This is a genomic window from uncultured Tenacibaculum sp., from assembly GCF_947498805.1.
Taxonomy (GTDB): Bacteria; Bacteroidota; Bacteroidia; order Flavobacteriales; family Flavobacteriaceae; genus Polaribacter.
Genome location: NZ_CANMLT010000003.1, coordinates 286,734 through 344,404 on the forward strand (window position 1 = coordinate 286,734; position 57,671 = coordinate 344,404).

The following is a 57,671-nucleotide window of genomic DNA, read 5'->3' on the forward strand; positions in this document are numbered from 1 at the left end:
TGTAAAAACGTAATAAGCAAAGGAAAAATCAAGTAACAAAAAGAATATATAAAATATACCAATCGTTAAAATCAACTTAGGTAATTGAAACCATTCTTGTACAAAAGAAAATATCAATTTAAAATATTGTTTTCCCATTTGCTTTTGCTTTTCTTCCACCACATTCATAAAACCAAAAACACCAAATTTTTTAAAAGAGGCATCCCTTGCTTGCTCAAAAGTTAAGTTTGGTTGATTTTCTAAAATTTGCTCAATATCATTTGCTAAATGATCTACCAACTCTGTTTGTACATCATAATGCTCAACATAATGCTGGCGTGTAAACCTGTATAGTTGTTCAATATGTTGCTCTGTAAATTCCATAGCTATTAAATAAATGTTTTATAATAGATTTTAATAACTTCTTTTCTATTCAAATAACTTTTGTAGATTAAAAAATTAAGCACCAGTATCATTACTAATTTATAGAGACCATAAACTGTATAATTTTCATCAATAAAAGGAATTGGTAATATTGGAAAATACATAGCAATTATATACCCACCTATTAACATACTTGTATACGCTTGAATCAATCTCACATTTCCAAAATTCTTTCTAAGTCTTCGAAACAATATTCCCATATAACAATAGCTCGCCATAAAACCAATAAATACCAAATTAGTAACTAGCTTTAGATTAACTTTTTCAGTAACAAAAATTACAGCAAAAAACACTGATATATACAATAGATTTATTGGATATATCGTCTCTCTTAAAACATCTACAATGATCTTTTTAGTATTAGACCAAAAGCTCCTTTTTACTTGTTTTCGATAACTCTTAAGAAATTGCGCTTTTTTACTCAACATAAATTTTACAAAAGGAGTTTGAAACCCCTTATATTCAAAAAACACGTCAACATCATTCACGTTCTCTTCAATTTCTGTAGCAATATGATCTACCATTTCTAGTCGAATATCTACATACTCCACTCCTATTTCTTCTAAAAAAGAATCTATTCTTTTTATTTGTTCTTTAGATAATTCCATAGCCAATTAAATTATTCTAATCCAAATTGCGGATTTACTAATTGCTGCATTGTTTTTAAAAACTCCTGCATTTCCGCCAATCTATGTACCGTTTCAGTAGTTCCTTGCTCTGTAAGCTTATAATACTTACGTAATCGGTTTCCTACTTTAGCCACCTCAACATCTAACAACCCCTCTGCTTCAAGCTTATGTAATGCCGGATACAAAGCACCTTCGGTAATTTGTAATTCTCCTTTTGTTAACTCCTTTACTTTTTGCGTAATCTCATAGCCATACATTTTATCATTTTGAGCTAGTAACTTCAATATAATTGTTTGTAATGACCCTTTATATAATTTCTGATTTCCCATATACTTTAAAACTTATACATAAAAAACTTAGGTATACAAATATACATAATTTTCTTATACATAAAAATCTTAGGTATAATTTTATAGAAACTCTAACTTCTGTTCGTAAGGAGTTTGTTATTTTTGCCCAACAAAACTGACTACATGAGTACTTTTTATAAACTATCTATACAGCAAATAATTAAAGAAACAAAAGATGCTGTTTCTATACTTTTTAATATCCCTTCGGATTTAAAAGACTCCTTTAAATTTGTTGCAGGACAGTATATCACTATTAAAACAACAATTAATAACGAAGAAGTTCGTAGAGCATACTCTATTTGCGCTTCTCCAAATAGCGGTGAATTAAAAGTAGCTGTAAAAGCTGTTGAAAATGGAAAATTTTCTGTGTATGCTACTTCTCAATTAAAAGAAGGAGACGAATTAGAGGTATCAACACCAGAAGGAAAGTTTACTTTAGAGGCTAATGATGGTAAAAATTATCTTGGTTTTGCTGCAGGTAGTGGAATTACACCGGTAATATCTATGGTAAAAACAGTTTTAGAAAACTCTTCTTCAACTTTTACTTTAGTATATGGTAATAAATCTACTGAGGACACTATTTTTTATAATGAATTGAATAGTTTAAAAGCAACGTATTCTGAGCGTTTAAAACTACATTATGTTTTTAGTAGAGAACGTAACGAAGAGGCTTTATCTGGGAGAATAGACAAAGCACACACAAATTATTTTGTGAAAAATATATATAAAGATATTTCTTTTGATGCTGCTTTTTTATGCGGGCCAGAAGAAATGATTAATAGTGTTTCAGAGACCTTACAAGAAAATAGTTTAAACAAAGATAACATTCACTTTGAATTATTTACCGCTTCTACTTCTGAAGAGAACACAGAGGCTATTAAAGATGGAGAAAGTGAAATAACTGTTTTGTTAGACGATGAAGAAACTACATTTTCTATGAAACAAACAGACACGCTTTTAGCGGCAAGTTTGCGTAATAAACTAGATGCTCCATATTCTTGTCAAGGAGGTGTTTGTAGCAGTTGTATTGCTAAGGTTACGGAAGGAAAAGCTGTAATGACTAAAAACTCTATTTTAACCGATGATGAGTTAGAAGAAGGCTTAGTATTAACCTGTCAAGCACATCCAACCACAGCAAAAATTGTACTTGATTTTGATGATGTTTAAAAACTAAAAAAAATGGATATTTCTCAATTTAAAAACCCTTATTTCATTGGTTTTTTTATGGCCTTTATGATTGGCCCTGTTTTTTTTATGCTTTTAAAAACAAGTATTTTAAAAGGAGCTAGAGCGGCTCTTGCCTTTGATTTTGGAGTTATATGTGGAGATATTTCTTTCATACTTATCGCTTACTATGGAAGTAGAACTTTGTTAGAGAAAATAAAAGATGATCCTCGTTTATTTTTTGTTGGGGGTTTAATCCTTGTAGTTTATGGAGTTATTACCTATCTAGATAAAAGTAACAAAAAAGAAGTAGATGAAACAGAAGTTGATGTTCCTAGGGCTAATAACTACTTCAAGCTTTTTTTAAACGGCTTTTTATTAAATTTCATTAATATAGGTGTTTTAGCGGGGTGGCTAGGAATTATGGTTGTTATTGGACCTTCTTTAGACATGGATCCTAATAATATTTTTTGGTTTTTTGTAAAAGTTATGATAGGTTATGGTCTTACTGACTTAGCTAAAATTTTACTTGCCAAACAACTCAAAAAGAAAATGACCCCTCTAGTTATTTATCGTATTAAAAGAGCGATGGGAGTTTTACTTATTATTTTTGGAGCCTTTTTAATGCTACAAGCCATTATTCCTCTAGAAGAAATAATGGATAAAGTATAATAAACATGAATTAATTCAATTTTTTAGAACCCTAAAATAAGCTGCGCGATTAGAAAATAGATTAATATTCCGAAGATATCGTTACTGGTAGTAATAAAAGGTCCTGTAGCAATTGCTGGATCTATTCCTCTTTTATGTAAAAATAACGGTACAAAAGTACCTATTAAACCTGCTACCACAATAACCACTACTAATGATATCGAAATAGCTAAGGCTTTCATCATTTCTTGTTCGTATACAAATACAAAAAGAAATAAGAAAATTGCTAAAACCACTCCGTTTAATAAAGCTAATAACATTTCTTTTATCAAACGGTTCTTCATACTTCCTTTTACCTCATCATTGGCCAAACCTTGTACAATAATTGCCGATGATTGTACTCCAACATTTCCTGCCATTGCAGCAATTAATGGAGTAAAGAAAAATAGCACCGCATTTTCCTTAAAAGTATGTTCAAAATTACCCATAATTAAGAAAGCTCCGATTCCTCCTAAAAGTCCTAAGAACAACCATGGTAATCTTGCTTTGGTCAAATCTAAAATACTATCTTCAGAATCTACATCCTGCGTAATACCTGCCGCTAATTGATAATCTTTTTCCGCCTCTTCTTTGATTACATCTACAATATCATCAATGGTAATTCTACCTACCAAAACACCTAGTTCATCAATAACAGGAATAGCTTCCAAATCATATTTACGCATCACATTGGCAACTTCCTCTGCAGACTCGTGTACATTTACAAAATCTACTCTAGGAATGTATACATCTGCAATTTTAGACCTAGTAGACGCCATTAACAAATCCTTTAATGACAACCTTCCTTTTAGCTTTCCATCATCGTCAACTACATAAATAGAATGTACTCTTGTAACTTCTTCTGCCTGAACACGCATTTCTTTTACACAAGTTAACACATTCCAGTTCTCATTTACTTTCACCATTTCCTTTGCCATCAAACCTCCAGCAGAATCCTCATCATAACGTAAAAGCTCAACAATTTCTTTGGCGTGTTCCTTATCTTCAATCTTCTGCATTACCTCCTGCTTACGATCTTCAGGAAGTTCTGCAATTACATCAGCTGCATCATCGGTATCTAATTCTTCTATCTCCTCTGCAATCTCCTTGTCGGTAAGTTGCGAAAGAATCTTTTCACGAACATCTTCATCAACATCCATTAATACTTCTGAAGTAGTTTCAGAATCTAACAAACGAATGATATATACAGCATCATCAAACGATAATTCGTCTAATACTTCTGCTATATCAGCATGGTGCACATCTATAAACATTTCAGAAAGCGCAGTGTCTTTCTTATTTTGAATAAGTTCTTGTACGTTACCTAAAAGTTTTTTAGTGATTTCTAATGCCATCGTTTGCGATTTTTGATGTCAATTCAATAAAACGTTCTACCGACAATTGCTCGGGACGCATCGCAAATATAGGGTCTTCTTTTAAGCTATCCGAAAGTTTAAAGGATTTTAAACTGCTTCGTAACATTTTTCTTCGTTGATTAAATGCTGTTTTTACTACTCTAAAAAACAGTTTTTCATCAACTGGAAGTGTATAGTTTTCTTTTCTTATGAGTCTTATGACTCCTGAGTCTACTTTTGGTGGTGGGTTAAAAACTGTTGGAGGTACCGTAAATAAATATTCTGCATCGAAAAAGGCCTGCGTTAAAACTGATAAAATTCCATACGTTTTACTTCCTTCTTTTTCCGCAACTCTTTGCGCCACTTCTTTTTGAAACATTCCTGAAAACTCAGGAACTAAATGTCGATTTTCAATAGCTTTAAAAACTATTTGAGAGGAAATATTATAAGGAAAATTACCAATAATAGCTACTTGTTCACCTTTAAAAACAGTTGACAAATCTTGTTTCAAAAAATCTCCTTCAATAATATTGAAATTATCTTTTGAAGTATCTAGTTTAATGTGTTCTACAGGAAAGGTTTCTTGCAAATACGTTACAGATTCAGAATCAAGTTCCATAACCGTTACTTTTGGAGATTTTTCCAATAAGTATTTAGTCAACACTCCCATTCCTGGTCCTATTTCTAATACATTATCATACCCTTTTTCTGTTAATGAGTCTGCAATTTTTTTTGCAATATTCTCGTCTTTTAAAAAGTGCTGTCCTAAATGTTTCTTTGCTCTTACAGTCATATTTTTAGATTCAAGAGTAAAAGAAAAAAGAAACAAGACAGCTGCTCTTTGCTCTAGCTTCTTGTCTCTCGCTTCTAAAAATTAATTACTACTAACTACTGGGTAAAACTCATTGATGACTTTTAATTCTGTACGAAAGGCTAACATCTTATCGGCAAATTTTTTCATACCGTCAGTACGCAACCTTTCTGCATCATGCTTATAATAATCATCTAAGTCTTCTCTAGTTTTTGCAGTATATTGAATTGAGTACGTCACGCCTCCCATTTCTTCTTGTACCAAAACCTGAGTCATCTTCGCACTTACAAATCTTCCTGTAGCCAATACTTCAGGAATATGTTTTTCTATCCACACTAACCATTCTGCATGGATACTCTCATCTATATTTATTGTAACGTTGTATATATACATTGCTTCTAATTTGGGAATTTTGGAAATTTAAAAAATAGCTTTATTGCTATAATATCAAATTTCAAATTAATTCATTAAATATTGTCTCCTCTTAATTTTCTAAACTTCTTTCTTGCATCTACTAAGTAAATACTATTTGGGTGGTCAAAAATAATCTTTTGATAGTATTCTTTGGCCTTTTCTACGTCATTTAATTCATTATTGTATAATTCGGCCATATGATAGTATACATCATCTATTAAAATACCTTCAGCATCCATTTCTAAAATCTTAGCATAATTCAATATTGCCTCGTCATACTTCTTTAATTCAATATATATTTTTGCTTGTTTAAACAGTGCTTCGTCTTCAATAGGCTGCCCCTTAAAATTGGTAATTACATCTTTCAATAATGCAACGGCCTCATTATTCTTACTTTGATATGCCAATAAACTTGCTTTTGCATATTCTTTTAATCCGGAAGGAATACTATCTTTTGGCTCATTATCAGAAATGGTTAAAAACAAATCAGCTGCATCATTTGCTATCAATTGACTTGCTGATCCTTTCAGCACTTTTAATTGCGCTTTTGCCCATTTAAAATCATTCTTGAAATACGATGCTTGTGCTACTTTAAAACGTGCCTGCTGTGCTAAAAAATGATTTTTAAACTGCGTTTGCACCTGCGAATAGTAAATAAGTGCTTTATTAAACTTCTCTGTAAACACTAAAACATCTCCTAATTTTAGCTTTAGAGTAGCTCTAGTAAATTTAGAATTTGCATGCTTCTTTGCTTCTTCTAAAACTTTGATTGCCTTTTCCGGGTTTCCCTTGTGAAACGTTAAATAATCAGCATAAGCTATTTGTGTTCTAAATGTATTCCTGCTAATTCCATATTCATTAAAAACTGATTGAAATCGTTCTTCTATGTTGGATTGCTTAGTTTCAATTGCTATTTTTAACTTATAATTTATAGCTATAAACTTATCAGTTGGATAGTTTGTTTTCTCTATAACTAAGTCAAAACAAGCTTCTGCCGTCTCATAATCTTTATTCTCCAGCGCTATTTTTCCTAAATCATTAATAGCTGCTAATTTATCAGGATCTCTAGCAAGCAATGCCTTTTTCTGAATGAAAGCTTTATTATATTCTTTTTGACGTACAAATAACCATGCTAATAAATCGTTCCAAATATCTTTTGGATTGCTTATTGATTTTTTTAAAAGTGCTTTCTTAAATAAAACATTGTTTTCATTTTCAGCATCATCATTGATATACCTGGCCGTATATCTTTTAACGTTATTCAAATAGTTCTTATTCTTATCTACCAAATCTACATAGGAGACAAACATTTTATTAAAATCACCTTTTTCTCCATAAATCTGGGCCAATTGAAAACCATAATTAGCATTCGGGTTATTTGCCATTACCTTTTCATAAGCTTCAATGGCATAATCTAATTTTGTATAATTCTTAAACAACCCTGCTACAATACTTCCGTATCCGTTTTTTTTATCAAGTGATTTTAATGCTTTTTGATAACTCTCTTCGGCCGCTTCCTTTTTCTGCTGACGTTCATATGTATTACCAAGAATCACATATAAAAAAGTTAGTTTAGGTTGTCTTTCTAATTTTGTTAGCAATAAGTTTTCAGCAGCACCATATTGCTCCGTTTCTTGAAAACATGTAATCAACCTTCTTAAATAGGTTGTATTAAACGGACTTTTATCATACAATGATTTATAGAGCGATAATGCTTTATTGTATTCATTATTTCTAAAATAATTTTCTGCAATAATGAAATCATTTTGTTGCGCCCAAACAAGCGAACTCATTGTCAATAATATAAACAGGAAGTACTTCTTCATATAACAAATTTATGAAATCAAAACTTAGTTCTTTGAGCTTAACTCAATTTTTACATTTCATTTTTAAAAAGTAGGGAAAACAACTATCTAATTGTTAATTATTTACTAAAACAAATACTTTTAATTCCAAGTTTGTAACATTTTGGCACGAACTTTGTCTATTTAATAACATAACTAAACAACAGGTACTATGAAGAACTTAACTAAACAATATGAAACGGCAAAAAACAATGCTAACGAGTTTATGAAGAAAGGTCAAATATCTCAATATTTTGAAGCGTTGTTAGAAATGAACAAATACAAGAAATTAATGGTTGCAGTAGTAGCCAACTAACAAGTATATATTTATTTTTAGGGGAATAAATGAAAAATCCCAAGAATTGTGTAATGCAATCTTGGGATTTTCAATTTTTATATTTTTTTACGATTCCTAGTCAATCATATCAAAACCACAATAAGGAACTAATACCTCTGGTATTTTAATTCCTTCTGGAGTTTGATAGTTTTCTAAAATTCCAGCTAATACTCTTGGTAAAGCTAAAGAACTTGCATTTAATGTATGCGCTAATTGACTCTTTCCTTCTTTATTTTTAAAACGTAATTTTAAACGATTTGCTTGAAAAGATTCTACATTTGATGCAGAACTAATTTCTAGCCAACGGTTTTGTGCTGTAGAATACACTTCAAAATCAAAAGTTAAAGTTGCTGTAAACCCTGTATCTCCACCGCACAAACGTAAAATACGATATGGTAATTTTAACTCACGTAAAATTCCTTTAATATGCTCTACAATATCATTTAATGCATTGTATGAGTTATCAGGATGTTCCACTCGAACCAACTCTACTTTGTCAAATTGATGCAAACGGTTTAAACCTCTTACATGCGCTCCATAACTTCCTGCCTCACGACGAAAACATGGTGTATATCCAGTATATGCCTTTGGTAAATCACTTTCTTGTAATAAATCACCTCTGTGCATATTTGTAATAGGCACTTCTGATGTTGGAATTAAATATAAATCATCTGCAGTAACATGGTACATTTGCCCTTCTTTATCTGGCAATTGTCCTGTACCTAAACCTGAAGCTTCATTAATTAAATGCGGAACTTGAACCTCTGTATACCCTGCTGCTGTATTCTTATCTAAAAAGTAACTAACTAATGCTCTTTGTAAACGTGCTCCTTTTCCTTTATAAATTGGAAAACCAGCTCCACTTACTTTAGCTCCTAATTCGAAATCAATAATATCATATTTCTTCGCTAACTCCCAGTGAGGTAATGCTTCTTCTCCTAAGTTTGGAACAATTCCTTCTTTAAAAATCTCTTCATTATCTTCCTCATTTTTTCCTGCAACTACAGATGCATGAGGAATGTTTGGAATTTGATACAATAAGTTTTGTAGCAAATCAGATGCTTCATTTAACTTTTCAGTAAGCTCTTTATCTTGAGCTTTTAACTGTCCTGTTTTTTCTTTTAACTCATTTGCTTTTTGTACCTCTCCAGATTTAAAAAGACCACCAATTTCCTTGGATATTTTGTTCGATTCAGCTTTTACATTATCTAATAAAACTTGTGTAGCTCTACGCGTTTCATCAGCAGTTAATACTTCTTCAATCATTGCTTCTGCATTAGCAAAATTTCTTTTTGCCAACCCTTCTAAAACAGTTTGTTTGTTTTCTCTAATAAACTGAACCTGTAACATCTTTTTAATTTTTAAGAAACGCAAAGATATAGCTTGTTACAGATTTAAGCAATCTTATTTATTGGTTTGTTTGAATATGCAAAATAGCGTCTTCTTTGTCTATTTTAAGTTGATTGATTAAAGAAGTAACCGAATCAAACTTTTGTTCTGCTCGTAAATAGTAAAGCAATTCAACGGTAAGTTCTTTTCCGTATAAATCACTATCAAAATCAAAAAAGTGTACCTCTATGGTTTGGTGTTCTCCATTAACGGTAGGTCTATTACCAATATTCATCATTCCGTAGACCTCTTGATTGGCAATGGTAGATTTTACCACGTATACTCCTGTTTTTGGAATTAACTTGTACTGCTCTACTACATCAATATTTGCAGTGGGATATCCTATCTTACCTCCTAATTGTTTTCCATTAACAACCTTTCCCGTTAAGGAAAAATTATATCCTAAATACTTGTTTGCAGTTTTTAACTCTCCATTTGCTAAGGCTCTTCTAATTTTCGTAGAGCTTACAGAGACATCATCTATATCTTGAGCAGGAATTTCTTCAACCGTAAAATCATACATATGTGAATACTCGGTAAGTTGTTCTATATTCCCTTCTCTATTTTTTCCAAAATGGTGATCATACCCAATGATTAATTTATACGTATTTAGTTGGTTCACCAATACATCACGTACAAAATCTAAAGCCGTTAATCGAGAAAACTCCTTACTAAAAGGGTGAATTATTAAATAATCGAGTCCTAATTTTTCTAAGCGGGCTGCTCTTTCATTAATTGTATTAATCAATTCTATCGAAGCGTCTTTTTGAAGCACCATTCTTGGGTGTGGAAAGAAGGTTAATAACACCGACTTTTTACCTATTTTTTTTGCTTCAGCGACTAATTTTTCAATAATTTTTTGATGCCCAATATGTACCCCATCAAATGTTCCAATGGTTACAATCGTTTCTTCTTTTGGCTTGAAATCAAAAATTGAGTGGGTTATTTCCAATCGTACTAAATAATTTTTACAAAGGTACAATTATGCATAAAACTGTCTAAAAACTAATAGATTTTTCTTGTAAAATGTCAATTTTATAAAATATTAACCATAAAAATGATATTATCACAAAATCTGAATACTTATATTTTATAAATAAAAAAAAATTGTATTTTGCGCTTTAGTTAACAAATTAATTTACATTATGATTAAAAGACTATTACTTGTTGCATTTGTGCTGTTTAGCTCTGCTGCAATGGTTGCACAAACAACCATTTCGGGTACAGTTAAAGATGCAGCTCTAGGTGAAGGAATACCAGGAGCGAACATTAAAGTTTCAAGAAAGGCAGTGGGTACTACTACTGATTTTGATGGTAATTTTACCCTTACAGTAACAGATACTCCCCCTTTTACAGTTGAAATTTCTTCACTTGGGTATCAAACAAAAAGTGTTGAAATAACCCAAAATAACCAAGTTATTGAGGTTAATTTAACTGAAAATGCTACTTCTTTAGACGAGGTAGTTGTTTCTGCATCTAGAACTCCAGAACGTGTTATGGAATCTCCTGTAACAATTGAACGTTTTGATTCAAGAGCAATTAAAAACACAGCTTCTGCATCTTATTACGATGCTTTAGAAAACTTAAAAGGTGTTGATGTTAATTCTGGTGGATTAACATTTAAAACAGTTAACACTCGTGGTTTTGCTACGTTTGGTAACGAGCGTTTCGTACAGTTAGTAGACGGAATGGACAACGCATCTCCTGCATTAAACTTTGCAGTAGGAAATCTTTTAGGTGTTTCTGAATTAGATGTGAAAAGTGTAGAAATTTTACCAGGAGCCGCTTCGGCTTTATATGGTGCCAACGCATTTAACGGTATCATGTTAATGACTAGTAAAAACCCATTTGACGACCAAGGAATTAGTGTTAGTTTAAAAGGAGGTGTTACAAGTCAAGAAGCTGCTGGAGACAATGAGTTTTACGACTTAGGTATTCGTATGGCGCATGTTTTCGATGATAAATTTGCTGCTAAAGTTAGCTTAAGCTACTTAAAAGGTGAAGAATGGCATGCTACTGATAGAAGAAACACAAACGGTATCGGTAGAGGATATACAAATGACGGTGCTTTAAGCCACGCAGACAATCCAAACTATGATGGAGCGAATGTATATGGTGATGAGGTAACTTTTAACATGAGAGATGTTGCAAGAGGATTAATTGGTGCAGGAGTACTTCCTCCATCAGCTGCAGCATTTATCAATACACATATTCCTAATAGAAATATTAGTAGAACAGGATATGACGAAAGAGATTTAATGAACTACGATGCTAAAAGTGTTAAGTTTAATGGATCTTTACATTATCGCCCATTAGGGAATGATAGAGTAGAAATTATCTGGAATTCAAAATTTGGTACTGGTAATACTATCTACCAAGGACAAAACAGATATTTCTTAAAGAACTTCTTTATGGAACAACATAAATTAGAAGTTAGAGGTAAAAACTTCTTCGTAAGAGGTTATTATGCTGGTGAAGATGCTGGTGATTCTTATGATACTCGTTTTGCTGCGATTAACATCTTAAATGGATGGAAAGACCACCAAACATGGTTTGGACAATATGTTGGAACATTTTTCCAAGCAGTTGCTCAAAATGGTTTAAGCGAAGCTCAAGCGCACGTTTTAGCAAGACAAGTTGCTGAAACTGGTAGAGCAGAAGTTGGTTCTGCACAATACAATTCATTATTTAATAGTGTAATTGATAATCCAGATTTACAAAACGGTGCTAAGTTTAGAGATAACACTAGTTATTACCACGCTGATGCTAACTTAAACTTACGTGATTATATTGATTGGGCAGAAGTGCAAGTTGGAGGATCATTCCGTGAATACAACTTAAATTCTTTTGGAACAATTTATACTGACCGTGAAAGCCCAATTAGCTATAACGAATATGGTATATATACACAATTACAAAAGAAGATGATGGATGAGCGCTTAAAATTAACGGCTTCTGCTCGTTATGATAAGTCTCAAAACTTTAGCGGAAACTTCTCTCCAAGAGTATCTTTAGCATATGCTGCAGGAGAAACTAAGAACCATAACTTTAGAGCTTCTTTCCAAACAGGTTTCCGTAACCCAACTACTCAAGATCAATACATTGGTTTAGCAACAGGTGCAGGATTTATTCTTGGTACTGCTGAAGACAATTTAGATAGATTCTCTACTACAGTTAATGGATTTACAATTACGGGTAGAGATGTATTTACAAGAGGATATTCTGCAAATTCTATTGCATTAAACGCACCTCAACAAGTACAAACAGAATTAGTTAAACCAGAACAAGTAACTGCTTTTGAAGTTGGTTATCGTGGTGCTATTCCTGTAGGAGAAAACAAGTTATCTGTTGACTTCAGTACATACTACAACATGTATACTGACTTTATTGCAAACAAAGATGTTGTTGTATTAGTAAACCCTGCTGATGCGGCGTTAACTGGTCAAAATTTAATAGATGCTTTAAATAATAGATCTCTTACTTTCAGTACAAAAACAAACTCTGTTGCTGATGTAAATTCTTACGGTATTGGTTTAGGATTAAATACTAAAGTATTTAATGGATTTAACGTTGGATTAAACTATACTTGGTCTAAGTTTGATTTTGATCAATCTCAAGACCCTGACTTTGAGGCTGGGTTTAATACTCCAGAGCATAAAGTTAAGGCTCAATTTGGACACCCTAACTTATTCGAAAACTTCGGATTCAATGTTAGTGGACGTTGGCAAAATTCATTCTACTGGGAATCGACTTTCTTAGAAGGAAATGTTGAAGGTAGAACTGTAATTGATGCTCAAATAAACTATGCTGTTCCTTCAATTAAATCTGTGTTCAAGGTTGGTGGATCTAACTTAACTGGAGAAGAGTTTTTAAGTGCTCCTGGTGTAGGTGCTGTAGGATCTCAGTATTATATTTCTTGGACAATCAATAACTAAAAAATCGAAGAATGAAAAATATTTTTAAATATACATTAGTATCAGCAATTATCACAGGTATGGTAGCTTGTGATGTTGATAATACTTTACCAGAAATTAAAGCTCCTACTGTTGAAGTACAAGCAGGTAGTGCAGATTTTTCTAAATATGTAGCTATAGGTGCTTCTTTTACAGCTGGTTTTGCCGATAATGCTTTATTCAAAGCTTCTCAAGAGTTCTCTTTCCCGAATACATTATCAAAGAAATTTGCGATGGCCGGAGGAGGAACTTTTACTCAACCATTAATGAATGATAATTTTGGTGGTTTAATTTTAAATGGAGCCCCAGTAGTTAGTCCTGTTACAGGTCAACGATTATTTACTGAAAGATTAGTATTTAACGGAACTGCACCAGCTCCATTAAACACTTTAAATCCTGCAGCAATGTCTACTACAGATTTTGCTTTAAACAATCCAACAGGTCCATTTAATAACTTTGGAGTTCCTGGAGCTAGAAGTACTCATTTAGTTGCTCCTGGTTTTGGTAATTTAGCTAATTTCCCATTAGCAAACCCATATGCAATTAGAATGGCGGGAGGATCAAATTCTTCTATCATAGATTTAGCAGTAGACCAAAACCCAACATTCTTTACTTTATCTGAATTTGGAGGAAATGATGTTTTAGGATATGCTATTACTGGTGGTGATGGTTCAAGTCCAATTACAACAACTGCTGATTTTGATTTAGCTTTAAATGTTGTAGTTACTAAATTAAAAGCTACCAATGCTAAAGGTGTTGTAGCAAACCTACCATACATTACAAGTTTAGCTCATTTTACTACGGTTCCTTATGCTCCATTAGATCCTTCTAATCCAGCATTAGCAGCTCAAATACCAACGTTAAACACAGTATATGGAGCATTAAACCAAATATTTACAGCTTTAGGAGAAACTAACAGAATTATTCAGTTTTCTACCACTGCTGCAAATCCAGTTGTAATACATGATGAGAATTTAACTCCTTTATCAGGAACAATTACTGCTGCTTTAGGTGCAAATCCTGCATTTGTTCCTTTCGTTCAATCATTAGGTTTACCTGCTTCTGCTGCTCCATTAGTAGCACAGTTAATGGGGAATCAGTATGGACAAGCTAGACCAGCAACTGCTGATGATTTATTAGTTTTACCAAGTAGTAGTGTAATTGCTACTGTAAATAACGATGCTGCGGCGGCTTTAATCGCTGCAAGTGGTGGTTTATTACCTCCTGCATTGGCTGGTCAATTCTCTGCTGAAGGATTAACTTTACCATTAGCTGACAAATGGGTATTAACTCCACAGGAGCAAGCTGAAATTAAAACTGCAACAGACGCATACAATACTAGTCTTAAAGCGAAAGCTGATGAAAATGGTTATGCATTTGTAGATTTCAACGCTGTTTTACAAGAGGCTGCAACTACTGGATTAACTTTTGACAACTATCAATTAAATACTAGTTTAGTAACTGGTGGTTTAATTAGTTTAGATGGTATTCACTTAACAGCTAGAGGTTATGCTATTATGGCTAACAAGATGTTAGAAGCTATTGATACTACTTATGGATCTAACTTTACTCAAGCGACCGATGGTTTAGCTAAAGCTGCTAACTTCCCAACGAATTATTCTCCTGCTTTACAATAAAAGAAAAGGAGTTATTATAAATAAAAAAGAGGAGCTTTACAGCTCCTCTTTTTTATTTTCATTATTGTTTATTATATACTTCTTGTATTTACCATCTTTATATCGATGATAAATAAATAGCGGCATTAGTATAAATGCCATATATAATACTCCTAATCCCATTACGACTTGGGCTTTGGGATGTAATGTATTTAATAAATACGCTCCAATAATCATCCATACTAAAAAGATGATAAATAATACTTTTAATACTGTTTTCATCAAAATTCTTTTACATTACAAAAATAAAAAACCTACCAATGTGAACTGATAGGTTTTAAACTTATTTAGATAAGGTTTTATTACATTTTCATTAACCAAGAACGTACATCAACCTCTTCTTTGATTATTGCTCTTAATTCCTCTATTTTAACACGCTTTTGCTCCATCGTATCTCTATGACGAATAGTAACAGTGTTATCTTCTAAAGTATCATGATCTACAGTTATACAAAAAGGAGTACCTGCAGCATCTTGACGACGATAACGACGTCCAACAGCATCTTTTTCATCATAAGACACATTAAAGTCCCACTTTAAATCTTCTACAATCTTACGAGCTACTTCTGGCAATCCATCTTTTTTAACTAATGGTAAAATAGCTGCTTTAGTAGGAGCTAAAACTGCTGGTAATTTTAATACAGTTCTCGATGTTCCGTTTTCTAATTCTTCTTCTTGTAAAGAGTTAGAGAAAACAGCTAAAAACATACGGTCTAAACCTATTGAAGTTTCAACAACATATGGTACATAGTTCTTATTCTCTTCGTGGTCAAAATATTGTAATTTTTTTCCTGAAAACTCTTCGTGTGCTTTTAAATCAAAATCTGTACGTGAATGAATTCCTTCTAATTCTTTAAATCCGAATGGGAATCTAAATTCAATATCAGCTGCAGCATCTGCGTAATGTGCTAACTTCTCATGATCATGGAAACGATAATTATCTTCTCCCATTCCTAATGATAAGTGCCACTTTAAACGTGTTTCTTTCCATTTTTCATACCATTCTTTCTGAGTTCCTGGCTTCACAAAAAATTGCATTTCCATTTGCTCAAATTCACGCATTCTAAATATAAACTGACGCGCTACAATCTCATTACGAAATGCCTTACCCGTTTGTGCTATTCCGAAAGGAATTTTCATACGTCCTGTTTTTTGCACATTTAAGAAATTCACAAAAATACCTTGAGCCGTTTCAGGTCGTAAGTATACTTGCATAGAACTGTCTGCTGAAGCTCCTAACTGCGTTCCGAACATTAAGTTAAATTGCTTCACGTCTGTCCAGTTTTTAGACCCTGTTAATGGATCAGCTATCTCCAGCTCTTCAATTAAAGCTTTTACATCTGCTAAATCTTCGTTTTCTAAAGATTTTGCTAATCTTCCTAAAATTGAATTTATCTTCTCTTGATATCCTAAAACTCTCCCGTTTGTTGACAGAAATTCTTCTTTATTAAAAGCTTCTCCAAAACGTTTTGCCGCTTTTTTAACTTCCTTTTCAATTTTAGCTTCAATTTTAGCACAATAATCTTCTACTAAAACATCTGCTCTATATCTTTTCTTAGAATCTTTATTATCAATTAAAGGATCATTAAAAGCATCTACGTGGCCCGATGCTTTCCATGTTGTTGGGTGCATCAAAATAGAAGCATCTATTCCTACAATATTCTCGTGCATTTGCACCATTGCTTTCCACCAATATTCTCTAATATTCTTCTTTAACTCAACTCCATTTTGAGCATAGTCATACACCGCACTTAGACCATCATAAATTTCAGATGATTGAAATACATATCCGTATTCTTTTGCGTGTGATAATACCTTTTTAAATTGATCTTCTTGTTTTGCCATGGTGCAAAAATAAAATAAGCTTTTAAACTATTGACTATAACACAAAAAAAAGTGAAGAATAAAATTATTCTTCACTTTAAAATTTGTTTTATCTTTATCTTATCTCAGTTTTACAACTGCGTTTCCTGTATAATTTCCATCTACAAAAGCACTCACAGTATACTTTCCTTTATTTACATCATCTCTATTTACCAAAACGAAAGAAACCAAACTCATTCTGTCATTTAAATAATTCACTTCTAAAGAATCTGTATATTGTATGGTAGCTCCATTTTTTAAACTAGCCTTTCCTTTTGGAGAAACTACTTTTTTGTCTTCATCAATAATTTGAATGTACACCGTTTTATCTCCTGAAATTGTTACTGGGTTTTCTAACAAGTCGAAATTGATTTTAAAAGCATCAGTTCTACTCGATCTAGATGTTGAAACCAATTTACCGCTACTTCTTTCTTTCATAGCAACAGCTCTTATTGGGCTAGTTTTTATAACTCCCGCAATTGCTACCTTTTTCTCTAAAGATTTCTGCTTAACTTCTAGTGCGTTGTACTTCTTTTCTAAATTAACATTGAGAGTTTCCTTTTGTACCAATATCTCTTTTGCGATAGTATTTTCTTGAGCCAGTACTTGATTAGCTGTATTTAAAGAATCTATTCGAATAAATAAGTTTCTATTCTCTCTCTCTAAAGTAGCGATCTTTCTTCTATATTTCCTAATAAGATCAAAATTATCGAGCTTTAATGTTTCAATTGAATCTCTAAGATTTTTCATTTTAACAAGCTCTACTTTTAATCTTTTAGATAAACGCTTTTTTCTGATTACCACATCTGTGTAATCTTTAATCATTTCATCTAAATTGGCTTGTAAATCTTGTTTTTCTTGAACAAAAACATCTTTAAGTTCTGCGTAATCGTTTGTCTTTTTTAGGGAATAAAGAGCTAAACATATAAATGCCAAAGACAATGCATAAATAACAGCGTTTGATTTTCTTTTAAGGGGATTCATAATTAAGGGATGGTTAGGGGGTTATTAATTTATTAACTCATTTACTTTAATTTTAGTTTTGTTTCTCCAGAATACATTTCATTTACGTATACTTTAATTGTATAAATACCTTTTTTAATGGTATCTCTATTTACAGAAATAAAAGATAGAACGTTAATTTCTTTATTAAAATATTCCGCCAAAAATGCATCACTATATTGCACCCTTGAACCATCTTTCATTTTTGTTTTTCCTTTGCTAGAAATTATATTATTGTTTTCATCTATAACTTGTACACATATAGGAACCAATCCTGAGTCTACAATTTTATTTTCTAACAAATTAAAATAGACCTTAAATGCATCTGTTTTTGAAGATCTACTTGTAGAAACATGCTTTCCGCTATTTCTTTTCTTCATTGCCACCACTTTAATTGGTGTAGTTTCAATAACTACGGCAGTTGCAATCTTCTCTTCTAGATCTTCTTTTGTTGCTCTTAAATATCTATTTTTTCTTTTTAATAAGCTATTTTGATTTTCTTTTTCGCTTAATATTTTCTTTACTCCAAGATTTTCTTCATTAAGCACGCTGTTTTCAGCGTATAACGAATCTATTTGTACAAATAACTCTCTATTTGTTTTCTCTAATTCGTTTATTCTATTTCTGAAGTGCCTAATTAAACCATAATTGGTTTCTTTTAAGTTACTAACAGAATCTCTTAGTGATATTAACTTTTCTAATTCTTCATTTATCTTATACGATAAATGTCGATTACCAGATAGCGCCTTTTCATAATCCTTAATTACATCTCCAAGGTTACTCTCTAGTTCTTTTTTCTCATCCTCAAATACATCTTTTAATCTGGAATAATCTCGGGCATTTTGATATGACAAAACTCCTATTGCTCCAATTAAAAAAAGTAAAAAGATGACTAATCCATAATAGTATTTTTTAGCCTCTTTATTCATTTAACATCAAAGGGGGGACATTAAGTGATTATTGATTATTGTTCGCTAATATACTATTTTTTAGTACACTTATACACAAAAGCGGGCGGGAAATTCAACGGCTCGAAGTCTAACTCTATAAAATCACCAAAAACTTTCTTTAATTTTTTATAATAAGTTAAGCTATATTGGTACTGAATAAAGAGTCCGTTGATGTTGAGTGAATTATAGCATTCTCTCAAGATATTTGAAGATATTTCCTTAGGAATTATGGTTAACGGCAAACTTGAAACAATATAATCTACTTTGGTATACCCAAGTTTACTTAACTCTTTTCTAATATCTTCTGCGGAGGATTTTAAAACGATTAATTGAGGATGATTTATTTCTTTTAATTCTTTATAAAAAGCATCATTTATTTCAAAACACACTAATACCGTATTGGATTGTATCTTTTTAAGAATCCTTTTGGTAATGGCTCCATCACCTGGACCTAATTCAACTATTACTTCAGCTTTCGAAAAATTAATTTGTTTTAACATTCTCTTAGCCAAAAACCTAGAACTTGGTGCAACTGTACCGGACGTTTTATAACTTTTTACTGCTTCTTTAAAAAATTGTATCTTTTTACTCAATTGTTTTTTCTATTTAACCCTTATATTTTTTGCCTTGTAAATATGCAATATTTAAAAGATATATTCTATTTATTTTTTCCATATATATGCGTTAACTGTAAATTAACGTTACTACAAAATGAAAAACATCTTTGTACCTATTGTGTGAATGATCTTCCTATTATTGACGACAACCCCCATACAAATGTTACATTACTTTCTACCTTTAACAATAAAGTTCCTGTAAAAAATGTACGATCATTTCTATATTATCAAAAACACGGAATTACACAAAAAATTATTCATGAGTTAAAATATAAAAACCAACCTAGTATTGGGAACCTAATGGGAGCTTGGTTTGGACACAGGCTAAAAGAGTCCAATATTTTTTCCGATGTTGATTTTATTGTTCCAGTTCCTTTACATAAAGAAAAATTAAAAAAAAGAGGGTACAATCAGCTAACTACATTCGGAACTTCTTTAGGTAATATTTTACAAATTGAATACAAACCCGAAGTTTTAATCAGAACCTCTATTAGCAACACCCAAACCTTAAAAGAACGATTTGATCGTTTTTCTAATCAAAAAACAACATTTAGGTTATCCGATACGAGTATATTTAAAAACAAACATATTTTGTTAATTGACGATGTTATTACCACTGGAGCAACTCTTCTAGCATGCTGTAAAGAGTTATTACAAACTCCAAACATTACCATTAGCATAGCCACAATATCCTTTACTGAAAAAACCTAATATTTTATGATGCATATTTACTACTTTTGATATTGAATTTAAATAATAGTTTGTGAAGCATTTCAATCAAATTTTAATTCTTTTATGGGTTGTTTTAGCAGTGAGCTGTGCACGAAAAGGAAGACCTGAAGGTGGACCTAAAGATGAAACTGCTCCCATAATGGTAACCGCCACTCCAGCTTATGAGTCGGTAAATTTTAAGGATGATAAAATCAGAATTTACTTTGATGAATATATCGTATTAAAAGATCTTGCGAAACAACTTGTGGTTTCTCCTCCAATGAAAAACCCTCCTTTAATAACACCTCAAGGATCTCCTAGTAAATATATTAACATTAAAATATTAGACACTTTAAAAGAAAACACCACGTACACTTTCAATTTTGGAAATGCCGTTCAAGACAATAACGAAAACAATAAATTAGAAAGTTTTAAATACGTTTTTTCCACTGGCAGCTATATTGATTCGTTAACTGTGAAAGGGTCTGTGAGTGATGCTTTAGAAAAAGAAACTCAAAAGAACGTAAATGTTTTACTCTACAGAATTGATAGTTCTTACAATGACTCAATCGTATACAAACGTAAACCTGATTATGTAACGAACACTTTAGATTCTACTCTTTTTAACATTAGCAACATTAAAGAAGGTAAGTATGTATTACTTGCACTAAAAGAGCAAGCCAACAATTTTATCTTCAATTCTAAAACTGATAAAATAGGGTATCTAAACGATCCTATTTCTTTACCAAAAGATAGTGTCATAGAAAACGATATTGTGTTTTTTAAAGAAGTACAACCTTTTCAATTTAAAAGAGCGAAAGAAGTTTCTAAGGGGAAAATAGAATTTGGATTTGAAGGACAACAGAAAGACATGAAGGTAAAACTTCTTTCGGAAGTTCCTTCTAGTTTTAAATCGTTTAGTCAATTTGAAAAAGACAAAGACACCTTAAGTTATTGGCACTCATTAATTGATGTAGATTCTTTAAACTTTAAAGTAACACATGAGCAATTTGTTGATACCGTAACAGTTCGTCTTAGGAAGAAAAAAATAGACTCGATTAAAGTAACTTCAAACGTAAGTTCTACTTTACATTTAACCGATACCTTATTTTTAATCGCAAATAATCCAATAACGCAACACGATGTAAGTAAGTTCTCTCTAGTTGATAAAGACACCTTAGATGTAGCCTATGAATTACAAAAGATAGGCTTTAACAAATTGGCAGTTCTTTTTAAGCAAACTCCTAAAAACGTCTATAAATTAAATGTATTACCAGAGGCTATTACAGATATTTATGAAACGTCAAATGATACTTTAAGTTATAATTTTAGAACACTTCATCCTGAAGATTATGGTAGTATTATCTTAGATGTTAAAAACGAGGTAAATAAACCCTTAATTATTCAACTAATTCAAAAAGATAACGTTGTAAAGACAGTACAATTATCATCTTCTAAGAAGATAGAGTTTAATTTACTAAAACCTAGAACTTACTCCGTAAGAGCTATTATTGACGAAAACAATAATGGCAAATGGGATACTGGTAGTTTTTTACAAAAAATTCAGCCCGAAAAAATCATCTATTTAGATGTAGAATTTAAATTGAGAGCCAACTGGATTCAGAATGAAACCTTTACAATAAACTAAAAAAAGGTCCGCTGATTATTTCAGCGGACCTTTTTTATTTTTATAAAGAATAGTCTTATTTCTTTTTTGCCCAGTTATCTCTTAAACCAACTGTTTTATTGAATACTAACTTTTCTGAAGTTGAATCATCATCTACATTAAAATATCCTAAACGCTGAAATTGAAAACGATCTCCAATTTTAGCAGTTTGCAAACTTGGCTCTACAAAAGCATTGATAGTTTCCAAAGAGTTAGGGTTTATAAACTCCATAAAATCTTTATCCTTGTGTGCATCTGGTGCTTCATCTAAAAACAATCTGTCATATGCTCTTACCTCTGCCTTTACTGCATGCTTTACAGAAACCCAGTGTAGTGTTCCTTTTACCTTACGCTTACTCTCTTCAGTTCCACTACCAGACTTTGTCAATGGGTCGTATGTACAATGAATTTCGGTAATATTTCCTTCTTCATCTTTTATACAACTGTTTGCTGTGATAAAATATGCATTCTTTAAACGAACTTCCTTTCCTAATTTTAATCTAAAAAATTTCTTATTAGCCTCTTCTCTAAAATCTTCTCGTTCTATATAAATTTCTCTTGAAAACGGAACTTCTCTAGACCCTGCATTTTCATCTTCAGGGTTGTTTTCTGCAATCAAAATTTCCTCTTTGTCTTCAGGGTAATTTGTAATTACAACTTTTACAGGATCTAAAACTCCCATTACCCTGTTAGCTGTTTTATTTAAATCTTCACGGATTTTAAACTCTAACAATGCTACATCAATTACATTTTCACGTTTAGAAACTCCTACTGTTTCAACAAAACTACGAATAGCAGCAGGTGTATATCCTCTACGACGTAATCCAGAAATTGTTGGCATACGAGGATCATCCCATCCAGAAACGATTCCTTCTTCTACCAATTTCATTAACTTTCGTTTACTCATAACAGTATAACTCAAGTTCAAACGAGAAAACTCTCTTTGTTTTGGTACTAAAGGATATGCTTCTTTACTGTATTCATATACATTATCTCTAAACCAGTTATATAATTCTCTGTGCGGCTTAAATTCTAAAGAACATAATGAATGTGAAATTTGCTCTAAATAATCACTTTCTCCATGTGTCCAGTCATACATCGGATATATTACCCAATCATTTCCTGTTCTATGGTGCTCTTTCTTTAATATACGATACATTAATGGATCTCTCATTAACATATTCGGAGAAGCCATATCTATTTTTGCACGTAATACATGAGTTCCTTCTTCAAACTCACCTTCTTTCATACGTCTAAATAAATCTAAGTTCTCTTCTACACTTCTATCTCTATAAGGACTGTTAGTACCTGCTTGTGTAGGCGTACCTTTTTGTTCTCTCATTTCTTCAGAAGTTTGAGAATCTACATAGGCCTTTCCTTCTTTTATTAATTGAACTGCCCAGTCATATAACTGCTGAAAATAATCAGAAGAGTAACATTCGTTTTCCCATTGATATCCTAACCAAGCTACGTCTTTTTTAATTGCATCTACATACTCCTGCTCCTCTTTTGCTGGGTTTGTATCATCAAAACGAAGGTTTACTGGTGCATTATATTGCTCACCTAAGCCAAAACTAATTCCAATTGCTTTTGTGTGACCAATGTGTAAATAACCATTTGGTTCAGGTGGAAAACGAAAACGTAAGTTTTCTTTAGGCATTCCATTTGCTAAATCCTCTTCAATGATTTGCTCAATAAAATTTAATGATTTCTTTTCTTCTGACATTTTCTCTTAAATTGAAGTGCAAAATTAGTGAAAATAGTTGAGCTGACTTACATAAAAAAACTCCTCTCAGTTAAAAAGAAAGGAGTAATTAGTTGCTTAATATGTCGTCTTTTTTAAGGCTTTAGCATTTTGTATTTTACTATTTCCGGTTCTGTCATCCAATGAATACTACTCGCTTTTGCTGCTTTTATTGTAAAGTAGTAAAAAGCTTTTGCTTCAGCATCACTAAACCCTATGGATTTATAGTAATTTATATAAGGTAAATGATTTGCATGTCCTTCAGGAAAATCGGTGGCTTCATTGGTTCCATCAGACCAAGAATGTACCCCAATTCTCGTTCCTGTTCCTCTTGTTCTTTTTTTTCCCGCTAGAAAGAAATCAACTCCTCCAGAAGCAATCTCAGCATTATTTAATAAATGAATATTGATATTTAAATCATGTACTCTTTTAGATAGCTGTAAATTAACCCTATCATCTGATGAACCATCACAGTTTTTAATATTTATTTTTTCAACTTCTGGATATTTCTCATACAGTTTATTAAAATTAACTAATGAAGAACTATTAATTGTTCCATTCATTTCAATCGTTTTTTTATCCTCCAACACTTTAAATATTCCAAAGGTTGAAGTATTGGTTGCCAAATCTTCATTATTACTGCAACTAGCAAGTAATACAAAAAGTGTTGTTACCACCGTAATCATTTTTCTTGTTTTCATGTTTAACCTGTTTTAAAATTTAACCAAAATAAAAACGCACACTTCAACCATATCCTTTTTATCGGATCTTGCTGAAGTATGCGCTTTTGCACAAATTCTCTGTTATACTTCCAATTTCTTCTTCAGTGATGAAATATAACACTAAGAGCTTTTAGCTCTTTTAACTAAAACAAAATCAACAGGTTTTACCCTACTTCTTTACTTGTTCTGTTTTATCTAATCTCTATATTTTTCTTTTTTTCTAAATACCATATTTACTTTATAAGCTCCTTCTCCTCCATCTACAATGTTTAAAATATCTTCTGCATCATCATTTCTATTACTTGGCATTATTGCATTGGCGTTATATGCGTTTACATATGCATACCCTAATTTAGACATGGCATTTAATAAGTCTGTTTGATTTCTTATTCGAAGTTTATCTCCATCTTGTAGCAACGATTCTAATTTTTCTAATTCATCTCTATAGGTTGACTTTTTCTTATCAATAATGATATTGATTCCTCCTAACAGTTTCGTGTTTTGTGAAGTAATAATAACATATTCTGGAAGCTCATCTATTGTAATGTTTGATGATTTAATAACCGCTAATTCTTGTCCTTTTACATGTATGCTAAAACAAATTAATAATAAGGTTACTGCGATCTTTGTAATTTTTTTCATGTTTTTTATAATATTGGGTTCAACAAAAAACTCCATATACATTATCACTTTTTAATTTAATGATAAGGTATATGGAGCCTATTCCATAATATTTAACTTAGATTCCTCAATCTCTTCCTTATGTTAGGAATCTAAATATTTATGTATTCGTTTGTTTGACGTTAGAAATACATTTTTGTTACATTTATTTTAATTGGATTCTAAATGAATGTCTGCATTTCCTCTATATACATTCTGACTATCTTTTTTAAAATCGATAATTCTACAGCTTTCTATGTTCTCTCTTGAGTTTCTTGGATCTCCAGAAAAATAAATTTGTGTAACCAGAGTTTTGTATCCGTTTGCTGTAATTTTATAATGAAAATGTCTTGGTCTTCCTGGATATAAACCTGGCCTAATACTTTCAAATGTATAATTTCCTTCAGCATCAGAAGTTACAAAACCTCTCAATGTTATCTTGTCTGCTGAGAAGTTACTTACATTACCATTGCCCACTGGATGATAGGTTCCGCCACTATCGGCATGCCAAACTTCAATCATTGCATTTGCAACAGGTTTACTTTTATCTGCCGAACCAAATATTTTCCCGGTTACCACTATCTTGTCGCCTGCTAAATTTTTGGTGTTTAAATTTGTAATCTTAGCAGTACCACTTACATAATACGGCCCTAAAACATCAGATTTCGTAATTCCACACTCACTTGTTTGATTGTTCTTTACAATTTCACTGTTACCAGAACATGAAATCAACGAAGTAGGTAAAAGTGGAGTTGCCACCACTCCTAATCCCAATCTTTTGATAAATTTCTTTCTATCCATATTACTTGTTTTTAGCGTGTTACTTAATATTAAAACAATTGTATACTACTTCCCCCTACCTTTTGTAAGTCCCGTCTGGTAATACTGTTGGAAATTTATATTGAGTATTTGTTAACAATCCAAAAACAGCTGCATCTGTCGCCTTTACTTTTTCTTTCGTGTTTAACTTCCATTCCTGTTGTATTTCACTAAGTCTATTAGTTTGTGCTCCTAAAATTGAACTCATTGCCCAATAAAAGTATTCTGTAGCCTGACAATCATAAGTACAAGTAGTATCGTCATAAGTGTACCACGCTTCTGTAGGGTATGAACTAGGTATACTCGTAAATTTACCTCCTCGTGCTTTGTCCATTGCATTGGTTAAAGATGTTCCTGCATTTTCTCCAAAGACACTTGGATACGCTTTAGAATACCCTGCATGTGTAATAATATGCCATACCTCTTCTAAGGAAGCATCAAAACGACCTTTTTTACCTCCAGACACATAGTTCGGAATTGTTTCTCCATTCCCTAAATCTTGCCCTAATCTTCCTGAAGGAGGACTAATGCTATTCATATCTGACTGTGAATACCACATAAATAAAAAGGCTTTGTTTTTATTCATTTCTTCTAAAACCTTTGGGTTATCAACAGTACCATCTTCATTGTTATCTAAATACTGAGCCATTACATTAGCTGCATGCAATAATTTTGCATCTTCCACCTTAGGTACTGCATAAATATCTATTCCAAACACTACTACTTTTCTGTTAAAACTTGACATTCCTGCATCTGAATTTGCAACAATTTTAAAGTTCGGATCATTTCCTTCATTTATAATTCCGTTTTGGTTTCCATTATTGATGAGATTATCATTTTGTGAACATGCCACACATCCCATTATAACCAATGAAAATACTACCATTCCAGCCTTCAATATTTTTCTCATATCCTTCATTTTATTTGATTTTTGTTCCTATTGTTCTTGTGTAGTTGGCATCTATAGACATTGGTACTTTTTTAGTTTTCATAAACTCCAACGCCTTTTTTTGATGTGTATTTAGTTTATCACTTAATCCTGCAAAATTGATTGCCCAAATTTGATGTATGTATTCATTAACAGCGGTTACTTTATCATAGTTTCCGTTTTCCGCTGTATTTTGTTCTGAAATATCATATGTTTTTGCCGTAATATCATCTTCCATATACTGACGTAATTTTTTTCCACTTGTAAAAGCAAATTCACTATCGGTTCTACTAATAGCTTCCGTTACAGTATGAAATACTTCTTCCCATAATGCATTAAACACTCTAGGTCTCCATGTTGAAGAAGATAACTTATCTAAAGTCCAACCTTTACCATTGTAATCTTTTACATATGGCCAATTATCTGTTTGCATACTCATTCCATAGAGCCCTTTTGTTCTTAATTGTGATGCTTCAGATATTTTATCAACCATCTTTAAAGGTCCGTTAATAAACATTGTTTTTTGAGCTAACCATTTGTTCAATTCCTTTTTATCATCATCTACTTTCCCATCATTATTCATATCTAAAAAGCTACTAAACAATCTTACACTATGATCAAAAATTTCTTTTCCTGTGGTAGCACTTGGTATTGCTTCTTTTGGTTTAGCTGTACTTCCTACGATATAAAATCCGTTAATATTATGTACATAATCAGCATTTGCTTTTAAAAACTCTTCAAGAGATAAAGCATCATTTTTTACTATTTTATCGTTGTTTGAACAAGAAATGCAACTAACCAGAATACAGAATAGTGCACTTATAAGAACTGTTTTTTTAATCATAATTCGAAAGTTTTATTCATTATGATGTATAACAGCAAAACCCGCCCCAATACTATGTTTAAACGGTGTTAAAAAGTCCGAATAAAGGTTATTCGGACTTTTTTAGTTGATTTTGATATTGTTTAGGCGTAATTCCTTCAATGTTTTTAAATACTGCATAAAAGGTTGATTTGGAAGAAAAGCCGGCTTCATTTGCCAAACCTAAGAGAGATAATTGTTTTGCTTTCTTTGAAGACAAGAGTTTTTTAAATGCTTCAACTCGAAACTTATTTATGAAATAATAAAAATTCTTTTGGGTGTGATGGTTAATTAACTTGGAAAGTTCTTTTTCTTTAATTCCTAAATTCTCAGAAAGCAATCGTAACGTTAGGTTTTGATTAGCATACATTTTTTCTTCTTGAATTTTAAGAGTAATTTCCTGAAACAACTCATTTGTTTCTTTTTCTTCATTTTCTTTTATCTCCTGAACTTCTTCTTCAATAAACAACTTTGATTTAAATATTTCTGTTTGTGAAAAACCATTATAGGCTATCCAATAGATCATAAAGAAAGTTAGTATTGTGGATATGGATGCGAAATAATAAATAACTTCCTCATTTGCTATTCCTACCACTTCTTCAATAATCCAAAATGCATAAAAAAACAAGTATATAAATACAATTGTTTTGATCCAGTTTAAGCTTTTGTTTTCTATATCAGAATAGTAATCCTTTATTTTTTCTTGATGGTCTTTTATAGACTTCAATAAAACAACCAATAATACACCATTGAAAAAATACTCGAACCATCTTGTCATTTCTTCAGGAAACAGGAATAAATTAACCATTAAAAATGGTATCAACAGTAAAATGTATTTTACGTTAACCGTTAGATTAAACGTTAACCTCACATATAAAAACAATAGAGAAATCGTTGCCAAAGAGGTGTGTATTATATGAATTTCGATTTCTTTAAATTCAACAGATTCTAGAAGCGTTCCTAAAACTTCTATCGCCAAAGACCATAAAAACAATCCCAAAAACCAATTTGCTTTTTGATTTTTAGACCTTAATGTAATGAACAAAAACCCCAGCATTAATGCGGTTGCTATAGACAATACATCTATAACTGATAACATATTAAAATCCAAGGTTATTGATTCCATTACTAAACTTTTTTAAGCAAACAAGAATAAAAACAACAAAGGGAATAACATTCCTGCAACTGCTAATTTCCATCCTCTTCCTTTGAATCCTTTTTTTCCTAAAGGAATTAACACCCCTGTTATAGCAATTACTAACATAGCTATTCCAAAGATATCAGAATACCATATCCAAAAACTATTCGTTGATTTATGCAAATACATCGAATGTCCTACAATAGGTACTTTTCTTTTATATTCAACAGTTCCTTTTCCGGTTTTGGCATCAGCATCAAAAATAATATTGTCTTTAAAATACACTCTTATTTTTCCATTTCTTACTCTATGTCCATCATACTTTCCTATCTCTTTAGTACGCTCTGTAATATACTCCTTTGTTAACTGCCCATTATCAGCAGGAATATTTAATTCAAAAGGTTTGTTTTCATAAGTATAATCCATAGGATACCAATCTTGACGATGGTTTAGGATAATTCCAGAAAAAGAAAATGCAATGATTAATCCAACATAAAAATAAGCCAAATCTCTGTGTAAGCTTCTATTCGTAATTTTCATTATTAAAAAAAAGAGTTAAATAAAGAAACCCAAGATACTATTTCTTGGGTTTACATCTATTATTAAAAATTAAAGTTGTTTTATTGTTCGTTCATTTCAATATTAACAACAACTTCTACATCATTTCCAATAGGTTTCATTCCTTTTCCTAGATTAAATTCTTCTCTTTTAATTACCGAAGTTAATTTTAATCCTGCTTTTTTCTTTCCTCCTCTTCCTTCAATAATCCCATTCAGTTTCCCTTTAAAAACAACCTCTTTTGTAACACCTTTGATAGTGATTTCTCCAGTAGTTTCAAATTCTTTTCCTTCTAACTGTTTAAATGATTTACTTTTAAAAACAATTGTTGCATGATTGGCTACATCAAAGAAATCTGCTGATTTTAAATGATTGTCTCTTCCTGATTGGTTTGTATTGATTGTTGATGCATCTATAGAAACCTCAAACGTTGGTGCTTCAAACTTTTCATTACTAACCGCGGTAATATCAAACTTCCCAAAATTTCCAGTTACTTCTGAAATCATAAAATGAGAAACAGAAAATGTAATTGAAGAGTGCGCCTTGTCTACCTTCCAAGTTGTTTGTGCATGTACGTTTACTAGCGCTACAAATGCTATTAAAGTTAAAACTATTTTTTTCATTATTTTTAAATTTTAAAGTGCCTAGCAAAAGTATTTACTCTTTAAAATCAAAAGTTATTAAAAACAGAATATAACTTATGAATTTATGCCTATAAACATCCCTACTCATAACATAAACAGCTCATATAGTATTAATATTGAGAAAATATCTCATGAGAATAGTTATGATTTTAATACTATTCATAAACATAATTACTTTGAAATTTTATTTTTTGAAAAGGGAGGTGGCTATCAATTAATTGATTTTGATAAAGTTCCTATTAAAGACAACAGCTGTTATATTGTAAAGCCCAAACAAATTCATTTGCTAAAAAGGAGCTCTGAAGCTGATGGCTTATTAATACAATTTACGCAAGAAACACTTTCTACTGATTCTTTTTCTTTTTTGAAAAGCTTTACCAAATCTGAAGTGGTTTTTGAGCAAGACAGTATTTTATCTCATTCTTTCTTTTCTCAATTACATAACATTTTAAGTATTCAGAAAAGTAAATCGTTCTTTTATAAAGAGAAAACAGTTCATTTGCTTTCTTCTCTTTTATATACACTCGAAGAACAAAATATTAAGCTCAAAAACAAAAAACTTCATGCATTAACAATAGACTTCATTTATTTGGTAGAAGAGCATATTAGTAGATTGTCAGTTGCTGAATATGCGGAAAAGCTGCATATTTCAACAAAAAAACTTACTCAAATCATAAAATCTGAATTAAATAGCACTCCTTTAAAGTACATTCATGCTATTCTAATCCTAAACATTAAAAGAGACTTAGCTTTTAAGCAATTAACCCATAAAGAAATTGCCTACAACTATAATTTCGACAGTCCTTCTAACTTTAGCATTTTTGTTAAAAAACATACTGGACTTACTCCAACACAACTTCAAAAACAACTGATACAGCAATAAAAAAAGGTTGAGGAAACCTCAACCTTTTCAATATAAATTTTACGCTACTCCTATTTATTCAACAGTAACTGTATTGTTATCTACATTAATATCAGCCATTAATCCTGATGGATCAATTTCAACAGATTTTACATCTTTTGAAGTAGAAAAACTATAAGTTGGGTGTGCAAATGTCCAATCATCTAATTTCGTTGCAGACGATTTTTTCTCTCCTCTCATCATACGTAATGGGATATTAAACATTTCTTTTGAACCATCTTTATAAGTTACCTCAACATCAATTGGCATTGGCATTTTACCAATACGCTCTAGTGTAACTTCTCTTCCGTTTACAGATTTTATTCCGTAATCGATTGTATGCGTTGTTTGTGTCCATTCATTTAAATACCAATCTAAATGAACTCCAGATACTTTCTCTGCAGTACGTTTAATATCATTTGGTGTAGGGTGCTTAAACGAAAAATCTTCAAAGTATTTCTTTAATGTTTTTGCTACATTTTCTGCTCCAATGATATATTCTAATTGCGTTAAAAATATATTTCCTTTAGAATAACTTGCCATTCCATATGCCGCATTGGTATGGTACCTATCTGCATGTGTTGAAATTGGTTCTTCAATTCCTCTACTCACCACAGCATAATAGTGGTTGTAAGATCCTTCTTGTGGATTTACTCTATTTCTTTCTAAAATTTCATTTTCTGCTTTGTTAGAAATATAGGTTGTAAAACCTTCATCCATCCAAGGGTGTTTTGATTCATTTGTAGCCAATAAAAACTGAAACCAAGTATGTGCCAATTCATGTGCAGTTACTCCAAATAAACTACCCCACTTACGTTTTCCTGTTATTAAAGTACACATCGCATATTCCATTCCTCCATCTCCTCCTTGAATTACAGAATATTGTTTGTATGGATATGGACCAACATGCTCACTAAAATAATTCATTAAATCAGCTGTTTTAGGCTGTAATCTTTTCCAGTTATCTAAAAACTCTTTATTTAATGTTTTTTTATACAAGAAATGTAAATCAACTCCATTCTTCATTTTATATACATCATGCGTATATTCTGGATCTGCTGCCCATGAAAAATCATGTACATTAGGTGCATTAAATTTCCATGTTAGCTTTTTTCCTGAAGGAAGATTTAATTGCGCTCCTTCTTTTTCATAGCCATGACCTACTTCTTGTGGATTCTGCAAGTATCCTGTACCTCCTACTACATAGTTTTTATCAATATGAAGAGTTACATCAAAATTACCCCAAACTCCGTGGAATTCTCTTCCTAAATACGGAGGTGTATGCCAACCTTCAAAATCATACTCGGCCATTTTAGGATACCATTGTGTCATTGAAAAAGCAACTCCTTCTTTACTCTCTCTACCAGAACGACGAATTTGCTTTGGCACTTGCGCGTCAAAAATCATATCAAAAGTTACACTCTCTCCTGGTTGAATTGCTTGATTTAATGTAACTTCTAAAATAGTACCAACTGTTTTATGAGATACCGCAACACCATTTTGTTTTAATGAATTTACTTTGATATATCCAATTTCTGACGGCGTTAACTTGCTAATTCTATCTCCTACTCTTCTGTCTGGATCTGCAATATTTCTTGAGCGAATATCCATTTGAGAGTTTGGTTGAAAAGCATTAAAATACAAGTGATAAAACACTTTGTTTAATGCGTCTGGAGAATTATTTGTGTATACTAACTTTTGAGTTCCTTTATATTGAAATGTCTTTACATCCACATCAATATCCATCGTGTAGTCTACATGTTGTTGCCAGTAACCATTGTCATTTTTTTCTTCTTTATCTGACACTTGTTTATTGCTTGCGCAAGCAACCATAGATAACAGAGAAAGTCCGAATAAAATTTTCTTCATATTGTATATTTTAGTTATAGGTTTAATCAAAAAAAGAGCATTTAGTAATGCTCTTTTTATATTTTTAATTTCCAATAATTACTTTCTTCCATTTACCATTCTATCAGCCATACGTAATGCATTGTATGCATTTACTACACGACCTGAAACTGATAAATCTGAAAAAGGAACTAATACTCCTTCAGGATTCTCTCTTGAAGGAGAACCTGGCTTAATTACTTTTAAACCGATCTTTGTTCCTGAGTTCATTAAAATGTGCTTTACTTGACTAGCACTTAACTCTGGGTAATAAGAACGAATTAAAGCTGCAACTCCAGCTGTTGCTGGTGAAGCCATTGATGTACCGCTAAACTTCTTGTATTCTCCATCTGGAGTTGTTGAATGAATTTGTACTCCAGGAGCAAAAACATCTACATTTACTTTACCATAGTTTGTAAAAGAAGCGGGTAATTCTTTGTTATAATTAGCGCTCATTGCACCAACTGTTAAGAAATTGTCTGAAATTTCATTTTTAAAATCCGGTGCATCATTCGGGAATGTTTTTTCTACATCAATATCCTTAGCGTCATTTCCTGCTGCATTTACAATTAATACATCTTTTTTAGCCGCATATTTAATAGCATCAAAAACCCACTCTTTATTTGGTGAAAATCCTTTACCAAAACTTGTGTTGATTACTTTAGCTCCATTATCTACTGCATAACGAATACCTAAAGCAACATCTTTATCGTACTCATCTCCATCAGAAACAGAACGAACCGCCATAATTTTCACATTATTAGCTACACCATCCATTCCTTTTCCATTTGCTCTTGTAGCACCAATAATACCAGATACGTGAGACCCATGTGCTTCACCTTTTTCTGAATGACCAGTGTTTCCATCACCATATCCTGGCTTATCGTTAATATCATAAGCATTATCACCTACAACCGTACGATAATCTGTTTTTAAATTCTCACCATTAATTGTTTTTGCAGCTTTCTTAATTGCTCCTTCAAAAAACTCTTTTGCTTCTGGTAATGACTCAAAATAATTAAACATAAATCCAGCAACTCCTTTTGCAGTTGCTAAATCTTCGTCTGAACTATTAATTGCTAATATTTCCTCTTTAGTAAATTCTGATTTTCCGAAATATTTAGAAAGAACCTCTGTTGCTTTATCAATGTTCTTTACAAACTGCGTATATCTTTCTTTGGTTCCTTTAGCTTCTTCTACCTTTTCATTTTGAAAAGCTTTTACTTCTTCATACAACTCTTTACTAGCTATAGAAGGCTTCATTAAAATACGTTCGTATTCTAAGTGCTCAGTATACGATTTCCCTAGGAAATTCCATCCATTAATATCATCTACATATCCATTCTTGTCATCATCAATACCATTTCCTGCTACCTCATCAACATTTACCCATGCAACATCTACTAGGTCTTCATGTTTTAAGTCGGTACCACTATCTACTACTCCAACTACAACCTCTACTCCTTTTTTACCTTTTAAAAAGTCATATGCTTTCTTAACACTCATTCCAGGTATAGAGTCTGAAGCTAAGTCTAAGTGTTGCCAATTATCTTTTTCGTAATCGGTTAATTCAGCTTTTTTAGCTGGAATATTTACCACGGTATTTGAACCAGTTGGTACTGGTATTTTACTTACTGTTTTACAACTCGCTAATGTAGCCACTGCTATCGCTGAGTAAAATACAGGTTTTAAAACTCTCATAATCTCTCTATCTTAATTAAAATATGTCTGTAAATTTAAATGTCTCTTTCAATCGAACTCCTTTTTCTGTGTGTTGAACAGTACATAATTCATTATATGCATCATGTTCTAAAAACAAATAAAACTCTTTATCAGCAGCTTCATTTAAAAAAACTCTTTTCTCTTCAAGCGTAAGTAGCGGTCTGGTATCATATCCCATTACATAAGGTAGTGGTATGTGTCCTACTGTAGGTAATAAATCAGCCATAAAAACAATTGTTTTTCCTTGATATTCTACCTTCGGAAGCATTTGTTTCTCTGTATGACCATCAACAAAAATTACATCAAAACCAACTTGATCAATGGTATTTCTATGAACAAAATTTAATTGTCCATATTCTTCAATAGGTTTAATGTTTTCTGTTAAAAAAGATGCTTTTTCACGAGCATTTGGCTCTATAGCCCAATTCCAATGTCGCTCATTACTCCATACTTTGGCATTCTTAAAAGCTGGAATGTATCCTGTTCTGTCATTATTCCACTGAATTACTCCTCCACAGTGATCAAAATGTAAATGTGTTAAAAAGACGTCGGTAATATCATCTCTATGGAAACCATATTGGGCTAATGAAGTATCTAATGAGAAGTCTCCATATAAGTAGTAATATCCAAAAAATTTATCTGATTGTTTATTTCCAATTCCTGTATCTACCAAAGTTAATCTATCTCCATCTTCAATAAGCATACAACGCATTCCCATTGAAATCATATTCTTCTCATCGGCAGGATTTGTACGTTCCCATAATGATCTCGGAACTACTCCAAACATAGCTCCTCCGTCTAATTTAAAATTACCAGTTTCTATCGGATAAATTCGCATAACTACAAAGATGCAGAATTTTTATGAGCTTTATGTTAAGAAAAACAAAAAAGCACATCAATTATGATGTGCTTTTAGAGGTGCCGAGCGGATTCGAACCGCTGTAGATGGTGTTGCAGACCACTGCCTAGCCACTCGGCCACGGCACCTTAAACCTGTAAGGACTGCAAATTTACAGTTTTTATCTATTTTTGCAAGCTTTTTTTACTTTTTACGCACATCTTTTAAAACAATTACAACCTCCTCCACATTTCCTCCAATTGGTGGATTTATTTTAGCTACGCTAACCTCCGCTTCTTCAATGAGTTGTATCTCATCAAACATTCTATCTAAAATTCTTTGTGCTACATGCTCTAATAGTTTAGATCGTATAGCCATCTCTTCTTTTACAATATGATTTAGGTGAACATAGTCAACAGTATCTGCTAATTCATCTGTTTTTGACGACTTTGATAAATCTGCTTTTACCTCAACATCCACTCTGTATTCTGATCCAATTTTTGCTTCTTCTTCCAAACATCCGTGATTCGTAAATAACCGAATGTTGTTTACACGTATAATTCCCATAGAAGCAAAGATACCAATGTTTCTTAATTTGTAAAGAAATCAAAGATGTTACTTAATGCGCTTGTACTTGCTTTGTAAAACTCTGTGTAGCTACATCTTTTACAAGTTACACTAGTAAATTTCTTGTTTTGAACATCAAAAATTTTCGATAAAGTACCTCCCGTTGCACGCATTTCCCCCACTTCATAAGTGTGATTGTTACATTTCGGACAGGTATAATTTAATGGCTTATTCATACTGTTTTTTTATTTATTAGAGTATGAACCGATAAAAATGTTACAAATTATTTTATTTCAAAGGTTTGTTTTTGATTGTTAACTTCAACTGTATACTTCCCTTTTGGTAAATAATAAACTTCATTTTTAGCTTTTTTAATGATGGCATCTTTATGCTTTTGTGTATATGCTTTTCTTCCTTTTTTCGAAAAAGAAACATCATACATTGCCTCATTAAATCCTTTTACTGTTGTTGTTTTAAATGAATTCACTAAAACATCATCTGCATAAACATTTACAGTCTCTTCTCCTTCAGAGTTTGTATAAAAAGGAATGCTAATTTCAGGAGTATTTGGCTTTAACCACTTACTCCATGTGCTTCCCCAAGAAGCTCTCTTTCTTATATTTTGTATTGAAAATATCGCTTCTTTATTATTGAACTCTTGTAACGGAGCTACATTTGCTTTATACAAACTACGTCCATGTGTTCCTACAATTAAATGCTTTGCTTTTGGCTGAATTACTAAATCATGAACTGCAACATTTGGCAATCCTTTTTCAAAAGCTTTCCAGTTACTTCCATTATCAAAAGACACATACAAACCATTATCTGTACCTAGATATAAAACATTCTTTTTTACCGGATCTTCTTTGATAACATTTACTGGTGAAACTGGAATACTGCTACCAATATTTTTCCAAGTTTTTCCATAATCGTCAGACATATATACATAAGGGGTAAAATCATCCCAACGATACCCGTTTAACGATACATATACTCTTTCTTTTTTGTGTTTTGAAGCCACTACTCTACTTACCCATAAATCTTGAGGAAGATTGTTTGAGATTTTTTCCCAGCTACCTCCAGCATTCTTTGAAATATGTACCAATCCATCATCCGATCCTACATATAATAATCCAAATTGAAACGGACTTTCGGCAATTGTTGTTAAAGTTCCATAAGCTACATTTCCTTTTTTTCCTCCTTGCGTTAAATCATCAGAAACAGTTTCCCAGTCATTTCCTTTGTTTAAAGAACGGTGTAATTTATTTCCTCCTAAATATAAAATATCTTGATTGTGTTTTGATAGATGGATTGGGGTTTGCCAATTAAATCGATATGGAACTTCTCCTAAATTATGTTTTGGTTGTATGTAAGTATTCTTTCCTGTTTTTCTATTGATTCTATAATAGTTTCCAAACTGATATCCTGTATATACAATGTTCGGATCTCTATCATCTACAGCTACTTGCATTCCATCTCCTCCCATGATGCTTTCATAAGGATTCTTACCTGTTTGATGCCACCTCTTATCCATTTTTGCATTATGGCTACCTACCCAAACACCGTTATCTTGTAATCCGCCATACACTTTATAATTCTTTTGGTTGTCGGCATATACAGTATAAAATTGTCCAACAGCTGGTTGATTTAACTTAATCCAATTTTCACCATCATCATAGGAGATATTCAATCCTCCATCGTTACCATCAATCAAGTGTCCTTGTTTTTTAGGGTTTACCCACAAAGCTTGGTGATCGGCATGTACATTTTCCTTACTAATAGAGGTAAATGTTTTCCCCCCATCTTTCGATTTTAAAATTGGAACTCCTAACACATAAATTGCATTTTTATCTTGCGGATCTACACGTACTTCACCAAAATAATATCCGTAAGAATAATACAAATCATCTAAATATCCTTCGTGCGTTTTTTTCCAAGACTTCCCTCCATTTTCTGTTTTAAAAACTTCTGCACCAATTACAGGAGTATCAAACAATAAAGCATTTGCATTTTCTAAATATTTCGCTAAGTCAATAGGTTTTACAGATCCAGATCTTACCATCTGCTTTACATTTTCGGCCCTATATTTTTCTTGAAAACCATTTGTTTTTAAATAGGTATTTAGCTTTTTATCTTTTAAGTTTAAGAACTCCGAAACCGACATCGTTTTAAAATCGTCTTTAGACAATGCTTTGGAATCTTCTTTCTTTTTGTTTTCTTTTTTTCTTCGGAATTGACTATCGTGAAAAGCATATACTGTGTTTTCATCAAATACAGCCAACCCTATTCTACCTACTCCATCTCCATTAGGAAAACCATTGTTTTCAGAAACTTTCGTCCAAGTATTTCCTGCATCTGTCGATTTATAAATTGCTGAATTTTTCCCATCTCCATCAAAATTCCAAGCTTTTCTGTCACGTTCCCAAGCAGCTGCATATAATACATTAAAATTATTCGGAGCTTGCTGTACATCTATCACTCCCGTATTTTCATTAATGTATAAGGTTTTATTCCAGGTTTTACCTCCATCTGTAGTTTTAAAAATTCCTCTTTCGGCATTTGGAGAATATAAATGACCAATAACACCGATAACTACCTCATCTGGATTATTGGGGTTAATCAATATTCTACCAATATGATGAGAATCGTGTAATCCTACATTGGTCCATGTTTTGCCTTTATCGGTAGATTTTAAAATTCCAATACCGGCATAAGATGAACGGGATGAATTATTTTCTCCTGTACCTACCCATATTGTTCCTTTTTTCCAATCAACGGCAATGTCACCAACATTTTGCGTTGAAGAAGAGTCTAAAATTGGAGTAAAAGTAGTTCCATTATTGTTCGTATACCAAACTCCTCCGGAAGCATATCCTACATAAAACTCAGTCGTATTATTAGGATTTACATCAATATCAACAACACGCCCACTCATAACAGTAGGACCTATATTCTCAAAAGAAATATTTTTTACTGTTGACTTTTCTGTTAACTGTTTCTTTTGTTCTAATGCTTTTTGAATTGTTTCTGCAGAGATTGAAGATTGTTGTGCTATTGCTGTAGTTGTTAACACAATACTCAATCCAAATATAATTTTTTTCATGGGTGTTTGGTTTAGGAAGCGATGAAGTTACTACATCACCATGTTAAATCAAAAAAATTAACAGATGCTAAATTCTTTATGTATCATAAAAAATAAAAGATTAGATTTGTGAGAGCACAATTATTTTTTAGGCTATGAACATTTTTATTCTCTCCGTAGGTGAATACATATATTCTACACAACGAATATATAAAGAAGCTCGAAGGCGTGGGCATAAGGTTAGTGTTATAAACCACTTAAAATGCTCTATTAAACTTAGCAACGGAGAACATCAAATTTTTTACGAAGGTGAAAATATTAGTGAAAAAGCTGATATTATCATTCCAAGAATCGGAGCCTCTGCAACCAGACATGGTTCTGATGTTGTAAAAGAATTTGAGATGAATAATGTGTATACTACAGCTTCTTCTTTAGGAATTTTAAGAGCACAAAATAAAGTTCGTACATTACAAATAATGAATAAGGCATCTTTACCAATTCCTAGTACTCTTTTTTCTGTAAACCCTGAGAATATTGCTGAGCAAATTGATTTATTAGGCGGTGCTCCTATTATTATAAAACTGCAAGAAGGCACACATGGTTCTGGTGTTATTTTAGCGGAAAGTAAAAAGTCTGCTAAATCTATTATCGATACCATGTATAGTACCAATACACATATTCTACTGCAAGAGTTTATCAAAGAAAGTAATAGTGAAGATATTCGTGCTTTTGTAGTTGGTAACAACGTCGTTGCCGCTATGAAGCGTAAAGGATTGGAAGATGATTTCCGTTCGAATATCCATAGAGGTGGAAGTGGTTCTAAAATAGACTTAACTTCAGAAGAAGAAGAAATAGCAATAAAAGCCGCACAACTTTTAAATCTAGATATTGCTGGTGTAGACCTTATCAGATCAAAACGCGGACCTTTATTGATAGAAGTAAATTCTACACCTGGACTACAGGGTATTGAAGCATTTACAAAAGTAGATATAGCCAAAGCTATTATTAAATTTTTAGAAGAGGATGTTCAAAAAAGAATATAAAAACAATATTGTAGAAATTAGAGGTCAAAAGATTGGCTTAGGCGAATCTAAATTGATCAAAATCCCTGTAGATAGATTACCTACCGGAACCTACATTGAAATTCCTGTATATGTTTTTAATGGAGAAGAATTAGGTCCTACTGTTTTACTTCAAGGTGGATTGCATGGAGATGAAGTAAATAGTGTAGAGCTAGTTCGAAGAATGTTAATTGATAAGTCATATAAGATACATAGAGGCTGTGTTATTGTAGTTCCTTTATTGAACATTTTTGGTTTCTTGAACCTATCTAGAGATATGCATGGTAAGGATGTAAACAGAAGTTTTCCTGGTTCAAAAAAAGGTTCTTTAGCGAGTAGAATGGCTTATTATTTAATGAAAGAAATCACTAAAAATGTTGATTTTGCCATTGATTACCATACAGGCGGTGCTCAACGAAATAACTTTCCACAAATACGCTTTACTCCAGAAGATAAACGCGGATCTGAACTTGCTAAATTATTTAATGCTCCTTTAATGTTCGGTTCTAAATTGATAGCCAAATCTTTTAGAAATGAGTGTTATAAAAATAACATTCCTGTTATTGTTTATGAAGGTGGTGAGTCTTTACGATTAGAAGAAAACGCTATTCAAGAAGGAATCAATGGAACACTTCGTATTCTTAAACATTTTAAAATGATTCATGATAATGTAGTTATTCCACAAGGTCCTACTTCAATTCATATTACTTCAAGAAAGTGGATTCGTGCAAAAGTCGCTGGTATTTTTAATACTAAAGTTACAAACGGTGCGCACGTTAAAAAAGGTGAAATCCTTGGAAATATTATGGATACTTATGGAGAAACCAATTTTCCTGTAAAAGCTCCAAAAAATGGATATATTATTGCAAAAAACAACTTTCCCATAGTAAATATGGGAGATGCATTATTTCATTTTGGAAGCTAGGATTTTATTCTCTTATTGAAAATTTAGGCTCAGATTGCCATACGATATTGATGATTTTCCAGCCATCATCTGTATGTACCATATTTAAGTAATCAATACCCCAAACTGCGGTAACTTTTGCCACTGCAATTTTATCACACACATCTAAGATTTCTACTTTATGAATACTCTTATCATTAGCTCTATCTCCTTTGGCATTCCATCTTTTTGCTAAACTAATCAATCGATCAAAAGACATTTCAGAGTCATTTGAATATTGATCTTTTTTCTTATTAAACCACCATCCTACTTTTCTAAGTTTTGGATGCACACTTTTATAAGCTAAAGTAGTATCTGCCTTGTAAAAAGTATTGATATAATTACTAGCAGCTTCGGTTACTTTTTTTACCGCTAATTCTTTTTCTTGAGAAAAAATATTTGCAGAAAACGCAAAAACTAAAACAATAACAAATGTTCTCATACTAATTGGTTTTCCTCAAAGTTAGCTATTTAAATATTTGATTTTGTTAAAGTTATCTTAAGCGTTTTTTACCTACGTGAGCAAAGAGTCATTTGTTTTATTAACAAATTTATTGTTAATTTAATACCTATTAACTAATTAAAAACAATAAATTATGGAATTAATTATTAGCTTATTAAGTGGTGCCGTAGGTGGAAATATTGCGGGTGCTTTGCTAAAAAAGTTTTCAATGGGTACACTTTGGAACTCTGTAGTAGGTATACTTGGTGGAGGTTTAGGATCTCAATTACTAGGTATGCTTAATATTGATATTTCTGGTATTATTGGAAACATTGCTGGTAGTGGTGTTGGGGGTGCTGTCTTAATGGTTATTATTGGTTTAATTAAATCTGCAATGAAGAAATAATTAGCGATATAAACGATAAAAAAGCTCAACAGTATTGTTGGGCTTTTTTTATACCTTTAATTCAGATTTCAAAATTATTTCCATGTCCAAATTACATACATATTTACAAGAGATTATTAATGATATTTCTCTGCATGAAGATATTTCTGAGATTCTAACACATTTTAAACCACTGACTCTTAGCAAAAACCAATACTTTGCAGAAGAAGGTACTATCTGTAAGTATTTTTGCTTTATAGAAAATGGCATTTTACAACATTCTATTTTAATTTCGGGAGAAGAGAAAACAACCTATTTAGGTTTAAAAAACAGCTGTACTTCGGCTTTACAAAGTTTTTTACAAAAAAAGCCCTCTCGTAAAAACATCAAAGCACTTAGTGATTGTAATCTATGGGTAATAACCGTTGATGATTTTAATAGCCTCCTAAAAAACAACCCTGCATTTCATCAATTCTATTTTAACTTAATTGAACATCAGATTTTTTTAATTGATGATTATAGAATTGACTTACTCACCTTGTCGCCAGAAGAACGCTATAAAAAGCTACTTACTACAGAGCCTGAACTTTTACAAAAGGTCCCTTTGCATTACTTAGCTTCTTTTTTAGGAATTTCAACAAGACATATGAGTAGAATTCGAAAACTTATCAAATAGTGCCATATGGCTTAATTTAACATAAATTGTTTCTGTATTTTTGAAAACAACTTTAGAATAAATTGAAACAATTATGAAATACCATCCTATAAACAGCCAGTTATTTATTAAAAACCGTAAAAACTTCATGGCACAAATGAAGCCTAAGAGTTTAGCTGTTTTTAATTCAAACGATATCTATCCGGTAAGTGCAGACTCTACCTTACCTTTTCAACAACACAGAGATATTTTTTATTTAAGTGGTGTAGATCAAGAAGAAAGTATTTTAGTTGTGTTTCCAGATTGCCCAAAAGAAAACCTTAGAGAAGTTTTATTCCTTAGAGAAACTAATGAACACATTGCGGTTTGGGAAGGTGAAAAGTTAACCAAAGAAAAAGCTTTTGAATCTAGTGGTGTTAAAACCGTTTTTTGGTTGCAAGATTTAGAAAAAGTATTGGCCGAAATGATGGCTTTAGCAGATACAATATATATAAATACCAATGAACATTATCGTGCTTCTGTAGAAACTGAAACTCGTGAAGCTCGTTTTACAAAGTGGTTATTAAACAAATACCCTGCGCATTCGGTAGCTAAAAGTAATCCTATATTACAACGTTTACGTTCTGTAAAAGATGCTATTGAACTTGAGTTAATGCAACAAGCGTGTAATATTACAGAAAAAGGATATCGCAGAGCTCTAGAATTTGTACAACCAGGTGTTTGGGAATATGAAATTGAAGCAGAGTTTGCTCACGAGTTTTTAAGAAATCGCTCTAAAGGTTTTGCTTATACTCCAATTATTGCCAGTGGAAACAATGCCAATGTTTTGCACTACATCGAAAACAACCAACAATGTAAAGCTGGTGATTTAATTTTATTAGACGTAGGAGCAGAATATGCTAATTACTCTTCAGATATGTCACGTATGATTCCTGTTTCTGGGCGTTTTACCGATAGACAAAAAGAAGTATACAATGCTGTAAACAGAGTAAAAAATGAAGCTACAAAAATGTTAGTTCCTGGAACAATTTGGGCCGATTATCATGTTGAAGTTGGTAAAGTTATGACTTCTGAATTGTTAGGTTTAGGCTTGTTAGATAAAGCAGATGTTGCTAATGAAGATCCTAACTGGCCTGCATATAAAAAATACTTTATGCATGGAACTTCTCATCATTTAGGATTAGATACTCATGACTACGGGTTATTACACGAACCTATGCAAGCTAATATGGTATTTACCGTTGAACCTGGTATTTATATTCCTGATGAAGGTTTCGGAATTCGTTTAGAGGATGATGTGGTAATTCAGGAAACAGGAGAAGCATTTAACCTAATGCGTAACATTCCAATTGAAGCAGAAGAAATAGAAGATATTATGAATGCATAAACCTTTAATTATTCATTTCAACACAAGCCTTGTCTACTTTATTTGACAGGGCTTTTTTTTAAACAAAAAACTCCCACAAAAAGTGGGAGTATAAGCATTAAACTATAAAATCTACCTATTGTACTAGTAATGTATATTGAGGAGTCGGATTTAACGGACAGAAATATACATACTCGCCTTTTGTTAATGCTACTTTCTTTGAAGTTGATTTAGAATTGTTTTTAACTAATGACGTTACATATGCATTTTTGATATGGTTCTTCTGATCAGTCTTTCCTTTAGGAGCTAAAACAAACCCTACATCATGACCTACATTAGCATTAGAAATTTCGAAAATATAAGTTCCTTCATCTAAAGTGATTGATTTCTGAGTAAATTCACCCTTAGTTTGCTCTAAAGAAACTGTTTTTACTTCTTGTGCTTGTGCTTGGAAAGCAAATCCAACCACCATTACTAAAATTGCTACTATTTTTTTCATTTGTTTATTATTTTAAGTTATTTAATTAAGCGTTTATTGTAAATTTTCCTGCTTCTACCTTTGGAAAATCAATTTCTGTTTCTGCAATGTGGTTTACATAATTCGTTAATGTATTTGCCACTACATTTAATACGATTTCTAAAATATCTCCATCGTTGTATCCTGCTGCTTTTACCTCTGCAATCTCATCAGAAGTAACATTACCTCTGTTTTTGGTAATTAACTGTGCAAAATTTAATCCAGCTTGTACTTTCGTATCTGAAGACAATCCTTTTCTGTTTTCTTCTGTTTCAGCTTCCGTTAAACCATTCATTTTTCCTATTGCTGTATGTGCAGATAAACAATAGTTACATGTATTCTCTTCAGCAATAGCTAAAGCTAATTGCTCTCTAAACTTATTAGAAAAGTTTCCTCCTCCATTTAATTCTCCTAACGTTAAATATGTTTTTAATAACGCTGGTGAATTTCCCATTACTTTAATTAGGTTAGGAATGAATCCTAATTTACCTTGTACTGCATCAAATAATTCTTTTGACGCTCCTGTTGTTGTTTCCGGATTTAATGTTTGAATTCTTGTACTCATTTTTTATAGATTTTTTAGGTTATTATTATTTACAGTTACATAATTCTCTATCTGAGAATTGCTCGTCGTATTCTTGGTATCCCCAGCAATTTGGGCATTGAATGTTTATTTGTTCTTTCATCTTTCTTCCTTTTTTGATAACCAATAATTCTTGGTTAAAATTTCTGATACAAAGATGCGACGAGAACCTACCTCAAAAAATGGACAAAAGTTCCTTATACTTGGACAGTACTTTTTTTTAGAAATTTTACAATTTATTAACATATGTTAATTGACAAACTAAAAAACTCTCTTATATTTGTAGTGTATATATGAATCCCCTTTATATATATCCCCTATAATAGTAAACCCCTTAAACTCGTGTACCCCAAGTATTACGAGTTTTTTTTGCCTTACATTTCCCTTTTTTCCAGTATTTTTAAACCAAAAACGCATTTATTAACCTATGTTAATTTACTGATTGTAAAAACGTTATATATTTGCAGTATCAATATGAAATAATAGATCCCCTCTATAATTTCCCCTAACGTAAACCCCTTACGACTCGTAGCCCCCAAAGTTGCGAGTTTTTTATTTCTTAATATTCTCTTAACATTCAGAAAAAAAATGAAGTATATTTTTGCGGAACATTTTTTTATATTCCCCTTATAATTAAATAATCCCCAAAAAAATCCACGTGTGTATTACAGCGTGGTTTTTTCTTTTTGAAATTGTTTTGGAGACTTTCCTGTAGTTTTAGTAAAAAATCTTGAAAAATACGCTGGGTCATTAAACCCCAAATCGAAGGCAATATGTTTTACCGCTTCTGAAGAATATAGAAGTTGTCTTTTGGCTTCAGTAACAATTCTATTCTTTATAAAATCACTTGGAGTTTGAGCGCCTATTTTTTGAAAGTGCTTGGTTAATGATTTTGGTGATACTCCTAATCTATTTGCATAATCAGTTACGCTATGCAACTTCTTAAAGTTTTGTTCAACTAAAACACTAAAATCTTTAAATAATTTAGTTTCGGTATCTTCTTTGATAACATCGTGTTCTTTCTTTATTCGAACCGCTGAGATTATAAACTGTTTTAAATAAGCTTGCAACATATCATATTGAGCCGCTTCTTTTTGTTGAAACTCCTCAATCATGTTATGAATAATCATATCTAGCTTAACAACATCTGTTTCTTCTGGCTTTATTAGGGGTGTTTCATATACATTATTAAATAAAACCCCATTACAAGATATTTCCGCATCGTGATTTTGAATGCAATAGAAATCTTTATGAAAACTCAGTTGATAGGCTTCTTTTATCTTTTCAGACTCCACAGAAAACACTTGTCCTGGTGAAAGAAAAAAAAGTACTCCATTGGCAAAAGAATAAGTTTTAAAATCAATATTATAAGTGCCTTTCCCTTCTTTTATCCAAATAATTTTTAGTTGTTTCATTTGTTCTGGTTCATTCACCACACAAGCTTTTTCAAACTGTACTGTTTGCAAACTAAAAATATCTTTATAGGTATAGGAAATAATATCTTGTACCGCCATGGCCTTTACATAGTTTTTTTATTGGTCGGAAAAAACAACATAGCTAACATTTTTCTTTAAAGTTACTGCATTATCATGTTCAACTAAGTGTTGTATTTCATATTTGAAATTAATAAAAACATTAAACTTTACAAAACAATAAAAAACCACCTGTTTAAAGGTGGTTTTTCAATATTATCCAAGTAAAAATTTTTAGTCAGGTATTCTTAGACAAGATATTTTCTAATAATTATCTAAATCTTCCGGTTCAATAACACTGTCATCTGCATATTCATATGTGTTTTCTTCATATTGTTGTATATACTCTTTAGTTGTATAAAGTGTTCCGAACTGAACAATTCGACCTGTTTCTCTTTCTACCAAAAAAGGAGCATTTCCTATAATAGCAAAATCATCATTCTTTGTTTCATAATGTTTTTTGCTTCCATATATATATATGTTCCCATATTGTTTTTTAATTGTCCATTCCTCAAGTGAAATTATAGGAATATTAGATAGCTCTTCTTTCTTTTTTAAGAATTTGTCAGCGATCTGTCTCATTTGTTTATCAGTTAACATAATTCAATAATTTTAATTTGTTTTTAAATATTTAAAATATTTGTATTCTCTAAAACCTATCGAAGCCAGCTTACCACTTTGTCCATCAACCATGCGTAATTCTCCTTTTACCATAACTACATTAAACACATGTCCTTTTTCGAAAGGATATACCTCTTTTACTCCGTAAATAATACCTCTTTCTCCTTCCTTTATTACATTTTTCATTTGAGGAATCGTTAATTTATCAAAGATTCTATTGTATCTATCTCTTAATATTGAAACAGGTAAAAAATCTTTGGTTGGTTTTGCTAATTTAATAATACCTGTTTTAAGGTAATCATCGACCACTTGCACAACATTTACACAATTTAAATTTGACACTTTGTATACTTTATTATCTTTAACGTAATGGTTAAAATGCTTTAATGCTTCATCTAAATACTCAAGAGCTTGTTCCGGATTAATTTTTGCAAGTTTTCTTGCACTTTCTAAGAACTCTTTTGCATCAATTCTAGTAGGAGTATCTCTTGCCATTCCTGCCGACGCTCGCAGTTCTCTTCTTATGTTTTGTTTCCCTACCTCATCAAGCCTTCCTTCTTTAACTAAATTATCTAAAGATTTTTCGAATTTAGGGTTTTCAACTAGTTCTCTAGCTGTTTTATATAATTTATCATACACAAAAGAAGAAACTTCTCCTGCCAAGGCTACCATTTCTAAATAGAACAAATATTTAGAAATTGTTCTTCCTAATTCGGTATCATCCAGTTCCGTAAGCTTTAACAAGGTATTTACGGTTCCAGAACTTACTTCAATAACACCTGCTGCTGCTTTAACAGCCCCTATAGCTTTTGTTACTTGAGCTGTTTTATAGACTAGCGTTTTTCCTTTTTTTAATAAATTATAAATACGTCCTGCTTTAATAATATTTCCAACACCAGATACCGTGGTTAAAACATCTACTAAATACTCACTTCCTTTTAATACATTTTTCCAAAAAGTACTTTTGTTATTTGCAAACAATACAAAAGCTGGTAGCTTTATATATAAGGTATTGGATGTATCCTTTTCTTTTAAAATAAACTTAGGGTTTTTACTATTTACCAAAACAATTGGTGCAAACGGATGGTAATTATATTGCTGTGCTTGATAATCATCTACTACTTCCGTATTACCAGTGTCAATATATCTTGGTTTACTCGCATCACCTATATTTATTAGCTCTTGAACTTCCTTGGTCCCAACCTTAACTCTTACTTTTACATCGATTTCAGCTTGTTCTCCCTCCCAATGTATTTCTGCATTATCATAATGAAATCCTAAAGCGGTATCGGAACGATAATCTAATAGTACTGGGCTTTTTTCTGTAATATCAATTAATTTGTTTGTCTTTGGATTAATATTGGCGTAAGAGCTATTCTTCCAGATATTCCAAATAAAATATACATAGGTTTGAAACTCCTTTCCGTCAAGACCTTTTACAAGCTTGTATAATAACAACTTGCCATCTACCTTTCTTGTAATTAGGTTGGTTATAAAGTTATTATTAATATCTACTGTATATTTTTTCTCTTCTTCTGTTAGAACCTCTCTTTTATCTTCTCCAATAGTGTCTTTTATTTGTTTATGGGTACGTCTATGATAAATGATTTTTAACAACTTTAAAATAAGATCCTCTTCATTTGTACCTAATACATCAGTTATGTTTCCTTTTGCTAAAGTTTCTATTGCTGCCCATAACGATGTATTATTATAAAAAACATAATACAAAGGTTCTGGTATTTGATAAATCAGTGCTTTTTTGTCTTTTAAGCTTGATTTGTTTGCTACAGGAGTTATATGATACCCTATACGTTTTAAAAACTGATGACGCCATTTTGATCTAAAGTCATTTACTTCGTTGAAGTAGTTAAAAATAGTGTCTTTCAAAAAACTCATTACAGTAGATAAATTCTTAAAACTTATACGTAAAGCAATGGTAGGAACCTCATCTTCGTCTAGCAAAAATGTTGGTATAACTTTGGGTGCATCTTTTTTATAATAATATGATAAACTATATGGGTTTGCACTTCCTAATTCTTTTGATAAAATTGGGAAGCGATGTACGGATGCCTTTAATGAATTAATTACTACTTCTAATTTTTCATTAGCTTTTACACCATAAACATTGGTATAGTGATAAGTCTTTTCAGTAAAATTAGAAAAATCTTCAGGTCTAAAATTGATATAATCTTTTGAGTTATCTAGATGTACAATTTCCATCATTGCTACTAAATGGTTATTGGTATCTATATAAAACTGAAACCCTCCATAATATAATTCATCTGGGATTATCACTTCGGTTAAAGATTCAGAAAAATCAGTAGAGCTAAATACTCTCTCATCTTTTTCATAGGAGATGTTTTTATAAAAAACTTTTCCATTATTAAATGCATACAAAGTGTATGCTACATTATCTACATCAATATATAAGGTTTGTGGAATGCTAATTTCTCTATTTTCTCTTGGAAAATCTTTTAAAAGCATTACTTCTTCTTGAAACTTTTCTTTTTCTTTTGTTATTTTTACGACTACGATCTCTTGGTTTACTTTTTGTATAAAATCTGGGATTTTTAAGTAGTTGACAAGATCTTTTGTGGTTATTACTTTATTCATTCTTTTTCTCTTTTTTAGTCAAACAATCGAACTCCAACTCCAACATTATGTGTTGGTTGTTGTATCTGATTTAAATTAACTCTGTAGCTTGCAAACCATTTTCCTTTTCTGTTGTATTGTAAACCAAAACTTAGATTGTCAAAAGTTTGCACATTTCCTCCAACTTCCGAAAAGAGGTATAATCCGCTTCTATAAGTTTTAGGATACTCAATAGTCTTGGTTACTGTTATTTCTCTAGGAACCTTAAGTTTATAAGAGATCTGGCTATCTAACAACTTTCCTTTGACTAAATCATAACTGTAGATTTCTACATCGGTATTATTCAGGGTGTCCCTGTATATTTTAGCAGCTATATAATTAGTGGTATCTTTTATAAAAATGGTGTCTTTAATGATTTTAGTGACATCATTCTTATGTACATATACTTTTTTATATTTTACTGTTTGTACTTTAAACGTATCTATTTTCGTTTGCCAAACGGTATCTCTTACAATAGTTATTTTAGGTTCTTGTGTTACTCTTTTTTCATTTTGTTTTATGAATAAATTGATGAATAACAACAATAAAATTGCTCCCAATAGTAACCTATCGGTTTTCGTTTTAAAAAAATTCATAGCATTGATATTTTAGGTTAAAAAGTGTTGTTATTCTCAAAAAAGATAGATTTGAACTACGCTAAATCTGACAATTAAAACCTTCCTTAGAACAACAAAAAACACTAACGTTTTAATTTGGAAAAAGAACCACTAAAAACAGTTGTTAGTGGTTAGATTTTAATTTTGATTATGGAGTATATAGGTTTGTAATATACTGACCAGATATTCTAATTGTACCGTTAGAAATTACCGCAGAACTGACTTGAGATAAATTACCACTAGCATCTTTATATAAAAACTCTATCCCGTTAGATAATCTAAAATAATTACTCACAGCATCCACTACTGGTGGGGCAATCCCCAGTATACCTTCAAAACCATGTGATATAGAAGCATAAGAACCTGATGCTAATATTGGTAACCCAGTTATTTTTAAATCACCACTTGGGGTTCCCGATGTATTAATACCTCCCATGTTTATTTCAAAATGAACTAAATTTCCAATTCTAGTAAATTTACCCGAAGCAGATGAACTATAAGTAGCTCCTCCAGCTGCGTCTACCAACGTTGGTGTAAAACTTCCTTCCTCATAAAAGTTTGCTTTCATTAACCCTGCATTGGTTGCATCGGCAAGAGGCAATATAGTATCTTTACCTGTACTTGACACCAATTTTCTAGTAGAAACCTCATATGACAAATCTGTGGTTCCTCCTCCAGCATAATTTGCATCGGCATATTCTTTAGTTATTAGTGATTTATTCCCTGCTGTATTTATTTGAGTGGGTGTAAGACTTGTGGTTATTGAACCATTATCTATATCAAGAGTTGTTGTATTGTTTGTAAAGTTAATGTCTTGACCTTCAATCTTAACTAAAGATTGATTATTTCCGATATCAATACCTGCATTGTTTGCATTTAAGGTTATTTTAGGTTCTCCTCCTCCTTGTGCATAATCTCCTATTGTCAACACTAAATCTCCATTATTTGAAGAACCTGTATGTGTAGCCCAATCTGAAGTAGAACTTCCTCCAGAAGCACTAATAATAGGTTGTAAAGGATTAGATTTATCGATCGTTACATTGGTTCCTGCTTGGTAATCTGGAGTAGCTAATTGAGTTGCTACACTTACCTCTCCAGCTTCATCAATTACAAATCTTCGATTTGCCTCTCCTTCTGCTTGTTTGGCATCGATATAACTATCGATTAAATCAGCATATTGTTGTTGTGTAGGCTTGTCTCCTGTTTCGAAAAACTTCTTTAATGTTTCTTTGTTTTGTTTCATTTTTCTTCTTTTTTATCTGTTTATAAATTGTTTTGACAAAAAAGAACCACCAAAAACTATTGTTAGTGATTAAACTTTTAGTATTACTTAAGATGTGTACACGTTTGTTATATATGTTCCCGCTAATTGTACAATTCCGTTATTAAAAACAACTGCGAATACAAAGTCATTACCACTATTAGATAACCCACTTGTATTACTGGTAGTTTTATTAAAAGCAATTATATTTCCTTGACTTGAATATATAGCTGGATGTATCGCATAAAACTCCTCATTTCCGCCTGAAAAAGTGATAACATTCCCAGTATGATTGTCTACAACTTCAAAAGGTAGTGCTCCAACTCTAAATTGCCCTGTTGGCGTTCCAACAGTGTTAATTCCAGATATGTTTACACTAAAAGTAATTTTATTACCAACTCTAACATATTTTCCTTTTGATGTGTTTGAAGTATAAGTTGCCCCACCTCCAAGATCTATTAACGTAGGCGTAAAAATTCCTTCCTCATAAAAGTTTGCTTTCATTAACCCTGCATTGGTTGCATCGGCAAGAGGTAATATAGTATCTTTACCTGTACTTGACACCAATTTTCTAGTAGAAACCTCATATGACAAATCTGTGGTTCCTCCTCCAGCATAATTTGCATCAGCATATTCTTTAGTTATCAGTGATTTATTACCTGCTGTATTTATTAATGTATTGGTTAAGCTTGGAGCTGTAATTGTTCCGTTTTTGAGAACTGTGAAAGCATCACTACGATTTGCGCTAAGGTTATCAGTACCATTTCCTATATTGAATAATCTATCTGTTGCATTCCATAAAGTATCCGAATTTGGTGTATAATTGGTTCCAAACATTCCAATAGTCCTTTCACAAAATGACGGGGCTGTGTTATACATTCCTCCAGCATGAGAAGAATCTCCACTCGCTATTGTTAAATTACCTTCTGCGTGAGATTTGTCTCCACTTGCTGCCGTATTTTGACCCTCCGAATGAGATCCAATACCACTAGCAGATGTACTTAGACCTTCCGAGTGAGAATAATTTCCCGTTGCTCCTTTGGTTGAAGAACCATAATCATTTATAGATAAATCAACTGCATTTGTACCTATACTACCATAATTACTAGGATTTCTTCCTACTAACCTCCATCCTTTTTTTCCTTCTTCTGTAACTTGTTCTAATCCTGTTGAGGCTCCTCCTACAGAAGCACTAATAATAGGTTGTAAAGGGTTAGATGTATCAATTGTAACATTGGTTCCTGCTTGGTAATCTGGAGTAGCTAATTGAGTTGCTACACTTACCTCTCCAGCTTCATCAATTACAAACCTTCTATTAGCTTCCCCTTGTGGTTGTTTTGCATCAATATAACTATCTATTAAATCAGCATACTGTTGTTGTGTAGGCTTATCACCTGTTTCAAAAAATTGTTTTAAAATTTCTTTGTTTTGTTTCATTTTTCTTCTTTTTTATCTGTTTATAAATTGTTTTGACAAAAAAGAGGCGCTAAAAACAATTGTTAGCGACTAAACTTCTATTTTTTTCTATACTACTTCTATGAAAGAATTTACTAAAACGGAATTGAATGTGTATTTTTTATTGTTTCCATTTGTATTCGCCTCATCAGAAAACTCTACGGTGTTCACTACTTTATAACGAAAATCTACATCAGATAAATTTGAGTATATATTATTATTAGGATGATTATCATGTCTAAGCTGTTTATAAATACTATTATGCGAAACCTGATTATTTACTTTCTTAAATGCTTTTACATATACCAAATCTGGAGTCCAAGAGCCATAAGATCCTTTCTCTGTACTAATAGCGTAATCAATATAAAATGGTGTTTTTGACTCTCTGATACTCTCTATTAGATTTTGATCATTTAATTCAATCTCAGCAACTTTTAAAAGCTTTTCACTTGGAAAAAAATTGTGAGAAGACATAATTTCTAAATAAACCTCTGACTTCACCTTTGATGGAGAAACTGTACCTGTAATAACACCATTAATAGCCCCATCTATCATCTGATTTCTAACAAGTAGCTTTACATCATACCATTTCTTAGTAGTACTTTCATCAAAATAATCTGAATCAAAATATTTACTCTCTGTAACACTATAACCAGTTCCATTGGTAGTGGTAGTAGTTTCTGAAACTCCCAAACTAAATGTTGTATTCTTTTTCACTATAGATTTTAAACTATCTATTTTCAATAAAATTTTCTTTTCTATTTCATCAAAGTCAAAATATTTTCCAAATTTGATTGTTTTAGTTTTAAATTTTTCAGTGTCTTCATAATCAAAAACAGTTAATGGATACCCTTTGATAAAATCTGGTTGATTATTATCTGTTTGATTAAAATCTGCCTGTACCTCTTTTTGTTTTGAAGCAACACTTACTTCACCTAATTCATCAATTACAAACCTTCTATTAGCTTCTCCTTCGGGCTGTTTTGCATCAATATAACTATCTATTAAATCAGCATACTGTTGTTGTGTAGGCTTATCACCTGTTTCAAAAAATTGTTTTAAAGTTTCTTTGTTTTGTTTCATTTTTCTTCTTTTTTATCTGTTTATAAATCGTTTTGACAAAAAAGAGGCGCTAAAAACAATTGTTAGCGACTAAACTTTTATTTTTATATTACATAATTTGCTCGATCAAATAATGCTTAACCTGTAGTATTGAACTCCATGGTGTTGGATTAACAACATTTTGATTATCAACCTCAATACCAATAAAAACACTAAATGAAATATTCTCATCGATTACTCTTCTTACTGAAGAATTGTTATCGTAGAACTTATAATTTTGAAAGGTTTTAGAAAGTACATTTCCGTTAAAATCAAAATGAGTTTGATTATAAGTTACATCGGTAGTTAAGGTGCCAAATATCATTTTATTCAATATCAAATCAATAGAACTATTATTAAAGAGTTTACTTCCGGCACTTACATTTTGTAAATCAGATTGTGTTGCGGTTACTGTATAAAGTAATATCTCCTTGTTTGTTGTATTTGAAAAAAAAGAGCCATTATTAGGCTTTAAATAAACCTTAAACTTAATATGATTTGGTAAATCATTTATTGAAAACACTCCGTTCTTCCATATAAATTTATTTAAGAAATCTATTTTAAAAATTTTCTCATTTTGTGCGTCATTGTATTGATCAAAAGGCTTTCCGATAGAAGTTTCAACTCCATTAACCGTAGTTGTTGTATTTACCGAATTTAACTCTGCATTCGCTAAAAAACTATAATTTGGTGTTAATCTAGAGGTTATTGTTCTAAACTTAGATTTATCTATAACACTCTTTAAAGTGTACAAACATAGTTTTACCGTTCTCGTTGCATCTAAAGGAGTAAAAACCAACGACCCTCCTAATTTTAACTTAAATACATTAAACCCTGCTATACTAATAGCAGTTGTTCTTTCTAACAAAGCATTTGTGTTTGTATTCATAACACAAAGATCTGCATGGTTAGCTACATCTATAGGAGTATCAGTCGAACTTCCATTCTCTTTAAACGCTATATAATTTGCTCCATTATAATTTACTATAGCATACACTTTCTTTTGGGTAAAATCTAAAGCCCCTATATCAGATGGAGCATTATACGTAGTTATGCTATAACTTTGAATAACCCTGCTTAAAGTAGATAAATTTGATCTTTCATCATACGTAATAACATCTGGTTTATTCTTAATAAAATCAGCACTTGCAATATTAGTTTGATTAAAATCTGCTTGTATTTGTGTATCTTTTAAATTACTCAAATCTACAGTAAATGTTGAATTATCATCACGTGTAAATGTTGCGATGCCGTTTACATCTAATGTTCCAGAAACTAATCGTGCTAAATTAGTGTCATCAATATAATTTGTTAAATCAAGCTCCTTAACAACAACTCCATCCTTCAATAAAGACAACTTATTATTATTAATATCTGACAGGGTATATTCTGGACTTTTTTGTTCGGAAGCAACACTCACCTCTCCTGCTTCATCAATTACAAATCTTCTATTTGCTCCTCCTGCTGGTTGTTTTGCATCAATATAGCTATCGATTAAATCGGCATATTGTTTTTGTGTAGGCTTATCGCCTGTTTCAAAAAATTGTTTTAATTCTTCTTTGCTTTTTTTCATTTTCTTCTTTTTTATCGTTTTTAAAATGTTTTGATAAAAAAGAGACGCTAAAAACGATTGCTAGCGACTAAACTTTTAATGTTCGTTTGTTTTACAGTATTGAATAATACTTTAATTGTAAACTATTCATTATTTTATTTTTTCGATTAAATAGTGCTTGCAACTAAAATTACCTCCCCATTGAGTAGGTGTAGTAACGCCAGTATTATCTATCTCAGCAGTCATAAAAACTGAAAAAGTTATGGCGTTATCTATTTCTCTTACGTCACCACTATTATTATTATAAAAGACATAACTTTTCGGTGTTGTAGAAACCACATTTTCATTAAGGTCAAACTCTTTTAAAGAATATTTTATTCTTGTTGTATCTGTCCCGTAATAAAGTATTTTATTCATTACCAAAGGAATAGAATTATTATAAAAAAAGGTTTCTCCAGAAGTGGTTAATGATTGTAAACTATTTTCGTTTGCTTTAATTGAATACAACAATACTTCTTTATTTGAGGTACTTGGAAAAAAAGAACCTCCATTCGGTTTTAGCCACACATTAACTTTTATTGATTTTGGCACATCGTTTAAAGTAGAAGAATCTCGACGCCAAACAAAATCATTTAAAAAATCAATCTTAAAAATTTTTTCAGATTGGGATACATCTTGATTAAATGGACGCCCAATAGATGTACTCAAACCAGTAACTGTAGTTGTAGTGTCTATATTAGAAAATGAAACATTTGCCAAAAACGCACTATTACTTAATAATTTACTAGTTATAACTCGTACTCTTGAGCTATTGAAAATAATTTCCTTTTCTGTCGCATTGTAGTCAAAAAAATCATCAAAACGCAAGCTATTAGTAACTGCAAACTTTTCAGTACCATTACTATCTTTTATTTTTATTTCAATAGTATCTTTTAAATTACTCAAATCAACTGTAAATGTTGAATTATCATCACGTGTAAAAGTTGCTATGCCATTTATATCTAATGTTCCAGAAACTAATCGTGCTAAATTGGTATCATCAATATAGTTTGTTAAATCAAGCTCCTTAACAACAACTTCATCCTTCAATAAAGACAACTTATTATTAATAATATCTGATAAAGTATATTCTGGGCTTTTTTGTTCAGAAGCAACACTCACCTCTCCTGTTGCATCAATTACAAATCTTCTATTTGCTTCCCCTTGTAGTTGTTTTGCATCGATATAACTGTCTATTAAATCGGCATATTGTTGTTGTGTAGGCTTATCACCTGTTTCAAAAAACTGTTTTAATTCTTCTTTGCTTTTTTTCATTCTCTTCTTTTTTATCGTTTTTAAATTGTTTTTGATAAAAAAGAGGCGCTAAAAACTATGTTAGCGACTAAACTTTTATTTTTTAATTATTCTTTTTCCTCTAACAAAGGCAGTAAAATGTTTATGGAATTAAATGCATTATTAGCTTCCGATAAACTTAAAACCCCTTTACTTTGAGCATACTCTGCACATTTAATTAAAAATGTTAAAGCTTCTTTTTGTTCTTTTTCCACGATTATTCTATATCAATGTTGTTACTATACTTCCTGAATTGTCAATACCAATACGATATTGTTTTGTACCATCTGGAGTTTTAAGAATTACCCCTCTACCCACTCCGGTACTCACATAATCTCCAGAAGTTGTTACTTCAACAACACTTGTATTCCCTAATACTACTTGATTTGTTTTTGTGGGATGCGAATTACTACCTATTGTTGTTGTGTTTGTATAAGCGTATTGCGGAGTAAAAGTATGTTCTCCTGAACCTACACTATACAAATTACTTATAAACTCTATTGTGTTGGCATCTATAATTTTAAATATAAAAACACTATTATTATACAATCCTCCAATAGGTGTTGTACCTGTTATATTATATTTTAAATGCACTAAAGAATTATTACTTCCAAACAAATGGTTATTAATTGTTATTCGATTATTAGTAGTATCAACTTCAGAGGAAGTAACTGTTTTAGCTTTGTCTGAATCTGCATAAAAACTTCCAAAGGAATTATGTCCTAAAGCTGTATTGAGAGCTCCTTGATTATAAATCAAAGC

At 31.7% G+C, this 57,671-nt stretch carries 56 protein-coding genes and 1 tRNA gene (2 of these 57 cut by a window edge); 13 read left to right on the forward strand and 44 right to left on the reverse strand.

Annotated elements, in window-relative coordinates:
- The 3 genes in view from Q0873_RS07155 to Q0873_RS07165 are tightly spaced (at most 11 nt apart) and all read right to left on the reverse strand, a layout consistent with a single transcriptional unit that may run on beyond the window.
- Window positions 1–363 carry the 5' portion of a hypothetical protein gene (locus tag Q0873_RS07155; RefSeq protein WP_299105458.1) on the reverse strand. The gene continues 336 nt to the left of window position 1, outside the view, so 363 of the gene's 699 nt are visible here — the first part of the coding sequence; it begins with the start codon at window positions 361–363; its stop codon lies beyond the left edge, outside the window.
- 5 nt (window positions 364–368) lie between these two features.
- A complete protein-coding gene (locus Q0873_RS07160) occupies window positions 369–1,031 on the reverse strand; it encodes a hypothetical protein (protein WP_299105461.1) in 663 nt (220 codons plus the stop codon).
- 11 nt (window positions 1,032–1,042) lie between these two features.
- Window positions 1,043–1,381, reverse strand: coding sequence for a PadR family transcriptional regulator (locus Q0873_RS07165; protein WP_299105463.1), 339 nt, complete (start codon window positions 1,379–1,381; stop codon window positions 1,043–1,045).
- A gap of 144 nt (window positions 1,382–1,525) precedes the next feature.
- On the opposite strand from Q0873_RS07165, the gene Q0873_RS07170 reads away from it, so the two are divergent.
- On the forward strand, window positions 1,526–2,569 hold the full coding sequence (locus Q0873_RS07170; RefSeq protein ID WP_299105465.1) for a ferredoxin--NADP reductase: 1,044 nt from the start codon (window positions 1,526–1,528) through the stop codon (window positions 2,567–2,569).
- Between the two features lie 12 nt (window positions 2,570–2,581).
- The gene (locus tag Q0873_RS07175; RefSeq protein ID WP_299105467.1) at window positions 2,582–3,238 is read left to right on the forward strand and encodes a LysE family transporter; all 657 of its coding nucleotides are present in this window, start codon (window positions 2,582–2,584) and stop codon (window positions 3,236–3,238) included.
- A gap of 23 nt (window positions 3,239–3,261) precedes the next feature.
- Here the strand turns inward: Q0873_RS07175 and mgtE are convergent, their stop codons facing one another.
- The 4 genes from mgtE to Q0873_RS07195 all read right to left on the reverse strand — a co-directional run bounded on the left by mgtE (window position 3,262) and on the right by Q0873_RS07195 (window position 7,662).
- A complete protein-coding gene (gene mgtE, locus Q0873_RS07180; protein WP_299105469.1) occupies window positions 3,262–4,611 on the reverse strand; it encodes a magnesium transporter in 1,350 nt (449 codons plus the stop codon).
- A complete protein-coding gene (gene rsmA / locus Q0873_RS07185) occupies window positions 4,592–5,404 on the reverse strand; it encodes a 16S rRNA (adenine(1518)-N(6)/adenine(1519)-N(6))-dimethyltransferase RsmA (RefSeq protein ID WP_299105470.1) in 813 nt (270 codons plus the stop codon). The genes mgtE and rsmA overlap by 20 nt, the downstream gene beginning before the upstream one ends.
- Before the next feature lie 81 nt (window positions 5,405–5,485).
- Window positions 5,486–5,815 carry a DUF4286 family protein gene (locus Q0873_RS07190; RefSeq protein WP_299105471.1) on the reverse strand — a complete coding sequence of 110 codons (330 nt, stop codon included), beginning with the start codon at window positions 5,813–5,815 and terminating at the stop codon, window positions 5,486–5,488.
- A 74-nt stretch (window positions 5,816–5,889) separates the two neighbouring features.
- Complete coding sequence (locus Q0873_RS07195; RefSeq protein ID WP_299105473.1) at window positions 5,890–7,662, reverse strand: tetratricopeptide repeat protein; 1,773 nt, start codon at window positions 7,660–7,662, stop codon at window positions 5,890–5,892.
- Window positions 7,663–7,852: 190 nt separating this feature from the next.
- Here Q0873_RS07195 and Q0873_RS07200 point away from each other — a divergent pair, with 190 nt between their 5' ends.
- On the forward strand, window positions 7,853–7,996 hold the full coding sequence (locus tag Q0873_RS07200) for a hypothetical protein (RefSeq protein ID WP_299105474.1): 144 nt from the start codon (window positions 7,853–7,855) through the stop codon (window positions 7,994–7,996).
- 96 nt (window positions 7,997–8,092) lie between these two features.
- On the opposite strand, the gene serS is transcribed toward Q0873_RS07200, so the two are convergent.
- Complete coding sequence (gene serS, locus Q0873_RS07205) at window positions 8,093–9,367, reverse strand: serine--tRNA ligase (RefSeq protein ID WP_299105478.1); 1,275 nt, start codon at window positions 9,365–9,367, stop codon at window positions 8,093–8,095.
- A gap of 58 nt (window positions 9,368–9,425) precedes the next feature.
- On the reverse strand, window positions 9,426–10,358 hold the full coding sequence (locus tag Q0873_RS07210) for a bifunctional riboflavin kinase/FAD synthetase (RefSeq protein ID WP_299105480.1): 933 nt from the start codon (window positions 10,356–10,358) through the stop codon (window positions 9,426–9,428).
- Window positions 10,359–10,551: 193 nt separating this feature from the next.
- On the opposite strand from Q0873_RS07210, the gene Q0873_RS07215 reads away from it, so the two are divergent.
- On the forward strand, window positions 10,552–13,341 hold the full coding sequence (locus tag Q0873_RS07215; RefSeq protein ID WP_299105483.1) for a TonB-dependent receptor: 2,790 nt from the start codon (window positions 10,552–10,554) through the stop codon (window positions 13,339–13,341).
- A gap of 11 nt (window positions 13,342–13,352) precedes the next feature.
- Window positions 13,353–14,996: a G-D-S-L family lipolytic protein gene (locus Q0873_RS07220; protein ID WP_299105484.1), complete on the forward strand. Its 1,644-nt coding sequence runs from the start codon at window positions 13,353–13,355 to the stop codon at window positions 14,994–14,996.
- Window positions 14,997–15,032: 36 nt separating this feature from the next.
- Here the strand turns inward: Q0873_RS07220 and Q0873_RS07225 are convergent, their stop codons facing one another.
- From Q0873_RS07225 to Q0873_RS07245, 5 genes are all read right to left on the reverse strand, one after another.
- Entirely contained in the window at window positions 15,033–15,257 is a 225-nt protein-coding gene (locus Q0873_RS07225) for a hypothetical protein (RefSeq protein WP_299105485.1), read from the reverse strand.
- Between the two features lie 80 nt (window positions 15,258–15,337).
- A complete protein-coding gene (locus Q0873_RS07230) occupies window positions 15,338–16,879 on the reverse strand; it encodes a glycine--tRNA ligase (protein WP_299105486.1) in 1,542 nt (513 codons plus the stop codon).
- A 99-nt stretch (window positions 16,880–16,978) separates the two neighbouring features.
- Complete coding sequence (locus Q0873_RS07235; RefSeq protein ID WP_299105489.1) at window positions 16,979–17,881, reverse strand: hypothetical protein; 903 nt, start codon at window positions 17,879–17,881, stop codon at window positions 16,979–16,981.
- A gap of 41 nt (window positions 17,882–17,922) precedes the next feature.
- Complete coding sequence (locus Q0873_RS07240; RefSeq protein WP_299105490.1) at window positions 17,923–18,828, reverse strand: hypothetical protein; 906 nt, start codon at window positions 18,826–18,828, stop codon at window positions 17,923–17,925.
- A gap of 53 nt (window positions 18,829–18,881) precedes the next feature.
- Complete coding sequence (locus Q0873_RS07245) at window positions 18,882–19,442, reverse strand: rRNA adenine N-6-methyltransferase family protein (RefSeq protein ID WP_299105491.1); 561 nt, start codon at window positions 19,440–19,442, stop codon at window positions 18,882–18,884.
- A gap of 42 nt (window positions 19,443–19,484) precedes the next feature.
- Here Q0873_RS07245 and Q0873_RS07250 point away from each other — a divergent pair, with 42 nt between their 5' ends.
- Window positions 19,485–20,177 carry a phosphoribosyltransferase family protein gene (locus Q0873_RS07250; protein ID WP_299105492.1) on the forward strand — a complete coding sequence of 231 codons (693 nt, stop codon included), beginning with the start codon at window positions 19,485–19,487 and terminating at the stop codon, window positions 20,175–20,177.
- A gap of 52 nt (window positions 20,178–20,229) precedes the next feature.
- Window positions 20,230–21,825 (forward strand): Ig-like domain-containing protein, encoded by a 1,596-nt coding sequence (locus Q0873_RS07255; RefSeq protein WP_299105494.1) that lies wholly within the window; start codon window positions 20,230–20,232, stop codon window positions 21,823–21,825.
- A 55-nt stretch (window positions 21,826–21,880) separates the two neighbouring features.
- On the opposite strand, the gene Q0873_RS07260 is transcribed toward Q0873_RS07255, so the two are convergent.
- The 9 genes from Q0873_RS07260 to Q0873_RS07300 all read right to left on the reverse strand — a co-directional run bounded on the left by Q0873_RS07260 (window position 21,881) and on the right by Q0873_RS07300 (window position 29,897).
- Window positions 21,881–23,569 carry a glutamine--tRNA ligase/YqeY domain fusion protein gene (locus Q0873_RS07260; protein ID WP_299105496.1) on the reverse strand — a complete coding sequence of 563 codons (1,689 nt, stop codon included), beginning with the start codon at window positions 23,567–23,569 and terminating at the stop codon, window positions 21,881–21,883.
- Window positions 23,570–23,682: 113 nt separating this feature from the next.
- Complete coding sequence (locus Q0873_RS07265) at window positions 23,683–24,288, reverse strand: hypothetical protein (RefSeq protein WP_299105499.1); 606 nt, start codon at window positions 24,286–24,288, stop codon at window positions 23,683–23,685.
- A gap of 216 nt (window positions 24,289–24,504) precedes the next feature.
- Window positions 24,505–24,951 carry a hypothetical protein gene (locus tag Q0873_RS07270; RefSeq protein WP_299105502.1) on the reverse strand — a complete coding sequence of 149 codons (447 nt, stop codon included), beginning with the start codon at window positions 24,949–24,951 and terminating at the stop codon, window positions 24,505–24,507.
- 189 nt (window positions 24,952–25,140) lie between these two features.
- Entirely contained in the window at window positions 25,141–25,770 is a 630-nt protein-coding gene (locus Q0873_RS07275) for a hypothetical protein (protein ID WP_299105504.1), read from the reverse strand.
- A gap of 55 nt (window positions 25,771–25,825) precedes the next feature.
- Window positions 25,826–26,698 carry a hypothetical protein gene (locus tag Q0873_RS07280; protein WP_299105507.1) on the reverse strand — a complete coding sequence of 291 codons (873 nt, stop codon included), beginning with the start codon at window positions 26,696–26,698 and terminating at the stop codon, window positions 25,826–25,828.
- Window positions 26,699–26,708: 10 nt separating this feature from the next.
- Window positions 26,709–27,560 (reverse strand): hypothetical protein, encoded by an 852-nt coding sequence (locus tag Q0873_RS07285; RefSeq protein WP_299105509.1) that lies wholly within the window; start codon window positions 27,558–27,560, stop codon window positions 26,709–26,711.
- 88 nt (window positions 27,561–27,648) lie between these two features.
- Entirely contained in the window at window positions 27,649–28,704 is a 1,056-nt protein-coding gene (locus Q0873_RS07290; protein WP_299105511.1) for a helix-turn-helix domain-containing protein, read from the reverse strand.
- A 12-nt stretch (window positions 28,705–28,716) separates the two neighbouring features.
- Window positions 28,717–29,256 carry a PepSY-associated TM helix domain-containing protein gene (locus Q0873_RS07295; protein WP_299105514.1) on the reverse strand — a complete coding sequence of 180 codons (540 nt, stop codon included), beginning with the start codon at window positions 29,254–29,256 and terminating at the stop codon, window positions 28,717–28,719.
- A gap of 80 nt (window positions 29,257–29,336) precedes the next feature.
- Window positions 29,337–29,897 carry a YceI family protein gene (locus Q0873_RS07300; protein ID WP_299105516.1) on the reverse strand — a complete coding sequence of 187 codons (561 nt, stop codon included), beginning with the start codon at window positions 29,895–29,897 and terminating at the stop codon, window positions 29,337–29,339.
- Window positions 29,898–29,982: 85 nt separating this feature from the next.
- Here Q0873_RS07300 and Q0873_RS07305 point away from each other — a divergent pair, with 85 nt between their 5' ends.
- Window positions 29,983–30,801: an AraC family transcriptional regulator gene (locus tag Q0873_RS07305; protein ID WP_299105520.1), complete on the forward strand. Its 819-nt coding sequence runs from the start codon at window positions 29,983–29,985 to the stop codon at window positions 30,799–30,801.
- 54 nt (window positions 30,802–30,855) lie between these two features.
- On the opposite strand, the gene Q0873_RS07310 is transcribed toward Q0873_RS07305, so the two are convergent.
- The 7 genes from Q0873_RS07310 to Q0873_RS07340 form a co-directional block, all read right to left on the reverse strand.
- Window positions 30,856–32,688, reverse strand: a complete 1,833-nt coding sequence (locus Q0873_RS07310) for a M1 family metallopeptidase (protein ID WP_299105523.1) — start codon at window positions 32,686–32,688, stop codon at window positions 30,856–30,858.
- A 78-nt stretch (window positions 32,689–32,766) separates the two neighbouring features.
- Complete coding sequence (locus Q0873_RS07315) at window positions 32,767–34,407, reverse strand: S8 family peptidase (RefSeq protein ID WP_299105525.1); 1,641 nt, start codon at window positions 34,405–34,407, stop codon at window positions 32,767–32,769.
- A gap of 16 nt (window positions 34,408–34,423) precedes the next feature.
- Window positions 34,424–35,266 carry an MBL fold metallo-hydrolase gene (locus tag Q0873_RS07320; protein WP_299105527.1) on the reverse strand — a complete coding sequence of 281 codons (843 nt, stop codon included), beginning with the start codon at window positions 35,264–35,266 and terminating at the stop codon, window positions 34,424–34,426.
- Window positions 35,267–35,344: 78 nt separating this feature from the next.
- Window positions 35,345–35,415, reverse strand: a tRNA-Cys gene (locus tag Q0873_RS07325).
- A 55-nt stretch (window positions 35,416–35,470) separates the two neighbouring features.
- Complete coding sequence (gene folB / locus Q0873_RS07330) at window positions 35,471–35,833, reverse strand: dihydroneopterin aldolase (RefSeq protein ID WP_299105529.1); 363 nt, start codon at window positions 35,831–35,833, stop codon at window positions 35,471–35,473.
- 23 nt (window positions 35,834–35,856) lie between these two features.
- On the reverse strand, window positions 35,857–36,069 hold the full coding sequence (locus tag Q0873_RS07335) for a zinc ribbon domain-containing protein (protein WP_299105532.1): 213 nt from the start codon (window positions 36,067–36,069) through the stop codon (window positions 35,857–35,859).
- Between the two features lie 47 nt (window positions 36,070–36,116).
- The gene (locus Q0873_RS07340; RefSeq protein ID WP_299105534.1) at window positions 36,117–38,936 is read right to left on the reverse strand and encodes a glycosyl hydrolase; all 2,820 of its coding nucleotides are present in this window, start codon (window positions 38,934–38,936) and stop codon (window positions 36,117–36,119) included.
- Window positions 38,937–39,070: 134 nt separating this feature from the next.
- Here Q0873_RS07340 and Q0873_RS07345 point away from each other — a divergent pair, with 134 nt between their 5' ends.
- Complete coding sequence (locus Q0873_RS07345) at window positions 39,071–39,958, forward strand: RimK family alpha-L-glutamate ligase (RefSeq protein ID WP_299105536.1); 888 nt, start codon at window positions 39,071–39,073, stop codon at window positions 39,956–39,958.
- Window positions 39,939–40,901, forward strand: a complete 963-nt coding sequence (locus Q0873_RS07350) for a succinylglutamate desuccinylase/aspartoacylase family protein (protein ID WP_299105538.1) — start codon at window positions 39,939–39,941, stop codon at window positions 40,899–40,901. Before Q0873_RS07345 ends, Q0873_RS07350 begins: the two co-directional genes overlap by 20 nt.
- A gap of 4 nt (window positions 40,902–40,905) precedes the next feature.
- On the opposite strand, the gene Q0873_RS07355 is transcribed toward Q0873_RS07350, so the two are convergent.
- Window positions 40,906–41,361, reverse strand: coding sequence for a nuclear transport factor 2 family protein (locus tag Q0873_RS07355; RefSeq protein ID WP_299105540.1), 456 nt, complete (start codon window positions 41,359–41,361; stop codon window positions 40,906–40,908).
- A gap of 154 nt (window positions 41,362–41,515) precedes the next feature.
- Between Q0873_RS07355 and Q0873_RS07360 the strand changes: the two genes are divergently transcribed.
- The 3 genes from Q0873_RS07360 to Q0873_RS07370 all read left to right on the forward strand — a co-directional run bounded on the left by Q0873_RS07360 (window position 41,516) and on the right by Q0873_RS07370 (window position 43,788).
- Window positions 41,516–41,767: a hypothetical protein gene (locus Q0873_RS07360; protein ID WP_299105542.1), complete on the forward strand. Its 252-nt coding sequence runs from the start codon at window positions 41,516–41,518 to the stop codon at window positions 41,765–41,767.
- 82 nt (window positions 41,768–41,849) lie between these two features.
- Complete coding sequence (locus Q0873_RS07365) at window positions 41,850–42,422, forward strand: Crp/Fnr family transcriptional regulator (RefSeq protein ID WP_299105544.1); 573 nt, start codon at window positions 41,850–41,852, stop codon at window positions 42,420–42,422.
- Window positions 42,423–42,495: 73 nt separating this feature from the next.
- The gene (locus Q0873_RS07370) at window positions 42,496–43,788 is read left to right on the forward strand and encodes an aminopeptidase P family protein (RefSeq protein WP_299105546.1); all 1,293 of its coding nucleotides are present in this window, start codon (window positions 42,496–42,498) and stop codon (window positions 43,786–43,788) included.
- Between the two features lie 115 nt (window positions 43,789–43,903).
- Here Q0873_RS07370 and Q0873_RS07375 read toward each other — a convergent pair whose 3' ends face one another.
- The 13 genes from Q0873_RS07375 to Q0873_RS07435 all read right to left on the reverse strand — a co-directional run.
- The gene (locus Q0873_RS07375) at window positions 43,904–44,266 is read right to left on the reverse strand and encodes a plastocyanin/azurin family copper-binding protein (protein WP_299105547.1); all 363 of its coding nucleotides are present in this window, start codon (window positions 44,264–44,266) and stop codon (window positions 43,904–43,906) included.
- A gap of 25 nt (window positions 44,267–44,291) precedes the next feature.
- On the reverse strand, window positions 44,292–44,849 hold the full coding sequence (locus Q0873_RS07380; RefSeq protein ID WP_299105549.1) for a carboxymuconolactone decarboxylase family protein: 558 nt from the start codon (window positions 44,847–44,849) through the stop codon (window positions 44,292–44,294).
- 683 nt (window positions 44,850–45,532) lie between these two features.
- Complete coding sequence (locus tag Q0873_RS07385) at window positions 45,533–46,381, reverse strand: helix-turn-helix domain-containing protein (protein ID WP_299105552.1); 849 nt, start codon at window positions 46,379–46,381, stop codon at window positions 45,533–45,535.
- A gap of 222 nt (window positions 46,382–46,603) precedes the next feature.
- A complete protein-coding gene (locus Q0873_RS07390) occupies window positions 46,604–46,921 on the reverse strand; it encodes a hypothetical protein (RefSeq protein ID WP_299105555.1) in 318 nt (105 codons plus the stop codon).
- A gap of 30 nt (window positions 46,922–46,951) precedes the next feature.
- Window positions 46,952–49,573, reverse strand: coding sequence for a hypothetical protein (locus Q0873_RS07395; RefSeq protein WP_299105558.1), 2,622 nt, complete (start codon window positions 49,571–49,573; stop codon window positions 46,952–46,954).
- A 14-nt stretch (window positions 49,574–49,587) separates the two neighbouring features.
- A complete protein-coding gene (locus Q0873_RS07400) occupies window positions 49,588–50,187 on the reverse strand; it encodes a hypothetical protein (protein ID WP_299105559.1) in 600 nt (199 codons plus the stop codon).
- Window positions 50,188–50,356: 169 nt separating this feature from the next.
- A complete protein-coding gene (locus tag Q0873_RS07405; protein ID WP_299105561.1) occupies window positions 50,357–51,451 on the reverse strand; it encodes a hypothetical protein in 1,095 nt (364 codons plus the stop codon).
- Between the two features lie 87 nt (window positions 51,452–51,538).
- Window positions 51,539–52,906 (reverse strand): hypothetical protein, encoded by a 1,368-nt coding sequence (locus Q0873_RS07410; RefSeq protein WP_299105563.1) that lies wholly within the window; start codon window positions 52,904–52,906, stop codon window positions 51,539–51,541.
- A gap of 87 nt (window positions 52,907–52,993) precedes the next feature.
- Window positions 52,994–54,007, reverse strand: a complete 1,014-nt coding sequence (locus Q0873_RS07415) for a hypothetical protein (RefSeq protein WP_299105565.1) — start codon at window positions 54,005–54,007, stop codon at window positions 52,994–52,996.
- Between the two features lie 88 nt (window positions 54,008–54,095).
- Entirely contained in the window at window positions 54,096–55,598 is a 1,503-nt protein-coding gene (locus Q0873_RS07420) for a hypothetical protein (protein ID WP_299105567.1), read from the reverse strand.
- Window positions 55,599–55,727: 129 nt separating this feature from the next.
- Complete coding sequence (locus Q0873_RS07425) at window positions 55,728–56,891, reverse strand: hypothetical protein (RefSeq protein ID WP_299105570.1); 1,164 nt, start codon at window positions 56,889–56,891, stop codon at window positions 55,728–55,730.
- Window positions 56,892–56,977: 86 nt separating this feature from the next.
- Window positions 56,978–57,124 (reverse strand): hypothetical protein, encoded by a 147-nt coding sequence (locus Q0873_RS07430; protein ID WP_299105573.1) that lies wholly within the window; start codon window positions 57,122–57,124, stop codon window positions 56,978–56,980.
- A 7-nt stretch (window positions 57,125–57,131) separates the two neighbouring features.
- On the reverse strand, window positions 57,132–57,671 hold the end of the coding sequence (locus Q0873_RS07435) for a hypothetical protein (RefSeq protein ID WP_299105575.1). Its footprint extends 1,176 nt past the window's final position; the window shows 540 of its 1,716 coding nt (coding positions 1,177–1,716); the start codon falls outside the window, past its right edge; it ends in the stop codon at window positions 57,132–57,134.

What these genes read in the sequence shown, in the direction of transcription:
- Q0873_RS07375 (WP_299105547.1), bottom strand. Translation starts at nt 44,266, where the DNA reads ATGAAAAAAATAGTAGCAATTTTAGTAATGGTGGTTGGATTTGCTTTC.
- Q0873_RS07230 (WP_299105486.1), bottom strand. Translation starts at nt 16,879, where the DNA reads ATGGCAAAACAAGAAGATCAATTTAAAAAGGTATTATCACACGCAAAA.
- Q0873_RS07235 (WP_299105489.1), bottom strand. Translation starts at nt 17,881, where the DNA reads ATGAATCCCCTTAAAAGAAAATCAAACGCTGTTATTTATGCATTGTCT.
- Q0873_RS07270 (WP_299105502.1), bottom strand. Translation starts at nt 24,951, where the DNA reads ATGAAAAAAATTACAAAGATCGCAGTAACCTTATTATTAATTTGTTTT.
- Q0873_RS07410 (WP_299105563.1), bottom strand. Translation starts at nt 52,906, where the DNA reads ATGAAACAAAACAAAGAAATTTTAAAACAATTTTTTGAAACAGGTGAT.
- Q0873_RS07385 (WP_299105552.1), bottom strand. Translation starts at nt 46,381, where the DNA reads ATGGCGGTACAAGATATTATTTCCTATACCTATAAAGATATTTTTAGT.
- Q0873_RS07315 (WP_299105525.1), bottom strand. Translation starts at nt 34,407, where the DNA reads ATGAGAGTTTTAAAACCTGTATTTTACTCAGCGATAGCAGTGGCTACA.
- Q0873_RS07425 (WP_299105570.1), bottom strand. Translation starts at nt 56,891, where the DNA reads ATGAAAAAAAGCAAAGAAGAATTAAAACAGTTTTTTGAAACAGGTGAT.
- Q0873_RS07370 (WP_299105546.1), top strand. Translation starts at nt 42,496, where the DNA reads ATGAAATACCATCCTATAAACAGCCAGTTATTTATTAAAAACCGTAAA.
- Q0873_RS07345 (WP_299105536.1), top strand. Translation starts at nt 39,071, where the DNA reads ATGAACATTTTTATTCTCTCCGTAGGTGAATACATATATTCTACACAA.
- serS (WP_299105478.1), bottom strand. Translation starts at nt 9,367, where the DNA reads ATGTTACAGGTTCAGTTTATTAGAGAAAACAAACAAACTGTTTTAGAA.
- Q0873_RS07350 (WP_299105538.1), top strand. Translation starts at nt 39,939, where the DNA reads ATGTTCAAAAAAGAATATAAAAACAATATTGTAGAAATTAGAGGTCAA.
- Q0873_RS07175 (WP_299105467.1), top strand. Translation starts at nt 2,582, where the DNA reads ATGGATATTTCTCAATTTAAAAACCCTTATTTCATTGGTTTTTTTATG.
- Q0873_RS07250 (WP_299105492.1), top strand. Translation starts at nt 19,485, where the DNA reads ATGCAATATTTAAAAGATATATTCTATTTATTTTTTCCATATATATGC.
- Q0873_RS07360 (WP_299105542.1), top strand. Translation starts at nt 41,516, where the DNA reads ATGGAATTAATTATTAGCTTATTAAGTGGTGCCGTAGGTGGAAATATT.
- Q0873_RS07395 (WP_299105558.1), bottom strand. Translation starts at nt 49,573, where the DNA reads ATGAATAAAGTAATAACCACAAAAGATCTTGTCAACTACTTAAAAATC.
- Q0873_RS07295 (WP_299105514.1), bottom strand. Translation starts at nt 29,256, where the DNA reads ATGAAAATTACGAATAGAAGCTTACACAGAGATTTGGCTTATTTTTAT.
- Q0873_RS07305 (WP_299105520.1), top strand. Translation starts at nt 29,983, where the DNA reads ATGCCTATAAACATCCCTACTCATAACATAAACAGCTCATATAGTATT.
- Q0873_RS07190 (WP_299105471.1), bottom strand. Translation starts at nt 5,815, where the DNA reads ATGTATATATACAACGTTACAATAAATATAGATGAGAGTATCCATGCA.
- Q0873_RS07225 (WP_299105485.1), bottom strand. Translation starts at nt 15,257, where the DNA reads ATGAAAACAGTATTAAAAGTATTATTTATCATCTTTTTAGTATGGATG.
- Q0873_RS07165 (WP_299105463.1), bottom strand. Translation starts at nt 1,381, where the DNA reads ATGGGAAATCAGAAATTATATAAAGGGTCATTACAAACAATTATATTG.
- Q0873_RS07415 (WP_299105565.1), bottom strand. Translation starts at nt 54,007, where the DNA reads ATGAAACAAAACAAAGAAACTTTAAAACAATTTTTTGAAACAGGTGAT.
- Q0873_RS07420 (WP_299105567.1), bottom strand. Translation starts at nt 55,598, where the DNA reads ATGAAAAAAAGCAAAGAAGAATTAAAACAATTTTTTGAAACAGGCGAT.
- Q0873_RS07220 (WP_299105484.1), top strand. Translation starts at nt 13,353, where the DNA reads ATGAAAAATATTTTTAAATATACATTAGTATCAGCAATTATCACAGGT.
- Q0873_RS07380 (WP_299105549.1), bottom strand. Translation starts at nt 44,849, where the DNA reads ATGAGTACAAGAATTCAAACATTAAATCCGGAAACAACAACAGGAGCG.
- Q0873_RS07405 (WP_299105561.1), bottom strand. Translation starts at nt 51,451, where the DNA reads ATGAAACAAAACAAAGAAACATTAAAGAAGTTTTTCGAAACAGGAGAC.
- Q0873_RS07275 (WP_299105504.1), bottom strand. Translation starts at nt 25,770, where the DNA reads ATGGATAGAAAGAAATTTATCAAAAGATTGGGATTAGGAGTGGTGGCA.
- Q0873_RS07340 (WP_299105534.1), bottom strand. Translation starts at nt 38,936, where the DNA reads ATGAAAAAAATTATATTTGGATTGAGTATTGTGTTAACAACTACAGCA.
- Q0873_RS07265 (WP_299105499.1), bottom strand. Translation starts at nt 24,288, where the DNA reads ATGAAAACAAGAAAAATGATTACGGTGGTAACAACACTTTTTGTATTA.
- rsmA (WP_299105470.1), bottom strand. Translation starts at nt 5,404, where the DNA reads ATGACTGTAAGAGCAAAGAAACATTTAGGACAGCACTTTTTAAAAGAC.
- Q0873_RS07310 (WP_299105523.1), bottom strand. Translation starts at nt 32,688, where the DNA reads ATGAAGAAAATTTTATTCGGACTTTCTCTGTTATCTATGGTTGCTTGC.
- Q0873_RS07285 (WP_299105509.1), bottom strand. Translation starts at nt 27,560, where the DNA reads ATGATTAAAAAAACAGTTCTTATAAGTGCACTATTCTGTATTCTGGTT.
- Q0873_RS07240 (WP_299105490.1), bottom strand. Translation starts at nt 18,828, where the DNA reads ATGAATAAAGAGGCTAAAAAATACTATTATGGATTAGTCATCTTTTTA.
- Q0873_RS07335 (WP_299105532.1), bottom strand. Translation starts at nt 36,069, where the DNA reads ATGAATAAGCCATTAAATTATACCTGTCCGAAATGTAACAATCACACT.
- Q0873_RS07390 (WP_299105555.1), bottom strand. Translation starts at nt 46,921, where the DNA reads ATGAGACAGATCGCTGACAAATTCTTAAAAAAGAAAGAAGAGCTATCT.
- Q0873_RS07195 (WP_299105473.1), bottom strand. Translation starts at nt 7,662, where the DNA reads ATGAAGAAGTACTTCCTGTTTATATTATTGACAATGAGTTCGCTTGTT.
- Q0873_RS07200 (WP_299105474.1), top strand. Translation starts at nt 7,853, where the DNA reads ATGAAGAACTTAACTAAACAATATGAAACGGCAAAAAACAATGCTAAC.
- mgtE (WP_299105469.1), bottom strand. Translation starts at nt 4,611, where the DNA reads ATGGCATTAGAAATCACTAAAAAACTTTTAGGTAACGTACAAGAACTT.
- Q0873_RS07280 (WP_299105507.1), bottom strand. Translation starts at nt 26,698, where the DNA reads ATGAGAAAAATATTGAAGGCTGGAATGGTAGTATTTTCATTGGTTATA.
- Q0873_RS07290 (WP_299105511.1), bottom strand. Translation starts at nt 28,704, where the DNA reads ATGGAATCAATAACCTTGGATTTTAATATGTTATCAGTTATAGATGTA.
- Q0873_RS07320 (WP_299105527.1), bottom strand. Translation starts at nt 35,266, where the DNA reads ATGCGAATTTATCCGATAGAAACTGGTAATTTTAAATTAGACGGAGGA.
- Q0873_RS07160 (WP_299105461.1), bottom strand. Translation starts at nt 1,031, where the DNA reads ATGGAATTATCTAAAGAACAAATAAAAAGAATAGATTCTTTTTTAGAA.
- folB (WP_299105529.1), bottom strand. Translation starts at nt 35,833, where the DNA reads ATGGGAATTATACGTGTAAACAACATTCGGTTATTTACGAATCACGGA.
- Q0873_RS07170 (WP_299105465.1), top strand. Translation starts at nt 1,526, where the DNA reads ATGAGTACTTTTTATAAACTATCTATACAGCAAATAATTAAAGAAACA.
- Q0873_RS07260 (WP_299105496.1), bottom strand. Translation starts at nt 23,569, where the DNA reads ATGTCAGAAGAAAAGAAATCATTAAATTTTATTGAGCAAATCATTGAA.
- Q0873_RS07215 (WP_299105483.1), top strand. Translation starts at nt 10,552, where the DNA reads ATGATTAAAAGACTATTACTTGTTGCATTTGTGCTGTTTAGCTCTGCT.
- Q0873_RS07300 (WP_299105516.1), bottom strand. Translation starts at nt 29,897, where the DNA reads ATGAAAAAAATAGTTTTAACTTTAATAGCATTTGTAGCGCTAGTAAAC.
- Q0873_RS07355 (WP_299105540.1), bottom strand. Translation starts at nt 41,361, where the DNA reads ATGAGAACATTTGTTATTGTTTTAGTTTTTGCGTTTTCTGCAAATATT.
- Q0873_RS07365 (WP_299105544.1), top strand. Translation starts at nt 41,850, where the DNA reads ATGTCCAAATTACATACATATTTACAAGAGATTATTAATGATATTTCT.
- Q0873_RS07400 (WP_299105559.1), bottom strand. Translation starts at nt 50,187, where the DNA reads ATGAATTTTTTTAAAACGAAAACCGATAGGTTACTATTGGGAGCAATT.